Annotated in this window: 51 protein-coding genes and 2 pseudogenes (2 of these 53 cut by a window edge); 18 read left to right on the forward strand and 35 right to left on the reverse strand. The window is 61.1% G+C overall.

The genetic code is table 11. From position 1 onward, the window contains the following. The 16 genes from G9X64_RS02485 to G9X64_RS02560 form a co-directional block, all read right to left on the reverse strand. On the reverse strand, nt 1-250 hold the 5' end (the start) of the coding sequence (locus G9X64_RS02485; protein WP_171375882.1) for a sugar-binding transcriptional regulator. The gene continues 755 nt to the left of window position 1, outside the view; 250 of the gene's 1005 nt are visible here — the first part of the coding sequence; its start codon is at nt 248-250; the stop codon falls past the left edge of the window. 1 nt (nt 251) lies between these two features. Next, nucleotides 252-1244 (reverse strand): ABC transporter permease, encoded by a 993-nt coding sequence (locus tag G9X64_RS02490; RefSeq protein WP_171375883.1) that lies wholly within the window; start codon nt 1242-1244, stop codon nt 252-254. Nucleotides 1245-1272: 28 nt separating this feature from the next. Then, nucleotides 1273-2811, reverse strand: coding sequence for a sugar ABC transporter ATP-binding protein (locus tag G9X64_RS02495; RefSeq protein WP_171375951.1), 1539 nt, complete (start codon nt 2809-2811; stop codon nt 1273-1275). A gap of 68 nt (nt 2812-2879) precedes the next feature. Beyond that, complete coding sequence (locus tag G9X64_RS02500; RefSeq protein WP_168316035.1) at nt 2880-3908, reverse strand: substrate-binding domain-containing protein; 1029 nt, start codon at nt 3906-3908, stop codon at nt 2880-2882. A 349-nt stretch (nt 3909-4257) separates the two neighbouring features. Beyond that, nucleotides 4258-5199, reverse strand: coding sequence for an ABC transporter ATP-binding protein (locus G9X64_RS02505; RefSeq protein WP_168316034.1), 942 nt, complete (start codon nt 5197-5199; stop codon nt 4258-4260). A 22-nt stretch (nt 5200-5221) separates the two neighbouring features. After that, a complete protein-coding gene (locus G9X64_RS02510; protein WP_065283106.1) occupies nt 5222-5857 on the reverse strand; it encodes an ABC transporter permease in 636 nt (211 codons plus the stop codon). Further along, nucleotides 5854-6486 carry an ABC transporter permease gene (locus G9X64_RS02515; protein WP_168316033.1) on the reverse strand — a complete coding sequence of 211 codons (633 nt, stop codon included), beginning with the start codon at nt 6484-6486 and terminating at the stop codon, nt 5854-5856. The genes G9X64_RS02510 and G9X64_RS02515 overlap by 4 nt, the downstream gene beginning before the upstream one ends. A 37-nt stretch (nt 6487-6523) precedes the next feature. After that, on the reverse strand, nt 6524-7342 hold the full coding sequence (locus G9X64_RS02520; RefSeq protein WP_168316032.1) for a phosphate/phosphite/phosphonate ABC transporter substrate-binding protein: 819 nt from the start codon (nt 7340-7342) through the stop codon (nt 6524-6526). A gap of 6 nt (nt 7343-7348) precedes the next feature. Then, nucleotides 7349-8353, reverse strand: coding sequence for an ornithine cyclodeaminase family protein (locus G9X64_RS02525; protein ID WP_168316031.1), 1005 nt, complete (start codon nt 8351-8353; stop codon nt 7349-7351). A 118-nt stretch (nt 8354-8471) separates the two neighbouring features. Further along, nucleotides 8472-9359 carry a glycine betaine ABC transporter substrate-binding protein gene (locus G9X64_RS02530; RefSeq protein ID WP_168316030.1) on the reverse strand — a complete coding sequence of 296 codons (888 nt, stop codon included), beginning with the start codon at nt 9357-9359 and terminating at the stop codon, nt 8472-8474. A gap of 113 nt (nt 9360-9472) precedes the next feature. Continuing rightward, complete coding sequence (locus G9X64_RS02535; RefSeq protein ID WP_168316029.1) at nt 9473-10978, reverse strand: HAL/PAL/TAL family ammonia-lyase; 1506 nt, start codon at nt 10976-10978, stop codon at nt 9473-9475. Next, nucleotides 10975-11742, reverse strand: a complete 768-nt coding sequence (gene hutC, locus G9X64_RS02540) for a histidine utilization transcriptional repressor HutC (protein WP_168316028.1) — start codon at nt 11740-11742, stop codon at nt 10975-10977. Before hutC ends, G9X64_RS02535 begins: the two co-directional genes overlap by 4 nt. After that, a complete protein-coding gene (locus tag G9X64_RS02545) occupies nt 11739-12593 on the reverse strand; it encodes a MaoC family dehydratase (protein ID WP_171375885.1) in 855 nt (284 codons plus the stop codon). The genes hutC and G9X64_RS02545 overlap by 4 nt, the downstream gene beginning before the upstream one ends. Beyond that, entirely contained in the window at nt 12590-13396 is an 807-nt protein-coding gene (locus G9X64_RS02550; RefSeq protein ID WP_168316026.1) for an SDR family NAD(P)-dependent oxidoreductase, read from the reverse strand. Before G9X64_RS02550 ends, G9X64_RS02545 begins: the two co-directional genes overlap by 4 nt. Further along, nucleotides 13393-14943 (reverse strand): acyl CoA:acetate/3-ketoacid CoA transferase, encoded by a 1551-nt coding sequence (locus tag G9X64_RS02555; RefSeq protein ID WP_168316025.1) that lies wholly within the window; start codon nt 14941-14943, stop codon nt 13393-13395. Before G9X64_RS02555 ends, G9X64_RS02550 begins: the two co-directional genes overlap by 4 nt. Before the next feature lie 98 nt (nt 14944-15041). Next, the gene (locus G9X64_RS02560; RefSeq protein ID WP_168316024.1) at nt 15042-16103 is read right to left on the reverse strand and encodes a YeiH family protein; all 1062 of its coding nucleotides are present in this window, start codon (nt 16101-16103) and stop codon (nt 15042-15044) included. A gap of 64 nt (nt 16104-16167) precedes the next feature. Here G9X64_RS02560 and G9X64_RS02565 point away from each other — a divergent pair, with 64 nt between their 5' ends. The 3 genes from G9X64_RS02565 (at nt 16168) to G9X64_RS02575 (ending at nt 18705) form a co-directional block, all read left to right on the forward strand. Then, entirely contained in the window at nt 16168-17091 is a 924-nt protein-coding gene (locus G9X64_RS02565; RefSeq protein WP_171375886.1) for a LysR family transcriptional regulator, read from the forward strand. Between the two features lie 98 nt (nt 17092-17189). Continuing rightward, on the forward strand, nt 17190-18107 hold the full coding sequence (locus G9X64_RS02570) for a DMT family transporter (protein WP_168316022.1): 918 nt from the start codon (nt 17190-17192) through the stop codon (nt 18105-18107). Nucleotides 18108-18255: 148 nt separating this feature from the next. Next, on the forward strand, nt 18256-18705 hold the full coding sequence (locus G9X64_RS02575; RefSeq protein ID WP_168316021.1) for a pyridoxamine 5'-phosphate oxidase family protein: 450 nt from the start codon (nt 18256-18258) through the stop codon (nt 18703-18705). A 22-nt stretch (nt 18706-18727) separates the two neighbouring features. On the opposite strand, the gene G9X64_RS02580 is transcribed toward G9X64_RS02575, so the two are convergent. Then, nucleotides 18728-19972: a DUF763 domain-containing protein gene (locus G9X64_RS02580; RefSeq protein WP_168316020.1), complete on the reverse strand. Its 1245-nt coding sequence runs from the start codon at nt 19970-19972 to the stop codon at nt 18728-18730. A gap of 115 nt (nt 19973-20087) precedes the next feature. On the opposite strand from G9X64_RS02580, the gene G9X64_RS02585 reads away from it, so the two are divergent. Beyond that, entirely contained in the window at nt 20088-21611 is a 1524-nt protein-coding gene (locus G9X64_RS02585; protein ID WP_168316019.1) for a phospholipase D-like domain-containing protein, read from the forward strand. On the opposite strand, the gene G9X64_RS02590 is transcribed toward G9X64_RS02585, so the two are convergent. Further along, the gene (locus G9X64_RS02590; RefSeq protein ID WP_168316018.1) at nt 21558-22520 is read right to left on the reverse strand and encodes a lysylphosphatidylglycerol synthase domain-containing protein; all 963 of its coding nucleotides are present in this window, start codon (nt 22518-22520) and stop codon (nt 21558-21560) included. The two genes, G9X64_RS02585 and G9X64_RS02590, sit on opposite strands and share 54 nt — an antisense overlap. 118 nt (nt 22521-22638) lie before the next feature. Here G9X64_RS02590 and G9X64_RS02595 point away from each other — a divergent pair, with 118 nt between their 5' ends. After that, a complete protein-coding gene (locus G9X64_RS02595) occupies nt 22639-23367 on the forward strand; it encodes an endonuclease/exonuclease/phosphatase family protein (protein ID WP_171375887.1) in 729 nt (242 codons plus the stop codon). Between the two features lie 23 nt (nt 23368-23390). On the opposite strand, the gene G9X64_RS02600 is transcribed toward G9X64_RS02595, so the two are convergent. From G9X64_RS02600 to G9X64_RS02615, 4 genes are all read right to left on the reverse strand, one after another. Then, nucleotides 23391-23897 carry a hypothetical protein gene (locus G9X64_RS02600; protein ID WP_168308274.1) on the reverse strand — a complete coding sequence of 169 codons (507 nt, stop codon included), beginning with the start codon at nt 23895-23897 and terminating at the stop codon, nt 23391-23393. Nucleotides 23898-23977: 80 nt separating this feature from the next. After that, on the reverse strand, nt 23978-25108 hold the full coding sequence (locus G9X64_RS02605; protein ID WP_171375888.1) for an NAD(P)/FAD-dependent oxidoreductase: 1131 nt from the start codon (nt 25106-25108) through the stop codon (nt 23978-23980). 96 nt (nt 25109-25204) lie between these two features. Then, the gene (locus G9X64_RS36950; protein WP_168316015.1) at nt 25205-26740 is read right to left on the reverse strand and encodes an amino acid ABC transporter permease/ATP-binding protein; all 1536 of its coding nucleotides are present in this window, start codon (nt 26738-26740) and stop codon (nt 25205-25207) included. Nucleotides 26741-26829: 89 nt separating this feature from the next. Continuing rightward, nucleotides 26830-27657, reverse strand: a complete 828-nt coding sequence (locus G9X64_RS02615) for an ABC transporter substrate-binding protein (RefSeq protein WP_168316014.1) — start codon at nt 27655-27657, stop codon at nt 26830-26832. A 182-nt stretch (nt 27658-27839) separates the two neighbouring features. Between G9X64_RS02615 and G9X64_RS02620 the strand changes: the two genes are divergently transcribed. The 3 genes from G9X64_RS02620 to G9X64_RS02630 all read left to right on the forward strand — a co-directional run bounded on the left by G9X64_RS02620 (nt 27840) and on the right by G9X64_RS02630 (nt 32118). Further along, a complete protein-coding gene (locus G9X64_RS02620) occupies nt 27840-28910 on the forward strand; it encodes a LacI family DNA-binding transcriptional regulator (protein ID WP_168316013.1) in 1071 nt (356 codons plus the stop codon). Between the two features lie 176 nt (nt 28911-29086). Next, nucleotides 29087-30190 carry a LuxR C-terminal-related transcriptional regulator gene (locus G9X64_RS02625; protein ID WP_171375889.1) on the forward strand — a complete coding sequence of 368 codons (1104 nt, stop codon included), beginning with the start codon at nt 29087-29089 and terminating at the stop codon, nt 30188-30190. A gap of 1445 nt (nt 30191-31635) precedes the next feature. Further along, nucleotides 31636-32118 (forward strand): hypothetical protein, encoded by a 483-nt coding sequence (locus G9X64_RS02630; RefSeq protein WP_168316010.1) that lies wholly within the window; start codon nt 31636-31638, stop codon nt 32116-32118. Nucleotides 32119-32204: 86 nt separating this feature from the next. On the opposite strand, the pseudogene tnpC reads toward G9X64_RS02630, so the two are convergent. From tnpC to G9X64_RS02660, 7 genes and pseudogenes are all read right to left on the reverse strand, one after another. Beyond that, a pseudogene (gene tnpC, locus G9X64_RS02635) lies at nt 32205-33050 on the reverse strand (IS66 family transposase); the annotation flags it as partial. 18 nt (nt 33051-33068) lie between these two features. Further along, a pseudogene (locus tag G9X64_RS36325) lies at nt 33069-33308 on the reverse strand (transposase); the annotation flags it as partial. Nucleotides 33309-33389: 81 nt separating this feature from the next. Continuing rightward, nucleotides 33390-33650 carry a hypothetical protein gene (locus G9X64_RS02640; protein WP_168316009.1) on the reverse strand — a complete coding sequence of 87 codons (261 nt, stop codon included), beginning with the start codon at nt 33648-33650 and terminating at the stop codon, nt 33390-33392. Nucleotides 33651-33789: 139 nt separating this feature from the next. Then, complete coding sequence (locus G9X64_RS02645) at nt 33790-34020, reverse strand: hypothetical protein (protein WP_171375890.1); 231 nt, start codon at nt 34018-34020, stop codon at nt 33790-33792. 122 nt (nt 34021-34142) lie between these two features. Further along, nucleotides 34143-34391 (reverse strand): hypothetical protein, encoded by a 249-nt coding sequence (locus G9X64_RS02650; protein ID WP_168316008.1) that lies wholly within the window; start codon nt 34389-34391, stop codon nt 34143-34145. Between the two features lie 66 nt (nt 34392-34457). Next, on the reverse strand, nt 34458-34865 hold the full coding sequence (locus G9X64_RS02655; protein ID WP_168316087.1) for a hypothetical protein: 408 nt from the start codon (nt 34863-34865) through the stop codon (nt 34458-34460). A 125-nt stretch (nt 34866-34990) separates the two neighbouring features. Next, nucleotides 34991-35281 carry a hypothetical protein gene (locus G9X64_RS02660; RefSeq protein WP_168316007.1) on the reverse strand — a complete coding sequence of 97 codons (291 nt, stop codon included), beginning with the start codon at nt 35279-35281 and terminating at the stop codon, nt 34991-34993. A 254-nt stretch (nt 35282-35535) separates the two neighbouring features. Between G9X64_RS02660 and G9X64_RS02665 the strand changes: the two genes are divergently transcribed. The 4 genes from G9X64_RS02665 (at nt 35536) to G9X64_RS02680 (ending at nt 38698) form a co-directional block, all read left to right on the forward strand. Further along, nucleotides 35536-36258 carry a suppressor of fused domain protein gene (locus tag G9X64_RS02665; protein WP_246270871.1) on the forward strand — a complete coding sequence of 241 codons (723 nt, stop codon included), beginning with the start codon at nt 35536-35538 and terminating at the stop codon, nt 36256-36258. A gap of 9 nt (nt 36259-36267) precedes the next feature. Beyond that, on the forward strand, nt 36268-36672 hold the full coding sequence (locus G9X64_RS02670; RefSeq protein WP_246270872.1) for a DUF5086 family protein: 405 nt from the start codon (nt 36268-36270) through the stop codon (nt 36670-36672). A gap of 66 nt (nt 36673-36738) precedes the next feature. Continuing rightward, the gene (locus G9X64_RS02675) at nt 36739-37101 is read left to right on the forward strand and encodes a hypothetical protein (RefSeq protein ID WP_168316006.1); all 363 of its coding nucleotides are present in this window, start codon (nt 36739-36741) and stop codon (nt 37099-37101) included. Between the two features lie 409 nt (nt 37102-37510). Beyond that, nucleotides 37511-38698, forward strand: a complete 1188-nt coding sequence (locus G9X64_RS02680; RefSeq protein WP_168308287.1) for an aq_1923 C-terminal domain — start codon at nt 37511-37513, stop codon at nt 38696-38698. Between the two features lie 149 nt (nt 38699-38847). Here G9X64_RS02680 and G9X64_RS02685 read toward each other — a convergent pair whose 3' ends face one another. From G9X64_RS02685 to G9X64_RS02705, 5 genes are all read right to left on the reverse strand, one after another. Further along, on the reverse strand, nt 38848-39009 hold the full coding sequence (locus G9X64_RS02685; protein ID WP_168308288.1) for a hypothetical protein: 162 nt from the start codon (nt 39007-39009) through the stop codon (nt 38848-38850). 192 nt (nt 39010-39201) lie between these two features. After that, nucleotides 39202-41067, reverse strand: a complete 1866-nt coding sequence (malQ, locus tag G9X64_RS02690; RefSeq protein ID WP_168316004.1) for a 4-alpha-glucanotransferase — start codon at nt 41065-41067, stop codon at nt 39202-39204. Nucleotides 41068-41096: 29 nt separating this feature from the next. Next, complete coding sequence (gene treZ / locus G9X64_RS02695; protein ID WP_168316003.1) at nt 41097-42866, reverse strand: malto-oligosyltrehalose trehalohydrolase; 1770 nt, start codon at nt 42864-42866, stop codon at nt 41097-41099. Nucleotides 42867-42999: 133 nt separating this feature from the next. Continuing rightward, the gene (locus G9X64_RS02700) at nt 43000-44676 is read right to left on the reverse strand and encodes a response regulator (protein ID WP_168316002.1); all 1677 of its coding nucleotides are present in this window, start codon (nt 44674-44676) and stop codon (nt 43000-43002) included. 10 nt (nt 44677-44686) lie between these two features. After that, nucleotides 44687-50986 (reverse strand): HAMP domain-containing protein, encoded by a 6300-nt coding sequence (locus tag G9X64_RS02705; RefSeq protein WP_168316001.1) that lies wholly within the window; start codon nt 50984-50986, stop codon nt 44687-44689. Nucleotides 50987-51194: 208 nt separating this feature from the next. On the opposite strand from G9X64_RS02705, the gene G9X64_RS02710 reads away from it, so the two are divergent. The 6 genes from G9X64_RS02710 (at nt 51195) to G9X64_RS02735 (ending at nt 55808) form a co-directional block, all read left to right on the forward strand. Continuing rightward, nucleotides 51195-51659, forward strand: coding sequence for a hypothetical protein (locus tag G9X64_RS02710; protein ID WP_171375952.1), 465 nt, complete (start codon nt 51195-51197; stop codon nt 51657-51659). Nucleotides 51660-51686: 27 nt separating this feature from the next. After that, the gene (locus tag G9X64_RS02715; protein WP_168316000.1) at nt 51687-51968 is read left to right on the forward strand and encodes a hypothetical protein; all 282 of its coding nucleotides are present in this window, start codon (nt 51687-51689) and stop codon (nt 51966-51968) included. Nucleotides 51969-51970: 2 nt separating this feature from the next. Then, nucleotides 51971-52834, forward strand: coding sequence for an alpha/beta fold hydrolase (locus tag G9X64_RS02720; protein WP_168308294.1), 864 nt, complete (start codon nt 51971-51973; stop codon nt 52832-52834). A 153-nt stretch (nt 52835-52987) separates the two neighbouring features. Further along, complete coding sequence (locus G9X64_RS02725) at nt 52988-54013, forward strand: ABC transporter substrate-binding protein (protein WP_168315999.1); 1026 nt, start codon at nt 52988-52990, stop codon at nt 54011-54013. After that, nucleotides 54010-55050 (forward strand): FecCD family ABC transporter permease, encoded by a 1041-nt coding sequence (locus G9X64_RS02730; protein ID WP_168315998.1) that lies wholly within the window; start codon nt 54010-54012, stop codon nt 55048-55050. Before G9X64_RS02725 ends, G9X64_RS02730 begins: the two co-directional genes overlap by 4 nt. After that, nucleotides 55047-55808, forward strand: a complete 762-nt coding sequence (locus G9X64_RS02735; RefSeq protein ID WP_168315997.1) for an ABC transporter ATP-binding protein — start codon at nt 55047-55049, stop codon at nt 55806-55808. The genes G9X64_RS02730 and G9X64_RS02735 overlap by 4 nt, the downstream gene beginning before the upstream one ends. Nucleotides 55809-55850: 42 nt before the next feature. Here the strand turns inward: G9X64_RS02735 and glgB are convergent, their stop codons facing one another. Then, nucleotides 55851-57671 carry the 3' portion of a 1,4-alpha-glucan branching protein GlgB gene (gene glgB / locus G9X64_RS02740; protein WP_168315996.1) on the reverse strand. It continues 390 nt past the right edge of the window, so the window shows 1821 of its 2211 coding nt (coding positions 391-2211); its start codon lies off the right edge, out of view — the gene reads right to left on this strand; its stop codon occupies nt 55851-55853.

Raw genomic sequence — 57671 nt, forward strand, 5'->3', positions numbered from 1 at the left:
GCGCTCTTAGCCGTTCTTCCATATTGACCAGCGGCTCGACCGGCGACTTTATCTTGATCTCGACCAGACCGAGCTGACGGCCGCGCTTGATCAGCCGGTTGACGGTAGCGTGCGAGATGCCGAGCTGATCGGCAATCTGCGCCTGTGTCAGTCCCTCGAGGAAATGCAGGACCAGAGCCTGGTGCATCTGCCGGGCGATGACGATTTCCTCGCGCGGCGCATTTGCAGGTTTGATCTTGGCTATCGGCATATCAGGCAGCCTTCCGCTTGTGCAGAAAATGGTCGATCGAGACGGCGGCAAGCAGAATGCAGCCTTTGATCATGTCTTGCCAATAGACAGACACGTCGAGCAAGATCAACGAGCTTGTTACGACCGACAGAAGGGCAATACCGAGGATTGCCCCGAGGATCGTGCCGGAACCGCCATTCAGCGACGCACCGCCGATCACCGCAGCTGCGATGATGTTGAGTTCCATGCCAACGCCAAAGGTCGGGGTCGCGGCACCGAAGCGGGACATGTAGATCACCCCGGCAACACCGGACAGCGTGGCGCAGAGCACCGTCACCCAGAACTTCACCTGGTTGGTCTTGATACCGGAATAGAGCGCCGCCTTCTCGTTGCTGCCGGTGTAGAACACCTTGCGGAAGGCGGTTGCCCGGCGCAGCAGGAAATCGAACAGCACGACGACGGCAACAAAAATCAGGATCACATAGGGGACACCATAGAACGTGCCCTGCCCCACCGCCTTGAACGAGGGCGGCAAGGTGAACAGCGACAGCGGCGTGCCCTTGGTGATGATCAGGCAAATACCGCGCACGATGACCATCGCCGCAAGCGAGGTGATGAAGTGGTTGAGCCCGACGACGGTGACGAAGAGGCCCATGACACAGCCGATCAGGCCGCTGGCAATGATCCCGATCAGGGATGCGCTCCATGGATCGAGCCCCATCAGGAACAGCGAGCCCGACAGCACCATCGAGAAGCAGACGACCGAGCCGACCGACAGGTCGATGCCGCCGACGATCAACAGGATGGTCATGCCGACGACGACGATCCCTTCCACCGAAAACGACATCAGCATCGCCCGGAAGTTGCCGAGCGTCAGAAAATGCGGCGAGGCAAAGCTCATGACTATGCAGAGCGCCAGGATGATCGCGATCAATCCCGCCTCGCGCATCGTCCCCAGCCGTTTCCAGCCAGGCGCGCGTGCCTGATGTGCCGTTGCCAATGTAGCGTCCGCCATGACCCTGTCTCCTGCCCCTGCTTTTTCCCTACGCGGCATGCTCTGATGCCTTCGAATTATCGTGGCCGCCGATCCCCGAGGCGAGCCGCATGATCGCTTCTTCCGTCATCGCCGCGCCCTCGACCTCGCCTGCCACCGTACTTTCGTGGATGACCAGCACCCGGTCGCACAGACCGAGAAGCTCCGGCAGTTCCGACGAGATGACGATGATACCGATGCCGGAGCGCGCGAGATCGCGCAGCAGCCGGTGGATTTCCGATTTGGCGCCGACATCGATGCCGCGGGTCGGCTCGTCCATAAGGATGACCTTGGGATTGACCGCCAGCTGCTTGGCAATCGCCACCTTCTGCTGGTTTCCGCCCGACAGCGATGAGACCGGCATGTCGATGCCACCCATCCGTACGCCGAGCCGCCGGACCAGGTCGCGGGCACGATCTGCCTCGGCCTTGGAATTCAACAGTCCCAGCGGTCCGGTCAGCGATTTCAAATCGAGAACGGCAATGTTCTGGGCGATGGAAAGATCGAGAAAGATCCCGGAACCTTTTCGGTCTTCCGACAGATAGACGACGCCCGCCTTCGCGGCCTGCGCATAGGAGCGCGCCCGCAGCCGCTCTCCATGCAACTGCACCGCGCCGGCGATCACCGGTCGCAATCCGCAAATGCCTTCGGCGATCTCGGTGCGGCCCGAGCCGATCAGCCCACCGACGCCGAGAATTTCCCCTTTGTGCAGTTCGAAGCTCACATTCGTGAAGCGGCTGCCGTCGCCGAGATCGCGGACGCTCAGGATGATCTCATCGGTCCGCTCCGCCGGCGCCTGCTTTTCCGGATAGAGCTGGGTGATCTCGCGCCCGACCATGCGGCGCACCACATCATCCGGTGTCAAATCCGCCACCTTCTCCGTCGAGACATAACGTCCATCGCGAAACACGGTGACCCGGTCGCACAGGCTGAAGATTTCGGCCATGCGGTGGCTGATATAGATGATCGAAATACCCTGCGCCTTGAGGTCGCGGATGATTGCGAACAGGATCTGCGTCTCCGACTCCGTCAATGCGGCCGTTGGCTCGTCGAAAATCAGCACCCGGCAATCGAGCGTCAGCGCCTTGGCAATCTCGACAAGCTGCTGGCTTGATATCGACAAGTCGCCGACTTTGCGACGCACGTCGATTGGTGCCAGACGGTTCATCACGACCTGCGCATCCCGCTCCAGCCGGCCATAGTTCATGAAAGGCGAGCGGCGGCGGTTGGTCGCGGCCATGAACATGTTCTCGGCCACCGTCGCATCGGGGCAGAGCGCGATTTCCTGATGCACGAGCCCCAGCCCCAGCGATTGTGCCACGGCCGGCGACGTTACCTTTACCGGCGCGCCATCGACGAGAACGTCTCCCTGGCTCGGCTGCAGCACGCCGGCAATGATGTTCATCAGCGTCGACTTGCCCGCGCCGTTTTCGCCGCAAAGCGCATGAACCTCGCCTCTTTCCAGGCTGATGCTCACCTCCGTCAACGCCTTCACCGCACCGAAGTGCTTGCTGACATTGCGGATTTCCAGAACCGGCACCGACACCATCATCGTCCCCTCCTCACACTCGCGGCGGCTGTCCGAAGCATCACGCCCCGGACAGCCGGCGCAAAAGTCTACTCCTCGATGCCTTTGGTGCCCCGCCGCTTCAGGTACTTGTCCCAGTAGAAGTCGTCGGCATTAGCAGCCGTGACGATCGACAGGCCGTTGTCGACGAACGGAATGCTCATCGGATTGAAGCCGACGCGCTTGGCGTCGTTCATCGGGTCGATGAGTTCCGGATGCTTGGCAAGCCACAGGAGCATGAAGCCCATGTAACCCTGCATGCCCTGGTTCGGGTTGATCGAGCCGAACACTTCGCCCGCCTTGATCATGTCGAGAATGTTGGCGTTGACGTCGGCGCACATCACGAGAATCTTGCCGCCGCTTTCCTTGTTGGCCTGCGAAGCACCGATGGCCGAATTCGCTTCCGGCATGAAGACGGCGCCAATGTTCGGATGTGCCTGCACCAAGCTCATCAGACCCTGATAGGCCTTGTTCGGGTCCTGGTTGGAAGCAGCGCGGCCGACCAGCTTCATATTAGGATATTTTTCCTCCATACGGGCGATGAAGGCGGCGATACGCTTGTCGTGGTTGTCCTGGCCCGGATTTTCGAGAACGGCATATTCACCCTTGCCACCCATCTTTTCGGCAATCGCGTCGGCCGCATAGGTGCCTTCGCGGGTATTGTCCGAGGTGACGAACGAGATGCGCTTGGAGAGCGGCGCATCGGCTGCGAAGGTCACAACCGCCGTGCCCTGGTCGATCGCCCGGTTGATCGGCTCGATGAACGGATCCGAGTTCATCGGATGAACGAGAATACCGGCCGGGTTCTGGGCCAGCGCCTGGTCGAAAGTGGCAATCTGCTTGTTGACGTCATATTCCGGCGTGCCGGTGTAGGCCGTCTCGCAACCGAGCTGCTGACCGGCCTGCTTGAACATTTCATAGACCGGGAACCAATATTCGACGCCCGATACCATGACGTTCATGACGTATTTTTCACCCGGCTTGCAGCGGAACGGATTTTCCGTGTTCGCGCTGGCCACGCCGGCGAAAAGCGTCGTTGCAAGGACCGCCAATGCGGTCGTGCTTAGAAATGTGCGCAAGTTTCCTCCTCGAGGCCGAAGCCCCTCCCAAATATCCGGCGGCGCCTCAGCGGCTGCCGATGATCCATTGAAGACCGGAGTTCCTCCTCGAAATCCGGTATGGGCAGATAATCGCAACGGCACAGCGCTGTCAATATAATTCATACTGAGAAATATATTTCAGCGTCATCCACCTGTGTGGCGGCCGAAGGGTTCATGCCGGTCGTCATGGCGACTGGCGATGTCGCCCTGTTCCGCAAACGACCCCAGCCAGAGCACGTCCGCTTTTCTCCGCGTCACGGAAACGCTCTATCTTTTGTTTTCGCGCAATTCGGGGCGCAAGACCGCTGCGCAGTTTGGTGGAATTGCTCTACAGCCGATTGGCGCACAATAGAGTGTCACGAGACAAATATCCCGCAAGCGTCCCGTCGGCGGCTCTGACATGCAGGCCCGGCATCTCACCGGAGAGGATGAGCGCCAAGGCATCGTGAACCGTAGCGTCAGCGGCGATCTCGGCATCGCCGTTGGACGGTTCCGGCGCGGTCATGATCATCGATACGGCAATCAAGCTCAGCCTTTTTATGGCTCGGTCAGGGCCGAGGAAACTCTCGACGAATTCATTGACGGGACGCGCGAGGATTTCCTGCGGGGTATCATATTGAAGGAGGCGGCCGTCGCGCATGATGGCGATGCGATCACCCATCTTGATTGCCTCATCGAGGTCATGGGTGACGATGACGACGGTCTTCTTCACCTTCCTGAGAATATCGCGGAATTCGTCCTGAAGCCGAACGCGGGTGATCGGATCGATCGCGCCGAACGGTTCGTCCATCAGCATGATGGCAGGGTCGGCGGCGAGCGCGCGCGCGAAACCGACGCGCTGACGCTGCCCGCCCGACAATTCGTGTGGCAGGCGCTGCCGCATGATGGCCGGATCAAGCCCCACGAGATCCAGCAGCTCGTCGACCCGGCGATCGCTGCGCGCCTTTTCCCAACCGAGAAGCCGCGGCACGGTCGCGACATTGCGTGCGATCGACATATGTGGAAACAGACCGACTTGCTGGATGACATAGCCGATGCTGCGGCGCAGCTCTTTCTGATCGACTCGGGCGATATCTCTGCCGTCGACCAGCACACGCCCCGCCGTGGGCGTCTCCAACTGATTGATCATGCGCATGGTTGTGGTCTTGCCGCAGCCCGAAGGACCGATAAGCGCAACCGTCGAACCGGTCTCGATCAGGAGATCGAGATTGTCGACCGCATGCGAGCCGCTTCCGTCGTAATTCTTCGTAACATGGTCGAGATGAATCATCCTGATATCCGCTTTCGGCCGCTTAGCGCCGTTGAGTGAAGACGCGCTCCAGGGCGCCGAACGCCAATTCCGCAAAGATCGCGAGCAGGGCGATCGGAACCGCTCCGACGAGAAGGCGCGGCATGTTCATGATCGCGATGCCGGCATTGATGAAATCGCCAAGCCCGCCGCCGCCGATGAAGGAGGCCAGCGCCGCCCCGCCGATGACCTGGATGGCACTCGTCCTGACGCCTGACAGAATCGACGGAACGGCCAGCGGAAGTTCGATCTCCCACAGCATCTGCCCGGCGCTCATACCCATTCCGTCGGCCGCATCGATCACAGAGGCGTCGATCTCCCGGATGCCGATGATCGTGCTCAACAGCAGCGGCGGTACGGCAAGGACGATGAGGGCGACCACCGACGGCAACAATCCGATGCCGAGAAACGGCATCGCTGCCGACAGGATCGCAAGGCTCGGTATGGAGCGCAAGGCGCCGGCAATATTGACCACTGCAAAGGCGGCGCGAGGTGCCCGTGCGACGGCAAATCCGAGTGGCACGGCAATGACGAAAGCGATGCCGAGCGATAGGACGCACATCAGAAGATGGCGATTGAAAGCGTTGAAGAAGGCGCCGGAGTTGCTGAAGATCCAGCTGAATGCATCGATAACGATCATGCTGCTTTACCTCCACTGCGCCGGCGCAGCAGCTTTTCGAAGGATGCAAAACAGTAGTCGGCAAAGAGCGCCAGAAATGACGTCAGCAGCCCGCCGGCGATGATCTTTTCGGGAAACCGCTGGTCGATGCCTTCGAAAATGATGACGCCGAGCCCGCCGGCATTGATATAGGCGGCAACGGTCGCGATGCCGATGACCGTCACCATGGCAATGCGGATGCCGCCGACGATATAGGGCATCGCCAGCGGGAGCTCGACCTCCCAGATCCGGCGCGCCGTGCCGTAGCCCATGCCATCGGCAGCTTCGAGTATGTCACGTGGAATTGCCTGAAACCCCATGCCGATATTGCGGATCAGGATCATCAGCGAGTAGGCGGCAAGACCGGTAATCGCGGGTGCCGCCCCAATCCCCATGACAGGAATAAGAAGCGCAAACAGCGCCAGGCTCGGCACGGCGAACAGGATACCGGTGAAGATGATGATAACCGCGAAGCTCCGCGGCCGCCTTGCCGCCCATATCCCGACGATCAGCGAGATCACCAGGGCAATGCCGACCGAGGAAAAGACGAGATACAGGTGCTCCAACAGCGCTTCGAGCAGCCGATCGAGGTGTTTAGGAACCCATTTCATCGTCGAGACCTCCGCGTCCGGGCGCTCGTTCGCCTGTCTACCATGAGATCCCCAATCTGCGATCGGCGTCGTCGGCTCTCTGCGGCAGGACATCGTAGGTAGACGGAGCGACCGCCGAAAATCGTCTGAGGCCGAGCCGTTCCAAAGCCGCCGCTCCCTCAGGCGTTTCATGCAACGTCACGAGGCTCCGCTGTAACGCTGTGGCGATGTCCGCGGGCAATGTTTGCGCGGCAACCAATAGCGGCGCGGGAAGCGGATCGGTCGTCGCTAGAATACGAAGACCACCGATCGCGTCGCGTTCGTGCATCGACAACAATTGGAAGGCATAAGCGTCGATCGCGCCCGCATCGATCCTGCCGTCCTTGAGAGCGGCGATGATGCCTGAAGGGTTGAGCAGCGGTCCGACCGTCATGCTCGGCTTCATTTTCCCGGCAAACTGGCCGGCAAGGAAGGAACGCGCAGCGTGGTAGCCCGATTGGGAATCGCGCACGGTCCAGCCCCAGCGTGTCGCAGCGAGATCCGCCACCGCGTTCACCGGCCCGGTGGAGGCGACGAGGATGTGGCTGGCATAGAACGGCTGGTCCAAAGACCATGCTTCGTTCGAGACGGGTGCCGCAAGGGCCGCCGGTCTTAAGCCCTCCGGCATGCGCGAAAACGGATAGCCGCACATGAAGACCGCTCCCATGTCCGGCCTTGTCCATAATTCCGACAAGGGAGCTGGAGCTGCGTGAGCGATGATCTCCAGCTCGACGCCGGAACGTAGGCTGACCAGCGCGAACAGCGCGTCCCACAGGCCGCGAATGCGCGGGCTGAGATTATACATTCTCGAACAGGCGATTGGCTTGCATATAACCATGGCTATTTATGCAAACCGCAGCCGCTGGCCGATATTCATCACCCTGGCCTTCTCCACCATGGCGGCGCCGAGCGCCACGTCGGTCGTGCTGAGGCCGCGATGCCAGAACAGGATCGTCTCCTCATCACTTTCGCGGCCGGGCTTCATGCCGCAGACGATCTGGCCGATTTCGGCATGCAAGTTCTCGGCCGTCACCTTGCCCTCGTCGACGTGACGGCGAAGCGCTCCGAAAGGCTTGCCGGGGCCGCATTGTCCCCAATCGTCGACGACGACCTTGTCCATGATATCGGTGAGATCGAATTCAAGAGCGCTCATCGTGCCATAGGGCACGACGAAGGCTCCCTTCTTCACCCATTCCGTCTTGAACAGCGGCGCCGGTTCCGGCAGGCGGCTGGCCTCGACCATGATATCGGCGCCTTTGAGGCAATCCTCCCAATTGTCGGTGACGATGATCTTCTTGCCGAGATCCGCCTCAAGACGCTTTGCGAAGGCATCACGGCTTTCCGGGCGACGTGAGTGTACGCGGATTTCATCGAAATCGAAGAGATGATCGAGAAGCCGGACATTCCAGTAAGAGGTTCCGCGGGCACCGATATGGCCGAGAATCTTGCTGTCCATGCGGGCGAGATATTTTGCGCCAAGGGCGGTCACGGCGCCGGTGCGCATGTCGGTGATGGCAGTTGCGTCGATGATGGCCTTCGGTACGCCGGTGTTCGGATCGAACAGGTTGAGGACCGCAAGCTCCGAGGGCAGATCGACCTTGTAGTTGTCGACGAAGTCACCGACGACTTTGACGCCGGCATAATTCAGCGCTTTGACATAGCCGCGAAGCACGTTGAAATGGCCTTTGTCGGAGCTCTCCGGCACAAGATGAACACGCGGCTCGATGACGGTTTCGCCCCTGCCCTGCGCATCCAGCGCTTTCGACACCGCATCGAGAATCTCGTCATTCGTCAGCGCCAGTGCCTTGGCATCGAGGGCATTGAGATAATCGATCCAGATTTCCTGCATTTCCCACTTCTCCACATTCCTGTCCGGCTGCTGAGCGGACGGATTTTCGAACAAACACCGTAAGAAGATTGTCACGCCAGGTCGCGGCCGGATCGATATCCGGCCGCGGGCGTGACAATCATTTCGGCAGCAGGCCGTTTTCCTTGAGGAACTCGACCGCCACGTCCTTGGCTTCCTCGTGATCGGTCTCGACCTTGGCATTGAGGACACGCATTTTCTCATTGTCGAGATGGGAGCCGACCGCTTCCAGCAGTTCGGCAACCTTCGGATTGGCCTTCAGCACGTCCTGGCGGACAACAGGTGCCACGTAGTAGGGCGGAAACAGACCCTTGTCGTCTGCCAGCGGCACGAGGTTCTTCGAGCCGATCTGCCAGTCGGTCGCGGCGCCATTGGCGACGTCGATGTCCTTTTGTTCCAGCGCGTCATAACGAAGGCCAAGCTTGGCAAACTGCTTGAACTCCTTGAACTCGGCGTCATAGACACGCTTAAGGCCGGGCAGGCCATCGGCGCGGTCGGGAAATTCAGCGCCGCCGCCGAAGACCAGGGTCTTGGAAACCTTGGCGAGATCCGACAGGCTCTTCAGATTGTTGGCCTGCGCCGTTTCCTGTCGGACGACGATCACATAGCCATTGTTGATGCCGCTCGGCTTCAGCCAGGTGAGGTTGAACTGCTTGGCGTAGAAATCCTTGACCTGCGTGTAGACCTTCTCGGCATCGGTCGACATCTCACCCTTGACGACAGAAGCCAGCGCCGTCCCGGTATATTCCGGATAAAGATCGATCTCGCCGGCCACCAATGCCTGGTGAGCAATCAGCGTACCGCCGAGATTGATCTTGCGCTCGACGGTGATGCCGGCATTTTCCAGAACGGCAGCGTACATTTCGGCGAGGATGAACTGCTCGGTGAAATTCTTGCTGCCAACCTTGATGGTCTCTGCGGATGCAGACTGGAACATGGCGGCTGCCATGATGCCCGCTGCGAAGAAGCCTTTTGTCCAACTTTTCATAGTCATTCCCTCTTGTTGACTTTTCAATGAACGGACTGACGGCATTCTCCGGAATGATCGTCAGCATGACCGATCGGCGCCCTGCCCTTCTGCCGGGGCAGTGGCGAACCGGCTTATTGCGGGCCGAGCCCGATCAATGCGGCAATCGTCGCAAAATCCGGCCCTTGCGCGCGATCCTCTTCAAGTGCCGGAACGTGGGTGCGGACAAAGGCATAGGCTTCCGCCGATCCCTTGCCCAATTCACCTGAGACGCCTCTGAGCTCGACGGCCTGCACCGATGCGATCAGTTCGATGGCAACCAGATAGCGCAGGCGCTCGACGATCGCCTGCGCCTTTGCCAAAACGCTGGGAGCCATCGATGCCTGGTCTTCGACGCCATCGGCGACAGGAATGGGCGAAAGCGAAACCGGCATGGCCAGATGGCGGATTTCGGCTTCCATGGCCGAGACGGTCTTTTGCACGGTCGCAAAACCGGTACGGCTCTGGCCCATCGGGGTCAGGAAGCGTGGCAGGTCGGACATGCCAGGCGACATGATCTTCATAATCCGATAGGCGGTGCCTGCCGCGCAATGCGCCATCGCCTGCCCCAACCTTTCCCAGGCGAGCACAAAAGCGGTCATGTCAAAATTGCCGTGTGAAAGAATGACGCCCTCGGATGCGATCACGACGGGATTGTCGCTGGAACTGACGAGCTCTATGTCAGTCGCCTGCCTTGCCTCATCGATCGCATGCCTCAACGCGCCCCAGACCTGCGGTGTGCAGCGGTAGCTCAAAGGATCTTGGAGACGTCTTGCTGCATCGGCTACAAGCAAGGAGCTGCCCGAAAGAAGCTCCATCAACTGAGCGGCGACGCGGCGCTGCCCAAAGGCCGGTCTGGCAGCCAGAGCGCGGTCGTCGAAGGCACTGACATTGGCCCGGAACGCTTCGAAATTAACGGCAATCGCCTTCAGGGACCAATCGAACAGCCGCTCGATATCCACAAGCGTCAAGCAGGCGAGGCCGATGGAGAGGCTGTTGGCCACAACAAGCGCATGCCCGTCCTTTGGCGCGAATTCGAGGGGCTTCAAGCCGGCCCTTTCAAGGGCGACGGCGGCCGGCAGCACGTCGCCGTCAAGCTCGATGTCGCCGAAGCCGAGAAGGCCGCGGCTCATATGGGCAAGCGGAGCCAAATCCGCCGCACCGATCGAGCCCAATGATGGGACGACAGGATGAATACCTGCATTGATGGCGGCAATCAGACCCTGGAAGACTTTCAGCGAAACGCCGGAACCGCCCGCCGCCATGCCGGCGGCCCTGACGGCCATCATCGCCCGCACGGATTCCCGGGCAAGCGGTTCTCCGACGCCGACCGCGCGGGCTTGCGGCACACGCATCTGGAACGCCACCAGATCTTCCGTCGCAAGTCGTGTATCGACCCCTGCCCCAAGTCCCGTCGTCAAGCCATAGACCGGCAGATCCTTTTCCGTATAGCGATCGACGACGGCGCGCGCGGCCACAATCCGGGCATCGACCTCGGCGGAGATCTCGATCCTGGCGTGACGACGGGCAATTGCTGCGATGTCCTCGATCGTGGGCGGCGCCGAGCTGAAGATGATCGATGGAGAATTGGTGGCGCTCACTGTTTCTCTCCGAGAATGGCGACGGGTTTGGAGGGACCCTTGGTGGATCGTGCTTCCAGCCGATATTGCGCGCCGGGATAGTATAACAGCGCACATGTGACGACGGCCTCGCCCGACCAGGTCCGTCGAAAGACGCGCAAACAAGGATGATCGTTCTTCAGGCCAAGATATTTGCGTATGGCCGTATCCGGTTTGACAGCCTGGACGATATGTTCGAACGCCGTTATCGGAGCCACCTTCGTGAGATATTCATGCGGCGTCATGCTGCGGAAGTCGGTCGAGAGATAGTCGGGCGCGACCAGGGGATTGACGTAGCGTTCCTCGACCTGAATGGGCTGGTCGTTTTCCATGTGCACGATCAGCGAATGCATCACTTCAGCGCCGAGGATGAGCTCAAGCGCATCGGCAACGTTGGCATCCGCCTTCATCAAGCCGGCCTTAACGACTGCCGCCGTATGCTTGTGGCCCCGTTCCAGTATTTCGTCGGCTATGTTGCGGATCTGAAGCAGATCGACGTCGAGGTGTTTTGGCGACACGAATGTTCCGATCCCGGCGGATCGCTTGAGAACACCTTCGAACATCAGCTCCCGCAGCGCCCGGTTCGCCGTCATCCGGCTGACGCCGAATGCCGCCACCAATTCGCTTTCGGAGGATACCCGGTCTCCCGGCTGCAGCTTGCCCTCGGCGATCTCGGTCAGGATCTGATCCTTGATCCTGATATAATGGCGCGCCTCGCCGGCGGCCGGTTTGACCGCTTTCGTCATGACAACCTCGCGATGCCATTGTCGAGGATGGTCGCGCCGCGAGAAGCAACGAGGCCGCGGAAGCGGATCTCGGCATCGTTCCGCCACATCTGCACGGTGATCGTTTCGCCGGGAAAGATCGGCGCGCTGAAACGCGCCGCGATCGCGCTCAAGCCGCTGGCCATGCTTGGATCGATAGCAGCGACAATGGCGTAGCCCGCATAACCGAAGCTGCAGAGCCCATGCAGGATCGGCCGGTCAAAGCCGCTCCTGCCGGCTGCCTGCGGATCGACATGCAGCGGATTGAGATCGCCGTTCAGGCGATAGAGCAGTGCGGCGTTGTCAGGGATGTCGATATTGAATTCAAGGTCCGGCTCTCTGTCCGGGACTTTCGGCAAGGGTTCGGGCGCAGATCCCGCCGAGCCGCATCCACCGTCGCCGCGGCACGCATTGGTCTGGACGATGGTCGCGATCGGCTCATCACTGTCTGCGGTTGCGATTAGGCGCTCGAAGCTGACGAACACTCCTTTCTCAACGCCGCGATCGACCACCGACAAGACGCGCGACCGAGAGATGAGCGGCACATCGAGGGGGACCGGCCGATGGATCGTCAGGCGATGTTCGGAATGCACCAGACGCGCCCAGTCGACGCCTGCGTCCTTCATCCATGGCCCCGGATGCGCCACGATATTGGCAAGGGTCGGTGCGGTCACGAGATCGCGTTCATAGACGTACTTCAATGTCTTGTTGTCGTCAGGCCCGTCGGTGCCGTAGCCAACCGAGAGGGCGTAGAGGATGGCATCCCTTGCCGTAACTACATGTGTCGCCTGCGGCACCGGGAAATCGAGAATGGATTGAGCCGACAGCATCACGATGCAGCTCCCCCCGATGTCGCGGGTTTGCGAACGCCACCGGACAGGCGGATGCCGCCGTCAACGGAAAGCAATTCGCCGGTGACGAAGTCGGCACCCTGAACAAGCCAGACAATGGCGCCGGCAACGTCTTCCGGTGTTGCAACCCGGCCAAGCGGGGCGGTTTCCGAAAATCGCTTGGCAATGGCTCCATAGGCATCCGGCCCGAGCGTATCGCGCATCCAGCGCGTATCGATGATGCCGGGACAAACGGCATTGACGCGGATATCGGGACCGCAGGTGCGGGCCAAGGCCAAAGTCAGCGCATTGAGCGCACCCTTGGAGGCCGTATAGGCAAGCGAGCTGCCGCCACCGGTAAAGGCAACGTTGGATGAGACATTGACGATCGCACCACCGCCGCTATTCCGCATCGCAGGTACCGCCGCCCGGCACATCTGATAGGCACCGATGACGTTGACACTGAAAACGTTCTGAAAGTCTTCGGCCGACAGTGTCTCCAGATCGAAAGGATCTGATTTGACCGTCATCGCGGCATTGTTCACCAGGGCGTCGAGCCGCCCCCATCGATTGACGGCAACCGCGACCATCCTACGGCAAGCCGCGTCATCGGCAACGTCGGCTTGGACGACCTCGATCTCCGCGCCCAGACTGCGGCAGATATCGCCAGTCTCCTCGGCTTCTTTTTTGCTGCGGCTGTAGTTGACGACCACCCGGGCGCCGCCCTCGGCGAATTGCTTCACGCACGCGGCCCCGACACCCGTTGCCGAGCCCGTGACGATGACGGCGGCTCCATCGATTTTCATGGGGCAAAGTCCTTCATCGCATGGGTCGAAAACAAGCGCGCATCCATCTGCTTCAGCTGCTCCGACACCGCGATGCCCTTCGGCAGGCGGTCGAGAACATGGGCGGCAAGATCGATGCCGGGGGCAAACTCCGTCAGCGTCAAGCATCCGCCGATCACCCGAAAAACAGCCCGCTCGGTGACGATGAGCTGTGACTGTCCCTCCGGCGCAAAGGCTGGGCTTGAACTGATCTGTTCGACAGCCTCGACGATCTTGCAAACTCTGCCGTCCCTGACGATGTCGAGCCTGCCGTCGGCAACCACAATTTGCGCGCCGCCGGCTGAAAATGCGCCGAGATAGACAACGTGCTTGGCTGTCTGCGAAATATTGGTGAAGCCGCCGACCCCGACGATGGAATTGTTGAAGCGGCTGACATTGACCGCCCCATGCCGATCCACCTCGGCCATGCCGAGGAAGGCGATATCCAGGCCGCCGCCGTCGTAAAAGTCAAACTGCGATGCCTGTGGGACGATGGCGGTCGGATTGACGGCGGCGCCAAAGGACAACTCCTCAGCCGGCACGCCGCCGATGACGCCGGATTCGATCGTCACGGTATAATCGTCGAATCCCTCTTCGCTGGCGATACGGCCAATACCGGCGGCGATGCCGATGCCGAGATTGATCGTCGGGCGGTTCAGCGGCGCCAGTTCCAGGAAGGCGCGTCGCTGAATAATCTTATCGGCCGACAGCGGCGCCGGCTGCAGACGGCTCACCGCCATCCGGACGCGCCCGGTATAAGCGATATTGTCCGTCTCGGCGAAACTGACGCCGTGCTGGGCCGGATCATCGCAGACGACGACATAATCGACCAGCGTCGCCGGGATGCGAACATCGTTGGGCTGCAGCGAGCCGCGCTCGGCAATCCGCTTGACCTGGACGATAACGATGCCACCGGAGTTTCGGCCGGCCTGCGCCATGGCGAGCACGTCGAGCGGGAAGGCCTCGTCCTCGAGGGTGATGTTACCGTCTTCGTCGGCCGTCGTTCCGCGCAAGAGCACGCAGTCGAGCGGCATCGACGGATAAAGCAGCCACTCCTTGCCGCGCAGCGACACACGCTCGACCAGCGAACGCGGTGTCGTCGCATTCATGCGGCCGCCGCCATGAAGCGGATCCATGAAAGAGCCGAGCCCGATATGGGTGACCACGCCGGGCTGACCGGCGGCAATCGCCCGATAGAGCTGCGCGATGACGCCCTGCGGCCAGCAATGCGCTTCGATCTTTTCCTCGATCGCGAGGTTTCCAAGGCGCGGCGTTCCGCGCCATCCCCCGGCAATCACGCAGGCGACCAGGCCTTCATAACCGAAGTGCCCCATACCGCGCGTCTGACGATCGCCCGTACTGGCAGCAAACAGAAGCGTCAGGTTACGGGGCTTTCCAGAGGCGAGGAAACGCTCCTCGACGGCGGCCGTGATGGCCTCGGGATGGCAGCAACCTCCAAAACCGGAAGCAGCAACAGTCATCCCGTCTTCGAGAAGATCCGCAGCCTGTTGTGAAGAGATGACCCGCATGACGATTTTTGCTTCTCCGCCCTGTATATACAGGCTAGCCGCTGACCGTTTGGAAGGCAACGGGAATCTTTGCAAGTAATTTGAGCATATCAGCTCGATCAGACGATGTTCAGCAGCCCGATCAGGCAAAGCCCGAGAACCCCCAGCGCCAACAGCGACAGCGCCGCCGCTGCGAGGACACGACCGCCGGTATGGGCGACGGATCTGACATCGACGGAGAGGCCCAAAGCGGCCATGGCGGTGACGGTAAAGGCGGCGGAGATAGCCGCCATCCCGGGCAGCAGCGCCGCCGGGATGGCGTCGAGGGAACGAAGCGTCGCCATGACTGCAAAACCGAGGATGAACCATGGGAGAAGATGGCGAAGATTGACAGCTGAACCGCCAGGGCGGCGGCCATGAACTGCGCCGAGCACGAGGATGACGGGTCCGAGCATCATCACGCGGATCAGTTTGACGAGCGTGCCAACCTGGATGCTGACCGCTCCGGCAGCGGCCGTGGCCGCCAAGACCTGCGGGACGGCATAGGCTGTCAGGCCTGCGAATACGCCATATTGTACGGCGCTGAGACCCAGGAACAGATGCAGAAGCGGCAGCGTCAGCACTGCACCAACGCCGAGCAGCGCGGTAAAGGCTATCGAGGCGGCGACATCGTCCGGTTTGGCGCCGATCACGGGCGCTGCGGCGGCAATTGCAGAATTGCCGCAGATCGAGTTGCCGCAAGCAACCAAGGTCGCCAGGCTGGCCGACAGCCCGAAGAGCCGCCCGATAACAAAGCTGCCGGCCAAAGACAGAGCAACCAGAACGGCAATTCCGCCGACAAGCGGCAGTCCGGCCTGCCTGATGGCAGCCGTGCTGAGCGAGGCGCCGAGCAAAACGACCGCAATCTCGAGCAGTGTCTTGGCGGCGAATTGAATGCCGGGAATGAATGTCTGCGGCAGGCAGATCGAGGAGCGCACGGCAACGCCGATCAGAATGGCGAGCACGAGGCTCTCGATCCAGTGCGAGCCGAAAATCATCATCTGCAGCTGCTCAATGAGATACGCAGAGAACGTGACTGCCGCACAAAGGACGAGTCCCGGCAGGACGGCAGGAAGCGACAGGGAACGTGAGGCGGAAACGAGCATCGGTAAGACCTTGCGGAGGACTGTAATCTCCCACACTCAATTGTCGACTTCCATTGAATAGTATAGCATGGTTCATTCGCTAAAATCGAACGATTGAACCATGACATTTGAACAGCTTTCCATTTTTGTCGCGGTTGCGGAACGTGAGCATCTGACCAAAGCCGCCTTTGCGATCGGGCTGACGCCATCGGCCGTCAGCTCGGCTATCCGTAATCTCGAGACCTCCTATGGAGTCGAGCTTTTCCACCGCGTCGGACGCCGCATAGAGCTGACATATGAGGGGCGGGTGTTTCTGGAGGAGGCAAGAGCCACACTCGCGCGCGCAAAAGCCGCAGCGCTCGTCTTGTCCGATCTCGGCGGCCTGCAAAAGGGTGAACTGGTCGTTTTTGCAAGCCAGACGATCGCAAGCTATTGGCTGCCGGCGATGCTGATGCGTTTCAAGATCCGCTACCCAGGCATCGACCTGAAGCTGATGATCGGCAACACGACCACGGCGGCAAAAGCGGTTCTCGATGGATTGGCCGAAGTCGGCTTCGTCGAAGGCAGCGTTGACGAGCCGGCGCTGCATGTTCAGCCGCTTGCCGAGGACGAACTCCTTGTCGTCGTCGGTCCGCGCCATCCCTGGGCGCGTGGCAAGCCAATTGCACCGACAGAGCTGGTTTCGGGCACGAAATGGGTCATGCGGGAAAAAGGGTCCGGAACCCGGTCGGCTTTCGAGGCGGCGATTTCCAATCTCGGCATAGACCCCGCAGATCTGGCTGTCGCGCTGCAACTGCCATCGAACGAGGCAGTCATATCGGCGGCAAGAGAGGGCATCTGCGCGACGGTCGTTTCGGGTGCCGTTGCCGCACCGCTCTTGACGCAGGGTCTTCTGGTGAAGGCGCGCTTCCCTCTCCCATCCCGCCAATTTTCAATCCTGCGGCATAAGCAAAGGCACTCCAGTCGAGCCTCGCTGGCGTTGGAAACAATTTGTCGCGAGGACAAAGCGGCCGAAGTCCAGAATTGGGATGATTGGGCGCTCTAGGCGTCTGATCCTCCGCGCCGGCGGCTTGACATCGGCAGGGTTAAGGCAGAAGCCGCACTCGGCCACGCATGCGCGGCTGCTTTGCGAGGAGGCCAAAGATGACAACCAAGACTGGCGTCGCCAACGCCGGAAACCTGATCATGACCGGCGTCGTGCTGATGCTGCTCGGCGATCTGCTTTTTGCGCTGAATGATGCTATGGGCAAGTGGCTGGTCGCAAGCTTTGCCGTCGGCCAAGTATTGGTGATCCGCTCGGTCGGCGCTTTCATCGTGCTCGGGCCAATGATCCTCCGGCAAGGGCCGATGGCCTTGTTCCGCGTCGAGCAGAAGGGCCTGCAGTTCATCCGTGTTTTCATGGCGACTGTGGATGTCGCCCTGTTCTACGCTGCCGTCGCCTATCTGCCGCTCGCAGACGTCATGACTTTCTATATGGCCGGGCCGATCTACATTGCGGCGCTCTCGCATTTCTTTCTCGGAGAAAAAATCGGCTGGCGACGTTGGCTCGCTGTTCTCATCGGCTTCGCCGGCGTCGTCATCGCGCTGCGTCCGTCCACGGCGATGCTGTCGCTTCCATCGCTCTTCGGTCTTGCGGGCAGCCTTGCCTTTGCGCTGTCGCTGGTGATGAGCCGCTATCTGCGTTCGACGAGCGACACGACGCTGGTGACATGGCAGACGATCGCCGCGCTCATCACCGGCATCGTTTTAAGCGTCGGCCACTGGCAGTCGGCAACGATTGTCGACTGGTCCGGCATGCTGCTGCTCGGCATCGTTGCCACCTGCGCACATCTGCTCATCACCCGCTCGCTGAAGCTCGCACCGGCATCGCTGCTCGCGCCGCTACAATATACGCTGCTGCTCTGGGCGATCGTCCTCGGCTACCTCTTCTTCAACGATATTCCCGATGCGCAGGTCATCATTGGCGCCGCAATCATCGTCGTGGCGGGGCTCTTCATCTTCCATCGGAAGAATCTGAAAGAGACGGTTCCAGCCGAAGCCGTCCCGCTCGACGGTCATTGAAGCTACAGCGCTGCTTATCTTTAGCTTCGTGTCACCGCCGGAAGGAAGCTTAAAAGTCAAACGGAACGAGACTTAGTCACGTGGACTTTCCCGGAACAATCTGGACGCTTGCACGCTACTCCCGAGCATTCAAACCCGGGAGATCGCAATGGCGTCCATGACCCTCGAAGACCTATCCTCGCAACTGAAGAAGATCGATTTCTGCATGCTGTCGACGAACGCCGGGTCCGGCCGTATCTCGGCCCGACCGATGAGCAATAACGGCGACGTCGAATATGACGGGGATTCCTGGTTCTTTTCCTATGAAGACAGCAGGAAAATCACGGAGATCGAAGGCATCGACACCGTCTCGCTGACGTTCACGGCGCCTCCCAGCCTCCTCGGCAAACCGGGGATTTTCATCGCTGTCGAGGGCTTCGCCTCGCTGGTACGGGACAAGGCGACACTCGAAGAACATTGGGTCCCCGATCTCGAGCGGTGGTTTCCTGAAGGAGTGAACACGGCCGGGATCGTTCTCATCAAGGTTTCCGCATCCTCCATCCGGTACTGGGATGGTGAGGAAAACGGCGAGGTTACCCTGCGTGGCTCAACGAGCTAAGATAGTGGCATAAAGGGGTGCCCTACTCTGCGGGCGGCTCCTCCCAGCCGAAGACGCTCCGGCCGCCGAAATCGGCAGACTGGCGGAATTCGCCGGCGATGATTTCCTTGAGGTCGGGGCCTGTCACATAGCGTTCCATCTGCCTGGACTGATCGTCCAGGCGCTTGAGCGCCTGTAACTCCTCCTCACGCCCGAGCCTACCCTTCTGCACCGCCGATTTCATCACGGCAATCGTCTCGTCATAGACTTTGAGCGGGACCGGAAAAGGATGGCGGTCCTTACCACCATGGGCGATCGAGAAGCGCGCCGGATCGGAAAAACGGCAGGGGGCGCCGTGGACGACTTCCGCCACCATCGCCAACGCCTTCACGGTGCGGGCACCGACGCCTGGAACGAGCAACAGCTCTGCGAAATCCGCCGGCCCGCGGTCGGCCGCGGCAGCCAGATTTCCGTGCAGGCGCCGCATGTTGACGTCGCTCTCGCGGACATCGTGATGGGAAGGCAGGATCAGGTGCGGCAGCATCAGCTGTTGGGCAGGTTCCGGCGCCGGCTCTTCGGCACGCTGCAAGGCGGCGGCTTCGCGGATGATCCGGTCGGGCCCGAAGGTCGCCAGCAGATCGAGCTGACCGCGCCGCGAGCGTTCGGCGCGCCTGTCGGCAAGATTGACGATCTCGCCCTGGCTCCTTCCCTCGATTGCCGCATGCGGCGAGTCGACGAAGCTCTCCAGCCCTTCGGACAGCCAATGATAACGCCGGGCCTGCCGCCTGTCGCCGTTCATGCCTTGCTGCACAACCACCCAATGGCCGTCATCGGCGACGATGAACCCGTGCAGATAAAGGTCGAACCCGTCCTGAAGGGCGGCGCTGTCGACCTTGGCGATGAGACGGCTCGTGGTCGCGAGCCCCTCGCCGTCGAGACCGACTCGCTCGCCGATCGAGACGAGTTCCTGTGGCGTCTTCCGAGAATGCGCGCCACGACCCCCGCAGACATGCAGGCCGAGCTCGCCGGCACGCGGCTTCAGCCCACGCTTCAGCGCGCCGAGAACGCTGGTGGTGATACCGGAAGAATGCCAGTCCATGCCCATGACCGAGCCGAAGGACTGGAACCAGAAGGGATGCGCGAGCCTGCGCAGGAATTCGTCGCGGCCATAATGATGGACGATCGCCTCGGTGATCAGTGTTCCCAACCGCGTCATCCGGTCGCCGAGCCAATGCGGCACGCGTCCCCCGTGAAGGGGAAGATCGGCGCTGCCTGCTCGTTGTGACATCTCGTTTCCTTGCATTTTGCATCGCAGGCTGCCGGTAGCTCGCCACTGGCCGACGCTATCGGGGAACTCAGGCAAATTCCGGGCGTTTGTGCTCCAGTTAGAGGCCGAGGCAATCATGACGACATTCGAAACCATCTTCAATAACCCGAGCTTGCCCCAGACAAAATCACAACGGCCGGGCGACCGCCAAAAACAGGGGGGCAGCGCCTTGTCCCTGGAAGGGAGCGCTGCCAAGGCGGCCTTCCTGATCAACGGCAACAGCTATTTCGCCGAGCTGGCGCGCGCGTTGCGGCAGGCGCGGCGCACCATCTGGATCGTCGGGTGGGATTTCAATCCGGACATCCGGTTGGAACCCGATAAGTCCGACGAAACGCTGGCCGACCTGTTGCATGCCCTGGCAGCGGCAAATCCGAAGCTCGAAATACGCATCCTCATCTGGGCGCTCGGTCCCGTTTATTCTGGCAAGTCCCTGCAGCCGCTACGGAAGAAGAACTTTCCCAGAAGTGCACAGATCGATCTGCGCTTCGAGCTTCAGCCGACATTGCGCGGCTGCCACCATCAGAAACTCGTCTGCATCGACGACGCCGTCGCCTCCATCGGCGGCATAGACCTGACGTCGCGCCGGTGGGACACCTGGTTCCACCGCGCCAAGGATAAGTTGCGGCGTGACCCCGAGGGCGTTTCCTACGATCCGTTGCATGACGTTCAGGCAATGGTCACCGGCGACGCCGCCAGGATGATCGGCGATATCGCCAGGCAGCGCTGGGAAAACGCCACCGGTGAAAGCCACCTGCCGCTGGCCGAAGATGTCCCTTTCTGCTGGCCGGACGATCTCGCCGTTTCGATGAGGGAGGTCGCGGTCAGCTTCGCGCTGACGGAGCCGTCGACCGCTTTTCGCCCCGGCATCAGCGACGGCATCGCCATGACATTGGACGTCATCGCCCGGGCGCGGCGGCAGCTTTACATCGAGGCGCAATATCTCGCCTCCTTCCGCGTCGCCGACGCCATTGCCGCGCGGCTCCAGGAGGAAGACGGGCCTGAAGTCGTCATCATCTGCACGCGCAGCTCTCACGGGCTGATCGAAAGGATTGTCATGGGTGGCAATCGCGACCGGGTCATCCGCCGCCTGAAACGCGCCGATCGTGCGGACCGCCTGCGCGTCTATTATGCCGTCGTGCCCGGGCCAATCGTGCCCGGGCCAGTCACGGCGAAAGAGAGCGAGGTGGAGGTGCTCGTTCATTCCAAACTGATCATCGTCGATGACGAGCTGGTCCGTATCGGCTCCTCCAACCTCAACAATCGCTCGGAAGGGCTGGATGGCGAATGCGACATGCTGTTCGAGGCCGGCAACAACGAGCATCGCCGCGCGATCGTGGATCTGCGCAATCGCCTGCTTTCGGAATATCTCGGAACCACCCCGGAAAGCTTTGCCGCAGCCTTTATGCAAAGCGGCTCGTTGATCGAGGCAGTTGAGGCGCTCAATGACGGGCCTCGGGGTTTACGGGAATTCACCGTCGAACTGTCGGGCAGCATTTCACCGATTTTTGGCACGGCGATCTTCGACCCGGCTCGACCCTTCGCACCCCTAGACCGACTGGGCCTCGGCGCGCTCGTCCGCCTCCTCATCCGCCCCGCGTGATCTCCGCCTGAAGATCACCTCGCTGATGACGAGAAGCGTAGAGCCGAGCGCCAGCGGGATGAAGAAATAGGCGCAGCGGAACGCAATCAGCGCGCCGATCGAGGCCTCCTTCGGCACGACATAGGAGACGGTCGCCTCGAGCACGCCGAGACCGCCCGGAACATGCGTTGCGAGGATTGCCGAATTGGCGAGCACGTAAGCCGTCACCGACCTAAAGAAGGCGACGTCGCCGAAGGCCGAAAGCATCTGGTGCAGGCAGGCGGATACAAGCATGAAGTTGACCGTCCCGACCCCGACCTGGGCGAGCGCGATCGAAAACCGCGGCAGCTGAAACGACCAGCGCCACAGCCGCAACGTGCCGCGGATGAAGAACGCCAGGCCCGCATAGACAACCGGCACGACCAGCGCCACCACGCCGAAGATGCGCACGCTTCCCGGATCGATGCGCAGCAGGCGCCCGGCATCGCCGGGATTGACGATCATGGCGAGACCGCCAAGCGTGATCAACCCCAGCCCCACCGTGACGCCGCAAAACAGGATGATCTTCGCCACGTCCTCCGCCGTCAGCCCCCAGCGAGAATAGAAACGATAGCGGAAGGCGCCGCTGCTCAGGCCGGCAAAGCCGACATTGTGGCCGAGCGACAGGCTGATGAACGAGGTCAGCGCGATCCTGGAATAGGGCAAGGATTTGCCGAGCGAACGGATCGCCAGGAGATCGAAGCAGCTCAGGCACAGATAGGACCCCGCCGCAAAAAGAAGTGCCGCGCAAAAGCTCGATAAAGGGATGCTGCGAACCGATTGGACGATCTGATCGAGGCTGTATTGCTGGAAGATCCGATAGAGGAGAAAGATCGCAAGACAAAGGGCAGCAACGAGCAGTCCATTCCATATCATGCTTTTCAAGCTCATCGATTGTCCTCAGGAGTGCGAGCGCCATGGTTCGATAATCGGGAACGATCAAACGAGTTTTGTGTTCCCTGGAGAACAAGTTCTATGTTCTCCAGGGGGAACGAGTTCAGCGGGGCCTATGCCGGATCAATCAATCAAACTCCTGACCTATAACGTGCACAGTTGTATCGGCGGCGACCGGAAGCTCGATCCCGGCCGCATCGCTTCTGTCATCGCCGAGGCTGAGGCTGATATTGTCGCTCTTCAGGAGGTCGACGTCCTCAGGCGCAGGACCGGCGGCGTCGACCAGGCCCATGCGATCGCCTCGCTTTTGAAGATGCAAGCTCATTTCCATCCGGCACTGTCGATTGCCGAGGAGCAGTATGGCGATGCGATCATCACTTCTCTGCCGACAGGCGCGGTCAAGGCCGGACCATTGCCATCCATCGGCGAACAGCGCGGCGCCATTTCCGTCGAAATACTGGTTGGCGACAGAAAACTGCTGGTCGTCAATACTCATCTCGGCCTTCGTGGCCGCGAGCGCATCCGGCAGATGACGACATTGCTGAATCCCGGCTGGCTGCACGGGACGGCGGGTGCCCCTCTTCCAACTATCCTCTGCGGCGATTTCAATGCCATCCCGTCATCGGCGACTTACCGACTTGCCGCACGGTCATTGAAAGACGCCCAGCTCGCAAGCGGCAACGCGCCGAGAGCGACCTTTCCCTCGCGCTACCCGCTGATGCGCCTCGACCACATCTTCGTCACTGACGATCTCATCGTCAAACAGGCGACAGTCCTGGAAAACCGGCTGACAAGGATTGCCTCGGACCACCTGCCTCTGCTCGCGGAAATCGGCTTCGCCTGATTAGCCATCGACGCTGACGGCTTTCACCTGGCAAACTTCCGATTCATCGCCGCCACCACCAACGGTAGCGCCGTCGTCGCCACGGCTCCCAGAGGCAGCCGCCTGATGCCCCTCGTGACGACGAAGGTCGCCGCCATTGCACCTGCCAGCTTGAGCCAAGGCTGATTGCCGAGTTGCGCATGGGCGCTTGCATCGGCCCATCGGACATTCTCCGCAACCACGGTCGCGGCCTGACGTTGGATCACGTGAAGGCGAGCATGGAGGTTTTCGAGTTCTTCTCTCAAATCTCGCAGGTGGCCTTCCAGGGCATGACCATCGGAGACCTGGAGAGGCTCCTCGACGATGCCTCCAACCGGAGCATCACCTCCGAGTGTCGCAATATACGCTCGATATTCAGCCTCGCTGGCGAAACCCTCGCGTCTGATAAGATCAGGGTTGATGCTCGCCTCTTCGAAGGAGGCCGGCGCGGTTTCCACACCGTCGCGCATATCCTTGTTTGTGCCGGTAACCCCGAGTTCGTCCTTGAACATGATGCGTCTCCAGTTGTTCCTGGCGATAGAACGCTCGACGGCTCAGAAGGATGCATCGGCCTCCGCTGCTGCCTTCATCTTCATGACGCGCTGAAACGCTCCGGCCGAAAGTCCGCCAGCAGCGGATGGCGGCGTCCGGTGACGATTTCGTCCGCCAGCAGCTCGCCGGCAATCAGGCCGAGGGTGGCGCCGCTATGGCTGAAGGCAACGAAATAACCCGAGATTGACGGCAATTCGCCGAAGACGGGCTCGCCGTCACCCGGGATGGGCTTCGGGCCGACGCCATAGTCATCGACCTCCAGCGCCGGATTGCCCTCGAGAACCCTGGAGGCCTCACGCAGCAGCCCCTCCAGCGTCGATTGCCTGACATCATAGCTGCCGTCGGGCCTTACGCTAACCTCTTCCTCGGACCAGGCGGAATCGAGCGCGAAGCCGCCGTTGGGCGTTGGGCGGATGGCAATGCGAGGCGTGTTGAGTACGGCCTTCAGCGGGTGGCGGATCGGCTTGGTCCGGACGAGAAGCGCGACAGGTGTTGCGTCCTCGATATGCTGGCCGGCCTCGGCCACGATTGCCGGAACCTCGCCGCCGGCAGCAAGCAGCACGGCATCCGCATCGCGGCGCATGCCGTCTGCCGTGATCACGCCACGGGCACGCCCACCTTCGACATCGACCGTCGCGCGACCCGCGTCCGTGACGATCTGGCCGCCCAGCGTGCGGAATTCCTCCGCGAGCGTGCCGATCAAGGACGGAAGATCGACCCAGCCCTCCCCGGGGTTGAAGATCGCGCCTTGCCGCGTCACCGCGCTTGCGTCGACACCCGGCGTCGCCGCAGCAATTCCCTCCGGGGCGAGCCATTGCGCGTGATAGCCGAGATCGCGCTCATAGTCGAAGATCTCGGCGATCTCGTTGCCGGCATCGTCCGCATCCCAGGTCAGGCCGCCGTCGAAGCGCAGCCACGGCGCATCGGGGATCCGAACGGCCAGCGTGCGATAGCGATCTATGCCGGCCAAACGCAGCCGGTGATAGGCATCGGAGCGTTTACGCGCCGAGTTGAGCCAGGCTAGCGAACGGCCGGAGGCGCCGTTGGCGAGCGGGCCGTCATTGATGAGCACAGTGCGGACCCCGAGCCGTGCCAGATGGACAGCGGTCGAGACGCCAAAGATCCCGCCGCCGATGACGACGACCTTCGAAGGTTTGATGGAAGCATTCATGTCGATAACCTTGTTTTCTTCTCTTGCTAGATCGAATGAAATCCGGCCCGCCCGGCGTGAGGACGACCGGGGGCACCATGCGTTGCCTCAAGCGCTTCACAGAACTTCCGCAAGGAAGCGCTTCAGCCGCTCGCTTCGGGGATTGTCGAAGATCTGCTGGGGGCAGCCGGCCTCGACGATGCGGCCCTCATCCATGAAGACGACCTGATCGGCCACCCTGCGCGCAAATCCCATCTCATGCGTCACCACGGCCATCGTCATGCCCTGGCGGCCGAGAGCGGCCATCAGGTCGAGCACGCCCTTCACCAGTTCGGGATCGAGTGCACTCGTCACTTCGTCAAACAGCATGACCTCCGGATCCATGGCCAGCGCGCGTGCGATGGCGACGCGCTGCTGCTGCCCGCCCGACAGACCTGCCGGCCGATGATCCCTGCGCTCTGCCAAACCGACCTCGGCCAGACGTGCTTCGGCGATGCGCCGCGCCTCCTGCCTCGGCATTTTCTTGATCTTCGTCAGCGAAAGCATGACGTTCTCGAGTGCCGTGTGGTCGGGAAACAGGTTGAAGTGCTGGAACACCATGCCCACACGCCGGCGCAGCCTCTCCGGCTTCATCGCCAGGATGCTCTCGCCATCGAGCAGGATGTCGCCGCCTTTCGGTTCGACAAGCCTGTTCATGCAGCGCAGCAGCGTCGACTTACCCGAGCCGGAAGGGCCGATGATGCAGGTGACGGTACCGGCGGCGATGTCGAGATCGACACCCTTCAACACGTCGAGATCGCCATAGGCCATGGTGAGGTCCCGGATGTTGAGTGCGCCGCCTTTGAAGCGCGGCGTACTCTCCTCGGCCGTGCCCGTAGGATGGGGACCGGCAGCGGCCCGCAATTCGCTTACCTCGACCAATCCGCTCGCAGCACCCGAGCCGCGGCCTTGTTTTCCCAGGCGCAGTCTCGCATCGATATAATTGACGAAATGGGTCAGCGGCACGGTGATGACGAGATAAAAGACGCCCGCCAGCAGCAGTGGTGACAGATTGCCGGTGACGACAGCGTGATCCTGGCCGACTCGGAAGATCTCCCGCTCGGAGGCGAGCAATCCGAGGAAGTAGACAAGGCTGGAATCCTTGACGTTTCCGATAAATTGATTGACCAGCGCCGGCAGAACACGCCTGACGCCTTGTGGGATGACGATCAGGCGCATGCCCTGCCCATGGCTCATGCTGAGCGCCCGGCAGGCTTCCATCTGGCCGCGCTCGACGCTTTGAATGCCCGACCGGAAGATTTCGCCGATATAGGCTCCGGCAATCAGGCTGAGCGCCAGGATGCCGAGCGGAAATGGCGACGGACCGAAGATCTCGCGCCCGATCCGGGCAAAACCCTGACCGATGATCAGGATCGTGACGATCGCCGGCAGCCCGCGGAAGATATCGGTGTAGATGCGCGCCGGCAGCCGCAGCCAGCGGGACTGCGAGATTCCCATCACGGCAAGCGCCATGCCGATGATGACGCCGAGCACGGTCGAGGCGGCGGCCAGGATCAGCGTGTTCTTCAGGCCGACGCTGATCATGCTCGGCAGGACTTCCGCCATGGCGCCCCAGTCCAGGAAGCTGCGGCGCAGATTTTCAAGCCAGTTCATTCAGATCCCCATGAATTCTTACCCGGCGCGGACGCCGCCGTCCCGCAGTGCCTTGGTAGCCGCCCGCCGTGAGCGGGCGGCTCACGGCGTCACTTCTTGGGAAGATACTGTTCTGGCATCGGCGAGCCGGGGAACCATTTTTCATAAAGGGTCTTCCAGGTTCCGTCCTGCATCGCGTCGTGAAGCGCGCCGTTCAACGCCGTGCGGAAGGCATCATTTCCTTTCCGGACCACGAAACCAGCAGGCGCATCGAAGGACGGGATATTCACGGCGACCTTCAGCGCGGGATAGCGCTCGCCATATTGCTTGGCGGCCTCGTAGTCGAGAAAATGCGCATCGACCGTTCCGTTGTTGAGGGCGGCTACGGCGGAATTGTTGTCGGGAAATTTCACCAGATCAGTTCCCCCGAAATTCTTGGCTGCATAGATTTCCTGCAAAGTCCCCTGCACGACGCCGAGACGCTTGCCCTTGAGACCATCGGCGTCCTTGATGCCAGCATCAGGGGTTAGGACGGAGAGATAACCGGCAAGATAGCCGTCGGAAAAGTCGACGGTCTTCTTGCGGGCTTCGGTGGTTCCGATCGCTGCAACGGCAACGTCGAACCGTTCGTTTGCGACCGACGGCAGGAGTGCTGAAAATTCCTGACCCGTGAACGTCACCTTGTCCTTTTGAAAGCCGAGGCGGGAGACGACATTGAGAAACAGCTCGATATCGAAACCGGTGAACTGGCCGTCCGCCGTTGCAAACGTATATGGCTTGGAATCGCCCATCGTGCCGACGCTGATCACCCCGGGCTCGATGAGGTTATAGGGATTGTCGGCCGCGGCCGCAGGCCCTGCCCCCATTGCAAGAAGGCATGTCAAAAGACCGGCCCGCAACGGGGCCATGATGGCCGGAAATGATAAAAAAGGCTTCATCGTCGTTCTCCGCTCTGAAAGGAATGCTCTTGTCGGCATTGTGGATCGTCCCGCCGCTGCCGCTCACTGCGACAGAGATTTGTGGACAAGATACCGGTCTCCGATATAAAGAGACCGGTCTCACGACATATTTGATATCTGTCAATTGACCGGTCGTCAACAATTCTTGTAGTCCTCGGCCCATGGAAGATTCCGCTCATCCGAAACGTGCAGTCACGGTCGCCGACGTCGCGAAGGCCGCAAAGGTCTCGAAGGCGACAGCCGCCCGCGTGCTCGGCAGCTACGGCGTGGTCAGCGCCAAGATCACAGATCGGGTCATGGCGGCGGCTGCCGCCCTCGAATACCGCCCGAACGAGCTCGCCCGGAGCATGAGCACCGGCAGGTCCGGCATCATCGGGGTCGTGGTCGGCGATATCGAGAACGCTTTCTTCAGCCTGGCGGTGCGCGGCATCAGCGATGCGGCCCGCCTTGCGGGATTCAATGTCATCATCGCGAATTCAGGCGAAGAACTCGATGCGGAAAAATCTGCCGTCGACCTCCTGATCGGCAAACGCGTCGATGGTCTGATCGTGACGCCGGCTCGCTGCGACAGCTTTGACCATCTGCAGCACGTCCGCCGTGCCGGGGTGCCGCTGGTCCTGTTCGACCGGGCCGTCCCGGAACTCGATGCCGACGCCGTGACCGGCGACGACCGGGAGGCGGCCATCGCGGCGACCCGATATTTGATCGGGCAAGGACATCGCCGCCTCGCCTACGTCTCTGCCATGGATGCCGAGGACGGTGGGCTCACCGATATTGGACGGATCTCGAATTCCGCCGTGCGCGAACGCGTGGAAGGTTTTGTCAGCGTCCTGACCGAGGCGGGTTTGCCGAACCCTCTTCGTTATGTCAGGCTCGGCGCCACGAACCAGCAACAGACGGACGGCGTGATCAAACACCTGCTCTCGGACAGTGCTGCGCCAACGGCGCTCCTGGCATCGGACAGCCTCGTCGGCTTGCGGATCTTCAAATCGCTGCAGTCGCTCGGCCTGTCGATCCCCAAGGACGTGTCGATGATTTCGTTTCTAGACGCGGACTGGACCAGCGTCACCGTTCCGCCGATCACCATCGTCGACCAGCGCGTCTACGAGATGGGCAAGCTCGCCGGCGAGCGGCTCATCGCCCGTATCGAACGCACCCCTCTTGCCGTCGAACGTCTGCGCGTCAGCACGAGCCTCATTGTGCGCGGCTCCGTCGCCACGATTGGCCGGTGAGACCTACTGAGTTGGCTATACCCGCATCGCCTTGAGAAGCAGAGTAGTACCGCATGGCAATCAGTCACGAATGCCCGTGGTCGCCGATTTGATATTACATGGGGGTTGCTGTTGTCTTTGCCTGACCAACGTTATTTAATACAGAAAATACTCGCTATGGGATTTTCAGAGAGATCATGCTCCAGTCAAAAGACGCTTCACCTGAGCTGATAGATTTGATCTATGGAAGTCTATTCGGTGAGTGCAACTGGCAGGATTTTCTGGATCGCGTTGCGCAAACTTCGCCGAATGGAAAGGCTGCCCTCCATTACCACGATCTGGCCTCGCCTGTGGCCTATGTTCCTTACGTATCGGGGTTCTCGAAGACCGAAGTCGACCAGTTCAGCAGCCACTTTGCTGCAGTCAATCCCTGGATTCCGAGATTGAGCTTTGTGCCCGTCGGCCAGGGTGTCTGCGGAGACGAGATCTTTCCACGCGAGGACTTGCTCAAATCGGAATTCTACAATGATTGGCTGAAGGGTCAGGCCCAATGCGAGACGAGCATCGGTGTCTCCATCATTCGGGAGGAAGCCCGCACTTTCGTCCTATCGACCTGCACGTCGTCAGCGGACCCCGATTTCAACAAAGAAGCAGCCGGGCGTTACACGATACTCGCTCCCCATTTGAAAAGGGCTTTCGACTTCATCCGGAAGCGCGATCTACTCGGCCCGCAACGACAGACAACGCAAACCCTGTTTGATAGCATCGGCGTCGGACTGATCTACGTTTCGGAGAAAGGGCGAGCACGCCAATGGAACAAGAGCGCGGACGCCTTATTGGCGGCTGGCTTTCCTGTGCATGTCGCCCCAAGCGGCAAGCTCGAACTTCAATGCGAGAGATCTACTGCCGTTCTCGAATTCCTGACTTCCAGAAAGGGTGTGCAAACAAGGCCGCATACGGCGACTGCAAAGGGGAAGGACAAGGCTAGTTATCGCATCACACTCCTCCGGCTCCAGTCGGATGCATTCACTGAGTTCTTGGAGGGGCCGACCGTGGCCGTCATTGTCGAGCCGCTGGTGGCCACGCCGCTCAATGAGCGGCGAGACTTCTTAATGGAAGCCTACAAACTGACCGCGACGGAGATCCGGATCGCATCAAGCATCGCCTCCGGTCATTCTCCAAAAGAAGTGGCCATAGCCGATCACATCAGCTACGAAACGGTCAGAACCCACCTCAGAAACATCTATTCCAAGCTCGGGGTAAACTCCCGGGCTGGTTTGGTCGCGCTGCTCATGCGCTGACGACAGTGTTGCAATTCGTCCCTACCGCCCGCTTGACTAGCAAGCCTCTGCATATCGAGAACAGGTTCCGAGAGCAAAGACGCCCAACACTCGGACAAGAAATCCGGCAACCTTGTCTCCTTGCGTCGGAAAACCGTAACCGATGTTCCGCTCCCACGTTGTGCGCGCCGCCCTGATCTGTGATCGGCTTTCCATCGACGAACAAAAGGAGTGGACGCTCGCCCGTGATGACCCAGCACCTGTATGGTTCTCTGCTTGATCCTTGCGTCGGGCTCCCGGACCACAACGGCTTTTGCCGAGGACGGTATCGTATTGCATCTCGGCAAAAGACAGTCCGGCGCTGCACATACCCGTCGGAGACCAGGACGCGGCGCAGAAGGTTTGATTTCACTTCCACGCAGCGGGGGAGTATCCTGATAGGGCCAATGTTCGACCCGCCTTCCCATGTGCCTCCACGCATCACGGTGATGGCCCTTCAGGCGCAGGCTGGTAGCAAAAACAACTAATCGAGGTATCGGAAAAAATCGCGCGTTCTTGGTAATCAGTGCGCAACCTCCCGGCGTTTTTCGAGGGGCCGCCTCTAAGGTGGTATGCTATGACACTTGCCACATCAACAGTATCCCTGATCATACTTGGGGCGATCTCTGTCTCCACTATCGTTCGAACCGACGCCCATGAAGCGAAGAGCGGCTGGACCTACCCTCCGGCGTGCTGCAAGGCTCAGGGTTTGCTTGGAGATTGTGAGTCCATTCCCACTCAGGGCATCAGTCGAGGGCCTCGCGGCTTTTCCGTCTTTCTGCATGCGGGCGACCACCACCTCGTGACAAAACCACACCTGTTCTTCATTCCGTATGGGGACGAAATCCCCTCCGGCGATGGGCGGTATCATATCTGCCTTCATCCCACGGAAGACGACGTGAACTGTTTCTTCTCGCCGCCTGACAGTACCTAACCACCTTTGAAGCTGCCGTCCCTTCGTAGCGGCGTCCTCGAAACCGCATAAAGCATAGTGGTCAAGGTGCGGGAGGGACTGCGCTTACTGATGACCGACCGTGGGGCGATGGCGCTCCACTAGGTGTCGCCTTCACCTCTCGACAAAAGCTTCACCAGGGAGGTTCTGACTGGAGACGGCAACATTGATAAAACCTCCCTGGTGTCCTTTTAACAAGGATCAGGAAAATCTAAGCTGGATCGCGCCGAGGGGAAGACGGACCTAAGTCGGACTGGCGACCCCAGAACCCGCTTCTCAGTAAGCGCTGGTTTCTTCGCACATTGACCAAGCGCGGTAGGCCGTTCAGAAAGCTACCGCTGCGACATCGGTGGCAACACTGCGCCAAGAGCAGTCGCACAGCGAGAGTCCCATCAGCGGCCACGATGCCCCGTTGCGGACAACTCCTAACGCGACTATCCAGATGATCTCCTTTGAGGTGACGAGGGTCGTTTGAATGGACAGTCAGGAGTCGGCGGTCGCAAAACTGGATGCCTGCCGCCACATATTCCTTGCCAAACTCGGGACCGGGCCTTCGCTCGACCTTCGTATTTTTGTTGTGGAAGGGCGCGTCCAAGATGAACTTGCTTCGGTTGGGGCCGGTGACAGAGACTTGGACGCGATTTTTGCGGAGGCGCATCCTATCATGACAAAGGAAGGATACGACGCCTTTACAATCATATTTGAAAGTTACGTTTGCTTTTCGGTTAGGAACGAGACTTACGCAATTCCCGAAGATGATGAGGATTATTCGCGCCGCTTACGTACGCACGAACAATCCGCCTTTTTGGATTTTGTGTCGAAGGGCACTTGGGCGTCGTCGGACCATCCAGGACCATTCGTGCATTATGCAGTGATTTGCGAGGATCATGTAATTGATGTTGCGTGCAATTCCGAGCCGATAATCGAGCATCGAATTGTAACAGCCCATGATTTGTGAGCTCGTATTGAGAAAGGGCAACGATGGCCTCCCACCCAAGGCGAACCTCACCATCCTAGAGGTCCGCGACGGGCCGCAAGCAGACTTCAGTCGCTTGTTCGTCTTGCGAAGTTCCACGGCATAAGCTCATTCACCCGGCTCTGTTTGTGGCCATAGACAATGGATGTGAGCGTGGCGGTCAGATACGCAAATGGATCGACGCCATTGACCTTACAAGTTTCGATGAGCGAGGCGATGGTCGCCCAGTTCTCCGCCCCCGCGTCGTGTCCGGCGAAGAGAGCATTCTTGCGACTGATGGTTCGCTCTACGGTGTTGTTGTCGATCTCGATGCGTCCGTCGGTCAGGAAGATACAAAGGCCGTCCCAGTATTTCGCGATATAGGCAAGCGCTTCGCCGAGCGGCGACTTACAAGCGACGCGGGCGCGATGATGCGTCAGCCAGGTCCGCATGTCGGCGGTCAATGGCGCTGACCGTCCCTGCCTCCCAGCGAGACGATCGTCGGCGTCGAGACCGCGCAGCTCCGCCTCGATACGATAGAGTTCGCCGATCCGACTCACACCTTCCTCGGCAATCGGCGCTGATCCGTTGCGGGTGATCTCGACCAGCTTGCGCCGAGTATGGGCCCAACAATAGGCGAGCCGGATGTCAGGCCCGGCACGATCCGGTGCGATCAGCCGGTTGTATCCGGCGTAACCGTCCACCTGGAGGACGCCCTTGAATCCTTGCAATATCCGCTCAGCATGTTGCCCGCCACGACCAGGAGCATAGGTAAAGGCGACGCCAGGCGGCGCACCTCCGCCCCACGGGCGGTCGTCACGGGCTAGGGCCCAGAAGTATCCGGTCTTGGTTTTACGGGAGCCGGGATCAAGCACCGGCGCACGGGTCTCGTCCATGAATAGCTTGGTTGAACGCTTCAGGTCGGCAATCAACGCGGCTGCAAACTCCAACGGGTCTTCGGGAGCGGGCAGAATCAATTTGCCCTGCCGCGCCATCGTTCTCCAAGTGGACAGGTGGTTCGGCTTCAACCCATACCGCTCGGCGACCTCATTCACCATCGCACCCGGGCGCAGGCTCTCCGAAACGATCTGCGCCTTGAACTCGTCCGGCCAGTGCCGGTGAACCTCACGTCCAGACTTCCTGGTCGTGAGAACCTCCAATGTAGTCTCCATGGAGAAACTCCCGTTGCTCATCCACGGAATCCGATCACAGATTATGACGTCCGGGACAATGTGGGAGCGGGACACCGGTTACGGAAAACCAACGCTATCCCACTAATCGTAGAGCTCGCCGTGACCAATCTGCTCCCGAGCAGGCGCATCGCTGATCGAGGGGTCGTCGGCCGGATCGGGATCTCTCTTGTTGGAATCGCTCAGAAACTGCGCGGCCTTCAGGAGCGCCGCGGTTATCTCCTCGGTGCCCCAACCGGCTTCATTGGCGGCTGCAATCAGCCTTTCCAAAGCGTTGCGCGCGACCGCGGTCGCCTCTTCGAAGCGCGGTGCGGGAGATTCGGTCTTCGGCGGTGGAAAGGTCATCGGCGTTCCCTCCATGTCTCTGGCTGCTGGAGGATGAACGCAGGCCGCGGGAAATGGATGCACGATCATTCCGATTTAACAAGCGGCGACCCTATACGCACGCACGGGACCGACAACGGTCAGCGACGACTTTTCCGCCTCAGATGACCGTCTGCAATAGAAACGGAGAGCGCTCCAGCGGACGCTGGGCGAGGATCCTCAGCATCGCGGGACCTTGTATGCCGGAAGTCGTGGACGAGCGGCCGTCGTGATAGACCACCGTCATGACGCGGCTCAGACTATCGTATCTGATCGCTGCGATCGTCCGGGTGTGAACCGGAAAGATGAATTCATGGGGTTGAGATTCCTCCCCCGCGGTTTTCAAGGTCATTGCGATGCCCCAACGAAAAAGCAATTTTGGCTCGACCCTGCTGGTCTAAGCCTAACAGCGCCTAACAAGCACAGATTGCTGCGCCGGTCGCGTGACAACAGCGTGACACGCAGAATCAGCCGTCAATGCAATGTCCGACGGATCCCGTGGGCGAGAGCGGTCTGCGGCCAGCATTCGACCGTGCGCGCCAGCGATCGAACGGCTTCGTCCACGTTGAAAACCACGTCCCCAAGTCGCTCGATCTCATAATCGAGCTCGTAGACCTCGACTTCGTCGAGACCGTCACTCTGGAGCAATCGCCTCATTGCATCGATAAGGCGCTCGGTTTGCCCAACGATATCAAGAGCACTGCGTATGATGATGTCGAACATGCCGACCCCTCGCTTCGATAACGAAGCGTCGGCCATAATCGCGATGCTGACAATCCTGAAATCTTGTCAGACGCGCTCGCGGATCGTGTCGTAGAAATCCCTCAACTCACGCAGTGCGGGTTGAGGCCGATGACGCGGCAGAGCGGCTCGACGAACGGCGAATGCAAGCGCGCCGGTGACCGCCGCGACTAGCAGGAGCGTCGAGGCGGGGTAGAGCTTCACCGTTGCCTCCGTCTGACGCATGGCTTTCCCGGCGTTTCCCTTTGCCGATCGGGCGGCATCGAGGACCTGTTGCTGGAGCGCGCCGATCTGCTTTCGCAGCGCGCCAAGCTCTTCGCCCAGGTCATGATCAGGCTGCCGGGGAACGCCGACGGAGGCCGTATTCGTATCGATGATGGCTTTCGGAACGGGCTGGCCGATCTTGGCTCCCTTGGGGTCGAGGGTCGTCGTCTCAGTGCTCTTGCGGCGCGGCATGATCATTTCTCCTTCCTAAAGCTTGATGCCGAAAGGTATAAGCGGTCTTTAGCCGACATCATGTAACTATCTAATGTAGAACAAGATTCAGATTTTAGGGCGGCCGGGCCTAAAATTATACTGTTCTAGTCGTCGTCGAGCGAGAAGACGGGCCGGTAGTGACGCGCGGCGATCAGCAAGCTCCGGTCGGGCCGAATGATGTAGATCTCCTCGACCTCGCGTCCCCACTGATCTGTGAAGGTGTGGGGGAAGGAGGAGCCCACCGGCGATTTCGTCAACTTCGTGCGAGGCTGGCCATTATACGTGATGCTGCCGGGAATGGGCGCCAGTCCTGCCGACGAATAACTGCCTGCGCTGGTCGTGCAGCCTGTCAGCACAAGCGCAAAAACCAGCCCAAATCCTATGCTCCGCTTCATCGATCCCTCCAGCTGCCTCGTCTTCACGCGACACTCGCTTTTATTGTCAATGTAACAGGAGACGACAGACATTGTTCCAGAATTTGGCCGGAGACATCGGTGCAGGCGAGACCTCGGCCCGAAACCGGAACGACCGCGCCATTGCGTCGCTCGGTCGGAGCGCACGCAGTCGTCTATCCCCTCACGTTGACGTTGAATTTTTCAGAGGCCGGTGGCATTAAAAGTCCATTCAAAGCGTGGTTGTGCTTCAAAAAATGATCCCCTTTCTCAGAGCATGCAGTCGAAGGCGTTTTCTTGCCATGACTTTGGCCTGTAGTGCCGCGCCGGCCCGGTCTGCCACGTCTGCATGGAATGGAGAGATGGTGACGATGCCAGGAGCAGAAACGACATCCTTCAATGCACACCGTCGCGCCGTTTATGAGAATGAATTGGACGAACCGGAATACTCCTTCGCAGACAACCGATCGGACGGTATTGAAATTCATGCGTTCGGACGCGACTTCGCGCCGGTCGGTACGGACGAAGGTTACGTGCTCCTGACCAACGGCATGCGCGATCGGCGCATGACGCTGCCGGCCTCGCACCTGGAAAAGGGCGAGAAGCCCAGAGCCGAACTGATGTGGTACGTGCGGGAGCCGACGCCCGAAAATATCGTCAATCTGCGCTGGCTCGCCGAACTTCCATTCATGGACGCGACCTGGTTCGGTTTCGGCCATCGGGTGCCGATGCCGACCCCACCGGTCGAGGGATGCGATTTCAGGACATTTCTCTTTCTCACGCCGATCATAGAAACTGACCAGCGCATCGCGGAAGCACTTATGATCGAGAATGATCCGGTCGAGATCCTCACGGTGAATTTGATTTCCGATGCGGAGTACCGCTTCATCAAGGAGAAGGGACTGAACCCTTTTCTCGACATGCTGGACGAAGAGGATTATCTGCCGATATTCGACCCGAAGCGAAAATCCTACCTATAGCGATGGCACATGCGAGTAAGTCCTGAAGCTATCCTTCTGGCCATCGCGACCATTTTAGGCGCACCGGTCTTCGCGCGTGCCGAAGCGGTGAAACCACCTGATGTTTCCACCGTCATTCTCTCCGTCTCACTGCGGACCGTTCGCTGGGCCACCGTCCACAAACATCCGGAGCCCGCCGATCACGATCTTTACTACCATGTCGAGGTGATCGAGAAGGAGCGAGCTTCGCCGCCATGGCAATTCAAACGGCTTGCTGCACATGTTGTCGTAACGGCGGACGCTTTGGACAGGAGCCGCGTGCTTCGAAAGGCCAAGACCTATTTTTACAAGGACATCGAATTCCGGATCGCCTACCGAGCCTGGCGCGCACCCCCCCATGCAGCAGGCCGGTGTTTGCCGCACGACAATTCTTGAATGCGTTGGCGCCGCAGATAATATGCGCCCGTAATAGTCAGAGTGTGAACAAAAGGAAGTTCGGCGATGCTAGCAAGACCAGCCGGATATGCGGGGGCCGCAATCGCGGCTCTGTGGGCGGCGCGCCAGATGGGCCGACATTATTCCTTCGCCGAACCGTTTGGTCCTGAGCTCATGAATGTTGCGAGAAATCTCGGCATTTTCATTGTGCCGGCGCTGGTTCTGCTCCTGGCGGGGCCCTTCAGGATGTGGTTCGACAGATTTGCGCCGCTATACCCCTTGGTGCTCGGAGCCGGTATCCTCAACATCTATGTGCAGGACGATGCGCTGGCTGCCGGTCTGCCGCTGATTGTGCTCGTCTACCCCTTCCTGGTGATTTTTGCGCTTGCCTATTTGTTGCGCGGGCGAGTGTCGGAAATGCGCAATTGAATCCGACAGCGCCGCGCTTTTTCCGATGCGTAAAGGAGGCTGTAGCACTTTGAATGGTCGCATAATTTTGTCCTAATCGATGCCGATTTAGGGAATTATGCAGGAGGCGAGTGACTCTTATCCCGGCGTCCGAAGTTCGAAGGGTTGCAAGAATCGAAGAAATACACTTTTTGTGTAATGGATGAGTCGCAACGCTACCTCTGCTAGAGAAAATACTACCGCCCATCGCCGGCGGAAGCCAAGCGTTCCGGCTGATCCTGATCTCACCGCCCCCAAGTTAGCTGACCGGATGAAGGCCGTGATATCGAGCGGCGCTCTTCGTGGACCGCCCTTGCGGCCTGAGAGCGGAAGTCGGCCCGTCTGGGAATTTCGAAATCTTCGCATGCATTTTCCACATAAGGACATCTCCATGAAGCATATGCGTAATCTGCGCCTGATGATGGCAAGCACCGCGTTCCTGACGCTGGCCGGCCCGGCGCTTTCCCTTGATGGCACGGACATGATGAAGAAGCTCAATGCCGCAACCAGTGCCGGCGGTACGGTCATCACCTTCGAAAAGGCGGAAGCCGATGGCGACACGGTAACGGCTACGGGTGTCCAGGTGGGATCTTCGAGCCTGCCCGGCGACACTTTAAAGATCGGCGACCTCACCTTCGAGGGCGTCGAGGAAATCGAAGGCGGTGGCTATCACGCCAAGACCGTCTCCTTCCCGGATATCGATATCAGCCAGGAGGAAGGACGCTTTTCCGCAAACGAGATCCAGATCACAGGCCTCACGATTCCCGCCAACGCAACGGGCGATACGCTGAACGACATCCTCCTCTATGAAACCGTCAGCACCGGGCCGATCGCTCTCAACATCAAGGGCAAGGACGTGCTCGCGATCGAGAGCATCGAGTCGAACCTCGGACGCCAGGATGGCGGCTTTACTTATGACGCCAATGTCGCTGGTCTCAAGGCCGATCTGTCGCAGGTCGAGGATGCGAATGCGAAGGACGCCATAGAGAAACTGGGCCTGACGACGCTGGACGGCACGGTGACAATGAAGGGCATCTGGGAAATCGAAAGCGGCAAGGTCGCTGTCGATGAATACGCTTTCGACTTCAAGAATATCGGCCGGCTGAATTTCGCCGTGGACTTCTCCGGTTACACGTTGGGCTTCATCAAGTCGCTGCAGGAGGCGGTGAAGACCGCCGAGGCCAATCCGAACAAGGAAGAGGCCAATCAGGCCGCCGGCCTTGCAATGCTGGGGCTGATGCAGCAGCTGACGATCAACAGCGCCTCGATCCGCTTCGACGATGCCTCGATCACCAAGAAGGCACTCGACTATGCCGGCTCGCAGCAGGGCGTGACGGGCGACCAGCTGGCGCAATCACTGAAAGGTCTCGTGCCGATGATGATGGCGCAGCTCAACATGCCCGAGCTGCAAAACCAGGTGGCGGCTGCCGTCAACACCTATCTCGACGGACCGAAAAGCTTGACGATCAGTGCCGCGCCGGAAAAACCGGTTCCCGTCCCGATGATCATCGGCGCGGCCATGGGTGCACCGAACACCATTCCTTCGGTGCTCGGCGTCAAGGTCACGGCGAACGACTGACTATTCGCAGAGGCGTTTCACCAACGCTGGGTGCCGGAGGCGGGTTTACCGACCTGCCTCAGGATCCCCTTCTCTGGGAAAGCAGAGTAACGACGAAAGGTGTCCACCACCTCGAGGAGAAGTAGGAAGCGGTTTTCCCGCAAATTGCTCTAGAACTCGTCGCTGCGACGCTTCACGGCGTGCTTCAACGCCACCATATGCCTTCGCCGCTCCAGCAGATAATCGGCATATCCGACGCAGATGAACAGCAATGTCGGACCGGCGTAGATGATGATCAGAGCCAATGCGATAAGGATGAATGCGCTCGTCATGGTCTTTTTTCCATCAATATAGTCGCCGCATCCGACGCGGCGAAAGCGGACGGGTCCTCATCTCGGCAATGCCTGTCCCTATTCCTTCAAAATTCGCCGGCTTCCTATTCGTTCCCTGCGCGAAGCCATTTCCATATGCGCGGCAGGCTCGATCGAACGACTATGACGAAGCTGACGGCCCGCCAGCCTTAATCACTCCCGCGGCCTCTCCTCCCGCATTGCCGCCGTCACGCTCTTCAGCAGCGGGCTCGACATCAGATCCGCGAGCAAAACCGATAGCTTCGGCTTCCAGTTCGGATAGCTGTTGCTGGTGCCTGGCACATTGGTCGGTCGTTTCTCGTCGGTGAGATCGGCGAGACGGACCGCGGCGAGAAGCGAAGGAGTCCTGGCGATGAAGCGATAGGCGCTGACGGTCAATTCCCTGAGTGTGTCCTCGCTTGCCCGCGCTTGGGAAAGCCTGGCCGGCAGGTCGAGGCCGGCAGCCTTTAGCGCCGCTTTCAGGTTCCTCCGTTCGCGCTTGCGGTCTTCGAGATGTTTCTCGGTGAGATCGGGCGGCACGATGCCATGGTCGCACCGGGCCCGAATGTCGGCACCGCGCCACCAGCCGGCAAGGGTCTGGTGGTCGTGTGTCGAAATGCAGGCCAAAGCCAGGACGGGATAGACGTCCGCCGGCTTGAAGCCCTTCTCGTCCTGTTCATAGGAAAGGATGCGATAGGAGAGAATCTGGGCCGCCGCCAGATCGTCTTGCAATCCTTTGGGGATCAGTCCTAGATCTTCTCCGATAACGAGGCACCGATGCTCGGCGGACACTTCTGCGAGGATCTGCAGAAGCCGATCCTGGGGATAGCGGACATAGGCGCCGCCGTCCGGCCTGCTGCCCAATGGCACCAGGAAGAGGCGGCGAAGTGCTGCGGCGTGGTCGATGCGGATGGCGCCCGCATATCGCATGGCAGCGCTGACCATGCGCCGGAAAGGCGACATTTCTCCTGCGGCAATCGCGGAAGGCAGGTATCCGGCAAGGTGCCAGTCCTGCCCTTCCACGGCGAATGGATCGGGTGGGCTGCCGATGGTGGCCTTGGCGACATAGGTATCCGGCTCGCTCCATGTGGCCGAGCCGTCGACCGCCTCCCCGACGGCAAGATCGAGATAGAGCCCGATCCGCAGGCCTGCCTTCCGCGCCCGGTCCGCCGCCTGCATCAACTGCCGGTGAGCAAGCCATTGCAGCCACATGTGGAAACGAACATCGTCCGCGTGTCCCCGCTCGAATTCGGTGACGACGGCGCTGTCGAAGCGCCGGAAATCGGCCGGCCACCATTGCCAGCCGGCGCCCGCACCGCGCTCGACCATGGAAAACGAGAGACATTCGAAAAGTGCGTGCAGTCGCAGGCTGTCACCGCCTTGCGTGATGAAGGCGTCGAAATCGGCCGGATCATATGCGTCGTCGATCACGCTGCGCTGCCGCCAGGCTGGCCAGAGATCGCGCAGGGCCCTCAGCTTGATCTGTGCGACGCCGGCGTAGTCGACGAGATCGGTTTGGCGAAGGCTTGCCAGTTGCCGTTCGAGTTCGGGACTGCAGGCAAAACCCGGCAACCGGTCGACCGCGATATAGAGCGGGTTGAGATGCTGGCGGCTCGAGGGCTCATAGGGGCTGCAACGGTCGGGATCGGCGAGAAATGGCGCGTGAAGCGGGGTGAGGCCGATGAAATCGGCACCCAGCGACCCCGCGAGATCCGCCATATCGGACAGATCCTCGAAATCTCCTATGCCCCAGTTGCGTGCCGAACGAAGCTCATAAAGCTGCAGACTCACGCCCCAGACGCGCGTGCGGGAAAGGAAATCCGGCAGAAATGACCGGGCTATCTTCTTAGCCGCCGACTTGGGTTCCAACCGCGGCGTGCCGTTCTCGGGATCGGCCGTTCCCGGCAAGTCGATCTTCAGAGCCGAGAGGATCTTGCGTTTGGTCTCGCCTGATATCGCCACCTCCCGATTGTCGGGACTGGGCCTGGTCAGGCTGATGCCGTGCCGGCGGGCGAGCTTGTCGAGCTCAGCAGATTTCATCGTTCGATCGCCTTCCTGTCAGCACGCCGTCACGCCTCGCTGATCTTCCAGATCACCGTCCAGGGCGCGAGATTGCCGCCGTCGCTGCCGCCGAGACGGTAGATCGTCTCGACGTCGTCCTGCTGCGAGATAAGCGGCGCCACCTCGGAGCCGAGGTTGGCATGCAGATGAAGACGCCGGTGTTGCGCCAGGGTCCAATCCACCGCGAGCGCGCTTCCCGCCGAGCGATAGACCGCGCTTCCGGCGCCGGCACCCTTCAGCAAAGGCACGATCCTTCGGTGTCGGAGGTCGAGAAGCGTTCTGTAAAAGCCAAGGACCTCGGAAGAGGCGAGCTTCGACCAGTCCAGCTTGGCGGCGGCGAAGGTCGATGGTGCCGTCGGGTCGAGAAGGTCGTCGGCGTCGAAGCCCGGCAGACGGGAAAGCTCCTCGCGACGGCCTTTCCTGACCTTCTCGTTCAGATCCTCGTCGAAATCGCAGAAGAAGGGGAAAGGCTCTTTGGCGCCCCATTCCTCCCCCATGAACAGCATCGGAATCTCCGGCGCCAGCAGGTAGATGGCGGCGACGGCCTTGACAACATCAGCTGGGCTAGAAGCCAGAACCCGGTCCCCCAGCGCCCGATTGCCGATCTGGTCATGGTTCTGGATGAAGGAAATGAAAGCGGTGGGCGGCAAGTGGACGCTCGGCCTGCCGCGGCTTCCGCCGCGGTAGGGCATGTGCTCCCCCTGAAACACGAAGCCTTCCGCCAGCGCTCGGCCGAGCTTGCCGGCGTCACCGGCGTAATCGGCATAATAGCCGAAGGTTTCGCCGGTGGCAGTGATATGCAGCACATGGTGGACATCGTCGTTCCACTGGGCGGTGAACAGTCTCACTTCCCCGTCTTCGTCACGCTCCAACAACTCGCTGTCGTTTTCCTCGTTTTCGACGATCAGGTGCACATGCCGGTCGCCGGCGGCGGCCCTGACGCGGCGGACAAGCGCATGGAGCAGATGCTCGGCGCTGTCGTCCTTGATGGCGTGGACGGCATCGAAGCGGAAACCGTCGAGCCTGAACTCGGTGAACCAGTAGATGGCGTTCTCGATGATGAACTCACGGATCATCTCAGATCCGTCGCCATCGTAATTGATGCCGTTGCCCCAGGGCGTCTTGTGATGGTCGGTAAAGAGCGGCGCATAGGAGGGGATATAGTTCCCGTCAGGCCCGAAGTGATTGTAGACCACGTCCAGGAAAACCGAGATGCCGCGCTGGTGCGCTGCGTCCACCAGCGCCATGAAATCTTCCGGCCGGCCGTAGCTGCTGTCCGGAGCATAGGGAAGCACGCCATCATAACCCCAGCTGTAACGGCCGGGAAATTCACTCAGCGGCATGATCTGCAGTGCCGTAACGCCCAGCGCCTGCAGATGGTCGAGCCGCTCGATCGCGGCCGTGAAAGTACCCTCCGGCGTGAAGCAGCCGATATGCATCTCGTAGATGACCATCTCTTCCCAAGGCCGACCCGTCCAGTCACTCGTCTTCCAGCGATAGAAGGAAAGGTCGACCACTTCGCTCGGCCCATGCACATCCTGTGGCTGGAACCGCGAGGCGGGATCGGGAACTTCGGAACCGTCCGGCAGGACAAAGCGATAAAGCGTACCGGCACGGGCTTGCGCGACCGTGCAGCGGTGCCAACCGTCCCCAGCCGCCTGCATTGGGCGCAGGCCAGCACCTTCCAGCTTCAGAGACACGCTTTCATGCAAGGGAGCCCAGAGGCGAAACAGAATGCCCTCTTCGGTGAATGCGGGGCCGAAAGTCATTTTGGTCAAGGGAAAGCCTTCGATGAAATTGGGATGCGATTTGGGTAACTTTTGCGGGAGCAAAAAGTTTCGTCCGCAAGCGGACGCACGAAAGCGGCCGCTGTCACCAGGATGGCCGCTCGGCATGTTTACGCTTTGATCGTCAGGCCGCCGCGACTTTGCCCGAGAGCGCCTGATCCATGGCCGCCTGAAGCTGTTCCTGCGTGAATGGCTTCTTCATCCGCAGCATCCGGCCGAGGCCGTGATCTTCGGAAAACTCGGCATAGCCCGAGGCAAGGATGATGGGCAGGCCTGGAAAGGAAGAGCGAAGGTGACGCGCAAGCTCGGCGCCCGTCATGCCCGGCATGGCATGATCGGTGATGACGAGATCGCAACCCTGCCCATCGGCAAAGAACTCCAAAGCCTGGGAAGCGGAAGACGCTTCCTGCGGCAAGTGCCCGAGATCCTCCAGCATCGCCACGGTTCCCGTCCTGACAAGGGCATCGTCGTCGACGACCAGAATGGCAAGCGGCCGCGACGCCGGTTTCAAAGGCTCCGTCGCCGGAGGCTCAACGGGAGGCTGCACCTTGACGAATGTCTCGGCAACGGGAAGCCACAGGGAAACGGTCGTGCCCTTGCCCCTGACGCTCGATATCTGGATAGAGCCGCCGGATTGCGCCGCCAGACCATGAACCATGGACAGCCCTAGACCGGTACCCTTGCCGACCCCCTTGGTGGTGAAAAACGGTTCGGCGGCACGCGAGACCGTTGCCTCGTCCATACCCTCGCCATCGTCCGACACCGATATCCTGATGTAATTTCCGCCCGCGAGGCCGGCCGGCCGGGCTTCTTCGGCAGCCGCCGCGGCAACCGTCACCGCTCCGCCGCTTTCGAGCGCATCGCGGGCATTGACGAACAGGTTGAGCAGCGCCAATTCCAGCTGGTTGCTGTCGACCAGGAGGGGTGCCAGATCCACCGGGATGCTTTTACGGATTTCGATGCGCGGCCCCACCGCCTTGGCGAGAAGATCTTCGACATTTTCAAACAGCCTGAAGAAGTCGACCGCCTGCGGCTTGAGCTCCTGGCGGCGAGCGAAGGCAAGCAGGCGCTGGGTCAGCGCGGTACCGCGCTCGGCCGCCTGGATCGCGTTCGTCACCAGCCGCTCACTGCGTTCATCGGCCGGAAGCCGCTTCTTCAGAAGGTTCAGGCTGCCGAGAACCGCCATCAGGAGGTTGTTGAAGTCGTGGGCGACGCCACCCGTCAGGTGGCCGATCGTGTCGAGCTTCTGCGCCTCGAACAGCTGTGCGAGCGCCTCTTCGCGCTCCCGCGTCCTTTGATCAATTCGGTGCTCGAGTTCCTCGTTGAGCTCACGCAACTGCGCTGCCGACGCCTCGAGCTCAGCGGTGCGCTGGCGAACGCGCGCCTCCAGCTCAACGTTCAGGCGTTCGAGCTCCCGCGTCTTTCTGTAGAGATCGGCAAAGACCCGCACCTTGGCTCTCAGCACCTCGGGGACGATCGGGACGGAGACGTAGTCGACGGCGCCCACCGCATAACCGCGCAGCCGGTCCGGTTCCGCCAGCATCACGGCGGAAACGAAGATGATCGGCGTGTTCTGATAGCGCGGATGCTGCCGGATCATGCTGACGAGTTCGAACCCATCCTGTTCGGGCATGCAGACATCGACGAGGATTACCGCGATTTCGGTGCGCAACAAATGTTCGAAGGCTTCGCGAGCGGATTGCGCCTTGATAAGGTTCTCTTCGAGCTCTTCGAGAATGACCTCGTAACTCAGGAGTTTTGCCGGTTGGTCGTCGACGAGGAGGATGTTGACGGGGTTCATGGCCAGATCCTCAGCGATGCAGCCACATGCGAAGAGCCGATAGCAGCTGTTCGGTATTGACTGGCTTGGCCAGGTAATCCGAGGCGCCTGCTTCCAGGCATTTCTCGCGGTCGCCCTTCATCGCCTTTGCCGTCAGCGCCAGGATCGGCAGCCGCCGGAAGCGCGGCTCCGAACGGATGACCTGCATCGTCTCGTAGCCGTCCATTCCGGGCATCATGATATCCATCAGCACGATTGCGACAGAAGGTTCGTTGTTGATGACGTCAATGGCTTCGCTGCCTGTCGTCGCGGTCAGCACCTTCATGCCCCGGCGTTCGAGGACGCTGCTCAGCGCGAAGATGTTGCGGGCATCGTCGTCGACGAGCAGCACGGTCTCACCGACCAGATCCTCATCGGAGCTGTGCAGTTCCTGCAACGTCGCCTGTTTCGCGGCCGGCAGGTCGGCGACGACCCGATGCAGGAACAGGGCGGTCTCATCCAGCAGGCGCTCGGGCGACTCGACGCCCTTGACCACGACACTGCGGGCCATGCTGTGCAGCGTCGCATCTTCCTCGGCGGAAAGCTCCCGGCCAGTGAACACGACCACCGGCACCTCGCCGATCTCGGCATCGTCGCGGATTTGCTCCAGCACGTCGAAGCCGGACATGTCGGGAAGCGAAAGGTCGAGCACCACGCAGTCGGCGGCATTCTGCCGAAGAGCGACAAGAGCCTCCGATCCGGAGCCGACACTGGTGATGTCGATGTCGTCGTGCCCGAGAAGAGCAGTGACGCTCAGACGCTCGGCCTCATTGTCTTCGACGAGCAGCAGATGCTTGCGGCGCGGCTCAGCATAGGCCTTCAATCGCGCCAACGCCTTGCCGAGCCCTTCCGGCGTCGTCGGCTTGCTCATGAACGCGAAGGCGCCGCGGGTGAGCCCATGCTGGCGATCCTCGTCGAGGCTGATGATCTGGACCGGAATATGCCGCGTCTGCGGATTCTGCTTGAGCTGGCTTAGCACCGTCCAGCCGAGCATGTCGGGCAGGAAGATGTCGAGCGAGATCGCCGCCGGCCTGTAGTCCTGAGCGAGTGCGAGCGCATCGCTGCCGCGCATCGCCACCAGAACCTTGAATCCGTTGTCGCGGGCGAGGTCCACCAGGACGCGGGCGTAATGCGCATCGTCCTCGACGACGAGCAGCACCGAGTCGCCGGCCGTTATCTGGTGGCGATCGTCTTCGACATGTTCGATGGTCTTCTCGGCGCGGCGGTTTGCTGCCGCCTCGGCGAATTCCACGACATTTGCCGGCGGAACGGACTTTGGCGCAACCGCGCCGGCGCCGACATAGGTGAGCGGCAGGTAGAGGACGAAGGTACTGCCGACCCCGGGAGTGCTGCGCAGCTGGATCTCGCCGCCCAAGAGGTTCGCCAATTCGCGGCTGATCGCCAGGCCGAGGCCAGTGCCGCCATATTTGCGGCTTGTCGAGGCATCCGCCTGCTGGAACGCCTCGAAAATGATGCGCTGCTTTTCAGGCGGGATGCCGATGCCGGTATCGACGACTTCGAAGGCGATCACCGAAGGCGCGTGCCTGAGCGAGGGATGATCGGACGACCAGCCGCTCGTCGCCGAGGCAACGCGAAGCGTCACGCCGCCCTGCGCGGTGAACTTGAAGGCATTCGACAGCAGGTTCTTGAGGATCTGCTGCAGTCGCTTCGAATCCGTGATGAGGCTCTTTGCGACATCGGCGCCGACCTCGACTGCGAACGACAGGCTCCGGTTTTCTGCCTCGTGCCGAAATGGCCGCGCCATCATCTCAAGCAGGTTGCTGACGAAGATCTCTTCGGCATCGACCGAAACCGTTCCGGACTCGATCTTCGACAGGTCGAGGATGTCGCTGATGAGGTTCAGGAGATCGGTTCCCGCGCCGTGGATCGTCTTGGCGAACTCGACCTGTTTTCCAGACAGGTTGCCATCCGGATTTTCTCCCAGCTGCTGGCCGAGGATGAGGATCGAATTCAGCGGCGTGCGCAGCTCATGCGACATGTTGGCGAGGAATTCGGATTTGTACTTCGATGTGAGCGCGAGCTCGGTTGCCTTTTCCTCCAGCGCGCGCCGGGCCTGTTCGATCTCCTGGTTCTTCGCCTCGACTTCGACGTTGCGTTCCTCCAGCTGCTGCGCCTTCTGCCCGAGCTGCTCGTTGGTCTGCTGCAGTTCGCGCTGCTGCGTCTGAAGCTCGGCGGCGAGCTGCTGGGACTGCTTGAGCAGGCCTTCGGTCTGCATGGTCGCTTCGATCGAGTTGAGGACAATGCCGATGGATGTCGTCAGTTGGTCGAGGAAAGACAATTGCAGTTCGGTGAATTCGCCTACCGAAGCAAGCTCGATTACCGCCTTCACCTGCCCCTCGAAATGCACCGGCAGCACGATGGCGCTTCTCGGCAGGGTCGTGAACACGCCGGAGCTTATCGGAACGACGTTATCGGGAAGGTCGGTGACCAGGATTCGGCGGGCGTCGCTGGCGCACTGGCCGACAAGTCCCTGGCCGAATTCGAGCCGGGCCGGATGCGCCGCCTCGCCGCCTTTCGCGTAGACCGAGAGCAACGACAAGACCGGCTGCCGCTCGTCGGCATCCACCTGGTAGATGACCCCCTGATGCGCGCCGACCAGCGGCGCCAGCTCCGACAGTAGCATCTTGCCGACCAGCGTCAGGTCGCGCTGTCCCTGCAGCATGTTGGTGAAGCGCGCCAGGTTGGTCTTCAGCCAGTCTTGCTCGGTGTTGCGCTCGGTGGTGAGCCGGAGGTTGTCGATCATCGTGTTGATGTTGTCCTTGAGCTCGGCCACTTCGCCGCGCGCGTCGACCTTGATCGAGCGCGTCAGATCGCCCTTGGTGACGGCGGTCGCCACCTCGGCGATGGCGCGCACCTGTGTCGTCAGGTTGGCGGCAAGCAGGTTGACGTTGCCGGTCAAATCCTTCCAGGTTCCCGCGGTACCCGGAACGTTCGCCTGACCGCCGAGGCGGCCTTCCACGCCCACCTCGCGTGCCACCGTGGTCACCTGGTCGGCAAAGGTCGCGAGTGTGTTGGTCATGTTGTTGATGGTTTCGGCAAGAGCGGCCACCTCGCCCTTGGATGCGACGGTGAGATTCTGCTTGAGGTCGCCGTTCGCCACCGCCGTCACCACCTTGACGATGCCGCGGACCTGCTCGGTCAGGTTGGCGGCCATGACGTTGACGGTGTCGGTCAGGTCCTTCCAGGTGCCGGCGACACCGGGCACCTGCGCCTGGCCGCCGAGCTTGCCTTCGGTGCCGACTTCGCGGGCAACACGCGTCACTTCGCCGGCAAAGGCATTGAGCTGGTCCACCATCGTATTGATGGTGTTCTTCAATTCAAGGATCTCGCCCTTCACGTCGACGGTGATCTTGCGCGACAGGTCGCCGCGCGCCACGGCCGTCGTCACCTCGGCAATGTTTCGAACCTGGGTCGTCAGATTGGCGGCAAGCAGGTTGACGTTGTCGGTCAGGTCCTTCCAGGTGCCGGCGACGCCGGGAACGACCGCCTGACCGCCGAGCCTGCCATCGGTGCCGACTTCACGGGCCACACGCGTCACCTCGCCGGCAAAGGAGCGAAGCTGATCGACCATGGTGTTCAAAGTATCCTTCAGCAACAGGATTTCGCCGCGCACGTCGACGGTGATCTTGCGCGACAGGTCGCCGTTGGCGATCGCGGTCGCCACTTCGGCGATGTTGCGCACCTGCGCCGTCAGGTTGCCGGCCATGGAATTGACGCTGTCGGTCAGATCCTTCCAGGTGCCGGCGACGCCGGAGACCTGCGCCTGGCCGCCGAGCTTGCCTTCGGTGCCGACTTCGCGGGCGACACGCGTCACCTCGCCGGCAAAGGCGTTCAACTGATCAACCATCGTGTTGATGGTGTTCTTCAGTTCGAGAATTTCGCCCTTCACATCGACGGTGATCTTGCGCGACAGGTCGCCGCGCGCCACGGCCGTCGTGACTTCGGCGATGTTTCTGACCTGGCCGGTGAGGTTGGAGGCCATGGAATTGACGTTTTCGGTCAGGTCCTTCCAGGTGCCGGCGACACCCGGCACCTGCGCCTGGCCGCCGAGCTTGCCTTCGGTGCCGACCTCGCGGGCGACGCGCGTCACTTCCGAGGCGAACCGGTTCAGCTGATCGACCATGGTGTTCAGCGTTTCCTTGAGCTCGAGGATTTCACCCGAGACCGACACCGTGATTTTCTTCGACAGGTCGCCATTGGCGATTGCGGTCGAGACTTCGGCGATGTTGCGCACCTGCGCCGTCAGATTGCCGGCCATGGAATTGACGCTGTCGGTCAGGTCCTTCCAGGTGCCGGCGACGCCGAGCACGTTCGCCTGGCCGCCGAGCCGCCCTTCCGTGCCGACCTCGCGCGCCACGCGCGTCACCTCGCCGGCAAAGCCGTTGAGCTGATCGACCATCGTGTTGATGGTCTCCTTCAGTTCGAGGATTTCCCCCGACACGGTGACGGTAATCTTCTTGGACAGGTCTCCCTGGGCCACGGCGGTCGCGACCTCGGCGATGTTGCGCACCTGCCCGGTCAGGTTGGAAGCCATGGAGTTGACGCTGTCGGTCAAATCCTTCCAGGTGCCGGCGACGCCGCGCACATTGGCCTGGCCGCCGAGCCGGCCCTCCGTGCCCACTTCGCGGGCGACGCGGGTCACTTCCGAAGCGAAGGCATTCAGCTGGTCCACCATCGTATTGATGGTTTCCTTCAATTCGAGGATCTCGCCCTTCACGTCGACGGTGATCTTCTTCGACAGGTCGCCATTGGCAATCGCAGTCGAGACCTCCGCGATATTGCGCACCTGCGCCGTCAGGTTGCCGCCCATGGAGTTGACGTTCTCGGTCAGATCCTTCCAGGTGCCGGCGACGCCGCGCACATTGGCCTGACCGCCGAGCCGTCCCTCCGTGCCCACTTCGCGAGCGACGCGGGTGACTTCTGAAGCGAAGGCATTTAGCTGATCGACCATCGTATTGATGGTCTCCTTCAGCTCGAGGATTTCCCCCGACACCGTCACGGTGATCTTCTTCGACAGGTCACCATTGGCGATCGCAGTCGAGACCTCGGCGATGTTGCGCACCTGCGCGGTGAGGTTCGAGGCCATGGAATTGACGTTGTCGGTGAGGTCCTTCCAGGTGCCTGCCACGCCGGGCACCTGCGCCTGTCCGCCGAGCCGACCTTCGGTGCCGACTTCGCGCGCCACGCGCGTCACCTCACCGGCAAAGCCGTTCAGCTGGTCGACCATCGTGTTGATGGTTTCCTTGAGCTCCAGGATTTCGCCGGAGACGTCGACGGTGATCTTGCGCGACAGGTCGCCGCGCGCCACGGCCGTCGTCACCTGAGCGATGTTGCGGACCTGGGCGGTCAGGTTGCCGCACATGGCGTTGACGCTGTCGGTCAGGTCCTTCCAGGTGCCGGCTACGCCCGGCACCAGCGCCTGTCCGCCAAGCTTGCCTTCGGTGCCGACTTCGCGGGCGACACGGGTCACTTCCGAGGCGAAGGACCTGAGCTGGTCGACCATGGTGTTGATCGCCTCCTTCAGCTGCAGGATCTCGCCGCGCACGTCGACGGTGATCTTCTTGGAAAGATCGCCATTCGCAACGGCGATCGTCACTTCCGCGATGTTGCGCACCTGCGCCGTCAGGTTCGACGCCATCGAGTTCACGCTTTCGGTGAGATCCTTCCAGACACCCGTCACCTCCGGCACCTGCGCCTGGCCGCCGAGTTTTCCGTCGGTGCCGACCTCGCGGGCGACGCGTGTCACTTCCGATGTGAAGACGCTCAGCTGCTTGATCATCGTGTTGACGATGTCGGCCGAGCGCAGGAACTCGCCCTTTAGCGGCCGCCCGTCGACATCCAGCGGCACGGTCTGCAAGAGATCTCCCTTAGCGACGGCCGTGATCGTGCGCGTGACGGCGGTCGTCGGCCATAGGAGATCGTCGATCAGACCGTTGATCGATCCTTCCATTTCGGACCAGGAGCCGTCCGACAGGCCGAAGCGTACGCGTGTGCTCGTTCGCCCGTCCCGGCCGACCACCTGCCCGACATGCTCGAGCTGCTGGGCCATGCGCTGATTGGCGGCGATGATGTCGTTGAGGGCATCGGCGACCTTGCCGGTGAGACCCGTCAGGTCGGACCGCATCCGTACGGAAAAGTCGCCGCGTCTGACCGAGACAAGGACTTCCAGAAGCGCGCTGGCGTCGTCGAATGCCATCGTTTTGTGGTCATGCCCATTGAGGCTGTCTATCGCAACGCTGTCGCGCGCGAATTCGCTGGTTTGGTTGCTCACGAAAATCCCCCTGTTCGACGACTGGTAATTTAGTGCTCAACTCAGAAAATGGTATGGGCCGTCCCGCGTGCATCCTAACATGATTCACCGCCCAAAATGAGCCTGTAAGTTGCAGATATCGGAAATGCTCGCCGTAAACCGTCTCGGTGGAATTTGCGGTTTTTCGCGCGGGAACACTTTGCTGCCGGCTGTCGTTTCCATCCAGACAATGGAGAGCGACATGTCGAACGTCTCAAGGACAGGCAAGGAAGAGATCAACAACGCGACCAGCCCGACCACCTTCGGAAAGTCGGTCGAGAGCCAGGCGCAAATTGAGGATGCGGCGGCGCAAGCGTCGCCCGGCGCTGGCGGCGAGATGCTCAACATCTACCGGTTGGAGCCGATCGCCGCACCCGACGATCCGAGATGGGACAATTCCCCCGGACATGGTACCGTCGTCGTCGCCGCGAGAACGCCAGGCGATGCCAGGATCGTCGCCGCGGCGCGCGAACTTGACTTCATGGAAGTCGACGCAGCGCCCGCCGAGGATGTGACGACAGTCAATGCCAGCGCCTTCCGCGACGACAAGCTTTACACCGTGATCGAAATCGATCGGAACAGACGTGATATAAAGCGCGGCATCCTCGACGGTACGGTCTCCGTCGACACGATCCGGCCGGTCGAACCGGACTAGAAATCCTTTCTTCACCTGGGAGTTCTCATGAATACCGCCAATCTGCAGCTCAAGGGCCTGATCATGGCGATGGCCTCGATATGTGATGCGATCGTCGATAAGCAACTGCTCACGCGCGAGGAGATCGACGCTGCGCTCTCGAAGGCTCAAGAGGCGATCGAGGAGGATGACGACCACGAGCTGTCAGGCGCCAACCGGGCGGCGATCCTGTTTCCGATCCGCGTGCTGCAGCTTGCCAGCGAAGCCGGTCGGAAGGGTGAAGGGGCCACGTTTTCAGACTATGCCAAGCGTGTGGGGAAGCTCAGCTGAGCATGTTCGAAGGCTTTTCTCTCGATACCGTCGACGCCGGGCCGGGGTCGCTTCGCGTCCGTCACGGCGGAACGGGACCGGCCGTTCTGCTTCTCCACGGCCATCCCAGGACACATATGACCTGGGGCAAGGTGGCCGATCTGCTGTCGCCCCATTTCACGGTCGTCTGCCCCGACCTTCCCGGTTTCGGCCGCTCCTACCAGCCGCTCGATGCTCCCGACAGCCGCAACTCTTCGAAGCGCGCAAAGGCGGAAGCCCTGGTTGAACTGATGCTGAGACTGGGGCACGAGAACTTCGCGGTGGTCGGTCACGACCGCGGAAGCTTGACTGCCTTCCGCATGGCGATGGATCATCCCGACCGTGTGCAGAGACTCATCATCGCCGACGGCATCCCCGTGATCGAGCATCTCGAACGCGCCGACTGGAAATTTGCGAGAGACTGGTACCACTGGTTCTTCTTCGCTCAACCGGAAAAGCCGGAACGGGCGATCTTGGCCGATCCCCTCGCGTGGTATGACAAACTCTCGCCAGCGCTGATGGGAAGGCAAGCCTATGACGACCTCGTCGACGTCGTCCGCGATCCAGCCGCGATCCATGGGATGATCGAGGACTACCGCGCCGGCCTCCGCATCGACCATCTCCACGACCGCGAGGACCGCGACGCCGGCCGGAAAGTGACCTGCCCCATGCTCTGTCTCTGGTCGCTACGCGACGACATGGAGCAGATCTATGGCGATCCCGTCGCCATCTGGCGGAACTGGGCGGATGACGTGCACGGCTGCGGCATAGACAGCGGCCATCACGTGGCCGAAGAGAATCCTGAAGCGCTCTCGCAGACGATCCGGGAGTTTCTCGAACACCGATAGAACTTGAAATCGAGACACGCTTCGGTAGTGCGCCATCAGGGAGAATGTTCAGCGCTGCCGGTTTTTGCTATAAGTTGATCCATTTGGTCTTGTTTCTCGGCGGCTCCTGTGGCTATACCCCGGCCGTACACACTCATGCACCGGGATCTCTACGTGACCAGCCTCAAATCGCTTCTGGCCGCCTGCGGCCTCTCCGCCATGATCGGCCTTGCCGCAAATCCGTCTCTGGCCGGTTCGACGACCTACCCGCTGACTCTGGAAAACTGCGGCGCGCAGGTGACTTTCCAGAAGGCGCCCGAACGGGCGATCGGTCTCGGCCAGAACAGCGCTGAAATCCTGCTGCTGCTCGGCCTTCAGGACAAGATGGCCGGCACAGCGTTCTGGCCGAGCAAGGTCCTGCCGCAGCTCGCAGAAGCCAATGCCAAGGTCAAGCTTTTGACCGTCGAGATGCCGACCTTCGAATCGATGCTCGCCGAAAATCCCGACTTCGTCGCGGTGGCTTTGCCGAGCCTGGTCGGGCCGAACAGCAAGATCGCCAAGCGCGAGGATTTCGACAAGGTCGGCGTCGCGACCTATCTCTCGCCCAGCACCTGCCTCAGCACCAAGGACGTCAAGGACCAGTATGGCAGCCGCGGCGAGCTGTGGAACATGGATCTTCTCTACAAGGAGATCGACGAACTCTCGCAGATCTTCGACGTCGCCGATCGCGGCCAAGCGCTGATCGCCGACTTCAAGACGCGTGAGGCCAAGCTTCGCTCCGGCGTTTCCAAGAACGGCAAGAACTTGTCCTATGTTTTCTGGTTCTCGAGCCCCAGCCCGTCGGCCGATGCCTATGTCGGCGGCAAGAACAGCGCCTCCGGCTTCATTGCCGACCTGCTCGGCGGACACAATGCGATATCAGCGGAAGCGGAATGGCCGACGATCGGCTGGGAAGGCATCATCGCCGCCAATCCTGACGTGATCGTCGTGGCCAGCCTCGACCGCAACCGTTGGGAACTCGACAAGCCGGAGGCCAAGATCAAGTTCCTGAACACCGACCCGGCCGTCAGCCAGACCCCGGCTGTCAAGAACAAGGCGATCGTCGTCATGGACGGCCAAGCGATGAACCCGACCATCCGCACGATCTACGGCGCCGAGCAGGTGGCCGAGCAGCTAAAGGCTCTCGGTCTGCTGAAGTGACGGAAGCGGGCAGTCTCTTCCGGCAACTGGGAGCAGTCACGGCACTGCTGCTTGCCTCCCTCTGTCTCATCACTGTCGCCGTCGGTGTCAGCGTCGGGATCGGCGACCTGCCGATCCCGCTGGCGACCACCTTTTCGGCCGTCACCAACCGGCTCGGATGGTCCGCGGTCGAACTGAACCGCATCCACGAGACCGTCATCTGGGATTATCGCCTGAGCCGGGCGCTCGTCGCCGCCTTCTGCGGCGCGGGCCTTGCGCTGTCGGGCGCGATCATGCAGTCGCTGCTGCGCAACCCGCTTGCCGAACCCTATGTGCTTGGCATCTCCGCCGGCGCCTCCACCGGCGCCGTCGCGATCGTCATCTTAGGCGTCGGCTCGGGCGCGGTATCGCTATCGGCCGGCGCCTTTGCCGGGGCTTTCGCAGCCTTCTTCTTCGTCGCACTGCTGTCGAATGGTACGCGCGGCGGGGCGGACCGCACCATTCTCGCCGGTGTAGCCGCATCGCAGCTCTTCAACGCCTCGACCTCCTATATCGTCACCACCTCGGCCAATGCGCAGCAGGCGCGCGACGTCATGTTCTGGCTGCTCGGCAGTTTCGGCGGCGTGCGCTGGCCGGAATTCGCGCTGGTCTCGATCGTCGTCGGGTTCGGCCTCGCCGCCTGTCTGTTCTATGCCCGCGTGCTCGACGCCTTCGCTTTCGGCGACGAGGCGGCATCCTCGCTCGGCGTCAATGTCGGCCGCGCCCGCATGGTGCTCTTCGCGCTGACGGCGATGATGACGGCGACGATCGTCAGCATGGTGGGGTCGATCGGCTTCGTCGGCCTCGTCGTGCCGCATGTCGCCCGCTTTGTCGTCGGACCGCTCCATATCCGCCTCCTGCCGGCCTGCGCCATCGCGGGGGCGATCTTCATGGTGCTCGCCGACATCGCGGCCCGCGCCCTCATTCCCAACCAGATCCTGCCGATCGGCGTGGTCACGGCGCTGGTCGGCGTTCCCTTCTTCTCGATCATCCTCTACCGGTTCCAGCGCGCGTCATGAGCATCAAGGCCGACAACCTCACCTGGAAAATTGGCAGGAAGACCATTCTCGATGGCGTTTCCCTGGAAGCGCCCCCCGGCAGGATGCTCGGCCTGCTCGGGCCGAACGGCTCGGGCAAGACCTCACTCCTGCGGCTTCTGGCTGGACTCAAGCGGCCGCATTCCGGCCGGGTCACGCTCGACCGCAGCGACATCGGTACCATCAGCCGCCGCTCGATTGCCAGGCGGATCGCCTTCGTCGAGCAGCATGCCACGACGAATGCCAATCTGAAGGTCGTCGACGTCGTCAAGCTCGGAAGGTTTCCGCACCGGTCGATGTTCTCGGGCTGGACGAGGGCCGACGAAGAGGCAGTCGAAGAGGCGCTGGCGCGCGCCGGCATGGCGGAGAAGCGCGACGATCGCTGGCAGAATCTCTCGGGCGGCGAAAAGCAGCGCACCCATATCGCGAGGGCGCTCGCTCAGTCGCCCCAGGAACTAATCCTCGACGAGCCGACGAACCATCTCGACATCCAGCACCAGATCGGCCTGATGCGGCTCGTCTCCGGCCTGCCGATCACCAGCATCGTCGCCCTGCACGATCTCAACCATGCCGCCATGTTCTGCGACCAGCTGATCATCATGCAGCAGGGCAGAATCGTCGCCTCCGGCGCACCGCAGGACGTGTTGAGCGAGGACCTTCTCAGAAATGTCTTTTCCGTCGAGGCCCGCATCGAAACCTCTCGCTATCATTCGCGCCCGCATATTCACTATCTCAGGTGACGGTGGAACCGTGACCGAGATAACCGTTCCGCGGCCGCGCCGTCAGCGTGACGGCCCCTTCAGAAAAATCGTCGATAGCGGCGGCAGTGTCAGCGACAGGGAGACGGGCCTGCCGTGGGCGGGCACGGGTTCAGTCGACACCGCGCCGTTGACCAGGCCCGAGCCGCCATATTCCCGCGCGTCCGTCGTCATCCGCTCGATCCAGACACCGTCGCTGGGCACACCGATCCTGTAGCCGTAACGCGGCACCGGCGTGAAATTCGACATGACCAGCACCGACGAAGCGCGATTGGGCGCATAACGGAGCATCCCGAGGACGGAATTGACGGCGTCGTCGGCGGCCGCCCATTCGAAGCCCTCGGGATGAAAGTCGCCGAACTGCAATGCCGGCTCGTCCGCGTAGAGGCCGTTCAGATCCTTCACCAGCCGCTGAATCCCCACATGCTGAGGCCGGTCCAGCACATCCCAGCTCACCGAACCATCATGGTTCCACTCGCCCGGCTGTGCGACTTCGCTCCCCATGAACAACAGTTTCTTGCCGGGATGACCCCACATGAAGGCGAGATAGCTGCGCAGATTGGCAAATTTCTGCCATTCGTCACCCGGCATCTTCGTCAGCAGCGAGCCCTTTCCATAGACGACCTCGTCATGTGAGATCGGCAGAATGAAGCGTTCGGAATAGGCATAGATCATTCCGAAGGTCATCGTGCCATGGGCGTAGCTCCGGTAAATCGGATCCTTCTCGATGTAGCTCAGGCTGTCATGCATCCAGCCCATGTTCCATTTGATGTCGAAGCCCAGCCCCCCTTGCTCCGGTGGCTTCGTCACCCCGGGCCAGGCCGTCGATTCCTCGGCGATGGTTATCGCGTGCGGGCAGCGCTCATGAATGATGCTGTTCAGGTGCTTGAAGAATTCGACAGATTCCAGATTTTCCCGGCCGCCATATTGGTTGGGAATCCATTCGCCCTCGTTGCGGCTGTAGTCGCGGTAAAGCATCGAGGCAACGGCATCGACCCGCAACCCGTCGATATGGTAGCGCTCCAGCCATTCCAGCGCGCTGGCGATCAGGAACCCTTTCACCTCGTTGCGGCCGAGATTGTAGATCAGCGTGTTCCAGTCGCGGTGAAAGCCTTCGCGCGGATCTTCGTGTTCGTAGAGCGCGCTGCCGTCAAAGCGGGCAAGCCCCCAGACGTCTGTGGGAAAATGGGCCGGTACCCAGTCGAGGATGACGCCGACCCCGGCGCCATGGCACCGGTCGATGAAATAGGCGAAGTCCTCAGGCGTCCCATATCGGCCAGTGGGAGCGAACAGGCCGAGCGGCTGATAGCCCCAGGACCCGCCGAACGGATGCTCCATGATCGGAAGCAGCTCGATATGGGTAAAGCCCATGTCGCTGACATAGGGAACCAGCCGCTGGCTGAGTTCGACCCAGTCGAGCGACCTGTTGCCGTCTTTTTGATCGCGAAGCCAGGAGCCGGCGTGTACCTCATAGACGGAGAACGCGCCCTCGAGCCTGTCTTGTCGGGACCGGCCCTTCATCCAGCGGTCATCATTCCATCGGAAGGGCGTCGACGATGCGACGATGGAGGCGGTGGACGGAGCGGCCTCGCTCGCCCTCGCGACCGGATCGGCCTTCTGCGGCAGGCAGGTCCCGTGCGCATCGATGATCTCGAACTTGTATCTTTCGCCGGGGGCCAGCCGGGGGATAAACAGCTCCCAGACCCCCGCCGACTGTCTCAGCCGCATCGGGTTTCGTCGCCCATCCCAGGCGTTGAAGTCGCCGACGACCGAGACGCGGCGCGCATTTGGAGCCCACACGGCGAAACGAACGCCCGATATCCCGTCGATCGACATCGCCACCGC

The sequence above is a fragment of the Rhizobium sophorae genome (assembly GCF_013087515.1).
Classification (GTDB): domain Bacteria; phylum Pseudomonadota; class Alphaproteobacteria; order Rhizobiales; family Rhizobiaceae; genus Rhizobium; species Rhizobium sophorae.

Coding starts and splice junctions, on each gene's coding strand:
- G9X64_RS02590 (WP_168316018.1), bottom strand. CDS start 22,520: ATGAGCTTGAAAAGCATGATATGGAATGGACTGCTCGTTGCTGCCCTT.
- G9X64_RS02520 (WP_168316032.1), bottom strand. CDS start 7,342: ATGGTTATATGCAAGCCAATCGCCTGTTCGAGAATGTATAATCTCAGC.
- hutC (WP_168316028.1), bottom strand. CDS start 11,742: ATGACGAAAGCGGTCAAACCGGCCGCCGGCGAGGCGCGCCATTATATC.
- G9X64_RS02595 (WP_171375887.1), top strand. CDS start 22,639: ATGCCGGATCAATCAATCAAACTCCTGACCTATAACGTGCACAGTTGT.
- G9X64_RS02575 (WP_168316021.1), top strand. CDS start 18,256: ATGGCGTCCATGACCCTCGAAGACCTATCCTCGCAACTGAAGAAGATC.
- G9X64_RS02640 (WP_168316009.1), bottom strand. CDS start 33,650: ATGACCTTTCCACCGCCGAAGACCGAATCTCCCGCACCGCGCTTCGAA.
- G9X64_RS02645 (WP_171375890.1), bottom strand. CDS start 34,020: ATGACCTTGAAAACCGCGGGGGAGGAATCTCAACCCCATGAATTCATC.
- G9X64_RS02700 (WP_168316002.1), bottom strand. CDS start 44,676: ATGAACCCCGTCAACATCCTCCTCGTCGACGACCAACCGGCAAAACTC.
- G9X64_RS02685 (WP_168308288.1), bottom strand. CDS start 39,009: ATGACGAGCGCATTCATCCTTATCGCATTGGCTCTGATCATCATCTAC.
- G9X64_RS02525 (WP_168316031.1), bottom strand. CDS start 8,353: ATGCAGGAAATCTGGATCGATTATCTCAATGCCCTCGATGCCAAGGCA.
- G9X64_RS02585 (WP_168316019.1), top strand. CDS start 20,088: ATGACGACATTCGAAACCATCTTCAATAACCCGAGCTTGCCCCAGACA.
- G9X64_RS02680 (WP_168308287.1), top strand. CDS start 37,511: ATGAAGCATATGCGTAATCTGCGCCTGATGATGGCAAGCACCGCGTTC.
- G9X64_RS02495 (WP_171375951.1), bottom strand. CDS start 2,811: ATGGTGTCGGTGCCGGTTCTGGAAATCCGCAATGTCAGCAAGCACTTC.
- G9X64_RS02510 (WP_065283106.1), bottom strand. CDS start 5,857: ATGATCGTTATCGATGCATTCAGCTGGATCTTCAGCAACTCCGGCGCC.
- G9X64_RS02665 (WP_246270871.1), top strand. CDS start 35,536: ATGATCCCCTTTCTCAGAGCATGCAGTCGAAGGCGTTTTCTTGCCATG.
- G9X64_RS02625 (WP_171375889.1), top strand. CDS start 29,087: ATGCTCCAGTCAAAAGACGCTTCACCTGAGCTGATAGATTTGATCTAT.
- G9X64_RS02570 (WP_168316022.1), top strand. CDS start 17,190: ATGACAACCAAGACTGGCGTCGCCAACGCCGGAAACCTGATCATGACC.
- G9X64_RS02530 (WP_168316030.1), bottom strand. CDS start 9,359: ATGAAAAGTTGGACAAAAGGCTTCTTCGCAGCGGGCATCATGGCAGCC.
- G9X64_RS02565 (WP_171375886.1), top strand. CDS start 16,168: ATGACATTTGAACAGCTTTCCATTTTTGTCGCGGTTGCGGAACGTGAG.
- G9X64_RS02650 (WP_168316008.1), bottom strand. CDS start 34,391: ATGTTCGACATCATCATACGCAGTGCTCTTGATATCGTTGGGCAAACC.
- G9X64_RS02720 (WP_168308294.1), top strand. CDS start 51,971: ATGTTCGAAGGCTTTTCTCTCGATACCGTCGACGCCGGGCCGGGGTCG.
- G9X64_RS02515 (WP_168316033.1), bottom strand. CDS start 6,486: ATGAAATGGGTTCCTAAACACCTCGATCGGCTGCTCGAAGCGCTGTTG.
- G9X64_RS02550 (WP_168316026.1), bottom strand. CDS start 13,396: ATGAAAATCGATGGAGCCGCCGTCATCGTCACGGGCTCGGCAACGGGT.
- G9X64_RS02490 (WP_171375883.1), bottom strand. CDS start 1,244: ATGGCGGACGCTACATTGGCAACGGCACATCAGGCACGCGCGCCTGGC.
- G9X64_RS02715 (WP_168316000.1), top strand. CDS start 51,687: ATGAATACCGCCAATCTGCAGCTCAAGGGCCTGATCATGGCGATGGCC.
- G9X64_RS02620 (WP_168316013.1), top strand. CDS start 27,840: ATGGAAGATTCCGCTCATCCGAAACGTGCAGTCACGGTCGCCGACGTC.
- G9X64_RS02580 (WP_168316020.1), bottom strand. CDS start 19,972: ATGTCACAACGAGCAGGCAGCGCCGATCTTCCCCTTCACGGGGGACGC.
- G9X64_RS02675 (WP_168316006.1), top strand. CDS start 36,739: ATGCTAGCAAGACCAGCCGGATATGCGGGGGCCGCAATCGCGGCTCTG.
- G9X64_RS02630 (WP_168316010.1), top strand. CDS start 31,636: ATGGACAGTCAGGAGTCGGCGGTCGCAAAACTGGATGCCTGCCGCCAC.
- G9X64_RS02655 (WP_168316087.1), bottom strand. CDS start 34,865: ATGCCGCGCCGCAAGAGCACTGAGACGACGACCCTCGACCCCAAGGGA.
- G9X64_RS36950 (WP_168316015.1), bottom strand. CDS start 26,740: ATGAACTGGCTTGAAAATCTGCGCCGCAGCTTCCTGGACTGGGGCGCC.
- G9X64_RS02600 (WP_168308274.1), bottom strand. CDS start 23,897: ATGTTCAAGGACGAACTCGGGGTTACCGGCACAAACAAGGATATGCGC.
- G9X64_RS02735 (WP_168315997.1), top strand. CDS start 55,047: ATGAGCATCAAGGCCGACAACCTCACCTGGAAAATTGGCAGGAAGACC.
- G9X64_RS02605 (WP_171375888.1), bottom strand. CDS start 25,108: ATGAATGCTTCCATCAAACCTTCGAAGGTCGTCGTCATCGGCGGCGGG.
- G9X64_RS02615 (WP_168316014.1), bottom strand. CDS start 27,657: ATGAAGCCTTTTTTATCATTTCCGGCCATCATGGCCCCGTTGCGGGCC.
- G9X64_RS02710 (WP_171375952.1), top strand. CDS start 51,195: ATGGAGAGCGACATGTCGAACGTCTCAAGGACAGGCAAGGAAGAGATC.
- malQ (WP_168316004.1), bottom strand. CDS start 41,067: ATGAAATCTGCTGAGCTCGACAAGCTCGCCCGCCGGCACGGCATCAGC.
- G9X64_RS02555 (WP_168316025.1), bottom strand. CDS start 14,943: ATGCGGGTCATCTCTTCACAACAGGCTGCGGATCTTCTCGAAGACGGG.
- G9X64_RS02660 (WP_168316007.1), bottom strand. CDS start 35,281: ATGAAGCGGAGCATAGGATTTGGGCTGGTTTTTGCGCTTGTGCTGACA.
- G9X64_RS02505 (WP_168316034.1), bottom strand. CDS start 5,199: ATGATTCATCTCGACCATGTTACGAAGAATTACGACGGAAGCGGCTCG.
- G9X64_RS02670 (WP_246270872.1), top strand. CDS start 36,268: ATGCGAGTAAGTCCTGAAGCTATCCTTCTGGCCATCGCGACCATTTTA.